General features: G+C 58.6%; 48 protein-coding genes (1 of these 48 only partly in view). 38 read left to right on the top strand and 10 right to left on the bottom strand.

The features are described from left to right. Positions 1-17: 17 nt before the first annotated feature. Positions 18-890 (bottom strand): site-specific integrase, encoded by an 873-nt coding sequence (locus Q5H33_RS02840; protein ID WP_174768225.1) that lies wholly within the window; start codon positions 888-890, stop codon positions 18-20. A gap of 169 nt (positions 891-1,059) precedes the next feature. Here Q5H33_RS02840 and Q5H33_RS02835 point away from each other — a divergent pair, with 169 nt between their 5' ends. The 8 genes from Q5H33_RS02835 (at position 1,060) to Q5H33_RS02800 (ending at position 7,114) form a co-directional block, all read left to right on the top strand. Continuing rightward, the gene (locus Q5H33_RS02835) at positions 1,060-1,458 is read left to right on the top strand and encodes a hypothetical protein (protein ID WP_046999713.1); all 399 of its coding nucleotides are present in this window, start codon (positions 1,060-1,062) and stop codon (positions 1,456-1,458) included. Between the two features lie 13 nt (positions 1,459-1,471). Continuing rightward, a complete protein-coding gene (locus Q5H33_RS02830) occupies positions 1,472-3,055 on the top strand; it encodes a hypothetical protein (RefSeq protein WP_302422919.1) in 1,584 nt (527 codons plus the stop codon). A gap of 382 nt (positions 3,056-3,437) precedes the next feature. Next, on the top strand, positions 3,438-4,541 hold the full coding sequence (locus tag Q5H33_RS02825; protein ID WP_302422917.1) for an RNA-directed DNA polymerase: 1,104 nt from the start codon (positions 3,438-3,440) through the stop codon (positions 4,539-4,541). Then, entirely contained in the window at positions 4,538-4,906 is a 369-nt protein-coding gene (locus tag Q5H33_RS02820) for a hypothetical protein (protein ID WP_235363018.1), read from the top strand. The genes Q5H33_RS02825 and Q5H33_RS02820 overlap by 4 nt, the downstream gene beginning before the upstream one ends. Further along, positions 4,903-5,046 (top strand): CD1375 family protein, encoded by a 144-nt coding sequence (locus Q5H33_RS02815; RefSeq protein ID WP_160298774.1) that lies wholly within the window; start codon positions 4,903-4,905, stop codon positions 5,044-5,046. Before Q5H33_RS02820 ends, Q5H33_RS02815 begins: the two co-directional genes overlap by 4 nt. Beyond that, positions 5,033-5,425: a hypothetical protein gene (locus Q5H33_RS02810; protein WP_046999711.1), complete on the top strand. Its 393-nt coding sequence runs from the start codon at positions 5,033-5,035 to the stop codon at positions 5,423-5,425. The genes Q5H33_RS02815 and Q5H33_RS02810 overlap by 14 nt, the downstream gene beginning before the upstream one ends. Positions 5,426-5,557: 132 nt before the next feature. Beyond that, the gene (locus tag Q5H33_RS02805) at positions 5,558-6,796 is read left to right on the top strand and encodes a GH25 family lysozyme (RefSeq protein ID WP_046999710.1); all 1,239 of its coding nucleotides are present in this window, start codon (positions 5,558-5,560) and stop codon (positions 6,794-6,796) included. Positions 6,797-6,862: 66 nt separating this feature from the next. Then, positions 6,863-7,114 (top strand): phage holin, encoded by a 252-nt coding sequence (locus Q5H33_RS02800; RefSeq protein ID WP_085462021.1) that lies wholly within the window; start codon positions 6,863-6,865, stop codon positions 7,112-7,114. Positions 7,115-7,242: 128 nt separating this feature from the next. Here the strand turns inward: Q5H33_RS02800 and Q5H33_RS02795 are convergent, their stop codons facing one another. The 4 genes from Q5H33_RS02795 to Q5H33_RS02780 all read right to left on the bottom strand — a co-directional run bounded on the left by Q5H33_RS02795 (position 7,243) and on the right by Q5H33_RS02780 (position 8,472). Continuing rightward, on the bottom strand, positions 7,243-7,449 hold the full coding sequence (locus tag Q5H33_RS02795; RefSeq protein WP_046999708.1) for an AlpA family transcriptional regulator: 207 nt from the start codon (positions 7,447-7,449) through the stop codon (positions 7,243-7,245). Continuing rightward, positions 7,446-7,595, bottom strand: a complete 150-nt coding sequence (locus tag Q5H33_RS02790; protein ID WP_158332670.1) for a hypothetical protein — start codon at positions 7,593-7,595, stop codon at positions 7,446-7,448. The genes Q5H33_RS02795 and Q5H33_RS02790 overlap by 4 nt, the downstream gene beginning before the upstream one ends. Before the next feature lie 64 nt (positions 7,596-7,659). Continuing rightward, positions 7,660-7,788: a hypothetical protein gene (locus Q5H33_RS02785; protein ID WP_021913380.1), complete on the bottom strand. Its 129-nt coding sequence runs from the start codon at positions 7,786-7,788 to the stop codon at positions 7,660-7,662. A gap of 273 nt (positions 7,789-8,061) precedes the next feature. Next, positions 8,062-8,472: a MerR family transcriptional regulator gene (locus Q5H33_RS02780; protein WP_302422898.1), complete on the bottom strand. Its 411-nt coding sequence runs from the start codon at positions 8,470-8,472 to the stop codon at positions 8,062-8,064. 261 nt (positions 8,473-8,733) lie between these two features. Between Q5H33_RS02780 and Q5H33_RS02775 the strand changes: the two genes are divergently transcribed. From Q5H33_RS02775 to Q5H33_RS02760, 4 genes are all read left to right on the top strand, one after another. Continuing rightward, positions 8,734-9,609, top strand: coding sequence for an aldo/keto reductase (locus Q5H33_RS02775; RefSeq protein WP_034984838.1), 876 nt, complete (start codon positions 8,734-8,736; stop codon positions 9,607-9,609). Next, complete coding sequence (locus tag Q5H33_RS02770; RefSeq protein ID WP_003810891.1) at positions 9,606-9,878, top strand: flavodoxin; 273 nt, start codon at positions 9,606-9,608, stop codon at positions 9,876-9,878. The genes Q5H33_RS02775 and Q5H33_RS02770 overlap by 4 nt, the downstream gene beginning before the upstream one ends. Before the next feature lie 353 nt (positions 9,879-10,231). Continuing rightward, positions 10,232-10,909, top strand: a complete 678-nt coding sequence (locus Q5H33_RS02765; RefSeq protein WP_227561621.1) for a DUF4230 domain-containing protein — start codon at positions 10,232-10,234, stop codon at positions 10,907-10,909. Then, complete coding sequence (locus Q5H33_RS02760; protein WP_229070577.1) at positions 10,896-11,489, top strand: DUF4230 domain-containing protein; 594 nt, start codon at positions 10,896-10,898, stop codon at positions 11,487-11,489. The genes Q5H33_RS02765 and Q5H33_RS02760 overlap by 14 nt, the downstream gene beginning before the upstream one ends. Before the next feature lie 24 nt (positions 11,490-11,513). Here Q5H33_RS02760 and Q5H33_RS02755 read toward each other — a convergent pair whose 3' ends face one another. From Q5H33_RS02755 to Q5H33_RS02740, 4 genes are all read right to left on the bottom strand, one after another. Next, entirely contained in the window at positions 11,514-12,614 is a 1,101-nt protein-coding gene (locus Q5H33_RS02755; protein ID WP_259328261.1) for a hypothetical protein, read from the bottom strand. Positions 12,615-12,708: 94 nt separating this feature from the next. After that, positions 12,709-14,490 carry a hypothetical protein gene (locus Q5H33_RS02750; protein ID WP_271718551.1) on the bottom strand — a complete coding sequence of 594 codons (1,782 nt, stop codon included), beginning with the start codon at positions 14,488-14,490 and terminating at the stop codon, positions 12,709-12,711. Between the two features lie 161 nt (positions 14,491-14,651). Further along, complete coding sequence (locus Q5H33_RS02745) at positions 14,652-16,454, bottom strand: type IV pilus twitching motility protein PilT (RefSeq protein WP_302422895.1); 1,803 nt, start codon at positions 16,452-16,454, stop codon at positions 14,652-14,654. 139 nt (positions 16,455-16,593) lie between these two features. After that, complete coding sequence (locus tag Q5H33_RS02740; RefSeq protein ID WP_223895171.1) at positions 16,594-18,351, bottom strand: GspE/PulE family protein; 1,758 nt, start codon at positions 18,349-18,351, stop codon at positions 16,594-16,596. A gap of 312 nt (positions 18,352-18,663) precedes the next feature. Between Q5H33_RS02740 and Q5H33_RS02735 the strand changes: the two genes are divergently transcribed. From Q5H33_RS02735 to glnA, 25 genes are all read left to right on the top strand, one after another. Continuing rightward, positions 18,664-19,443 carry a prepilin-type N-terminal cleavage/methylation domain-containing protein gene (locus Q5H33_RS02735; RefSeq protein WP_302422891.1) on the top strand — a complete coding sequence of 260 codons (780 nt, stop codon included), beginning with the start codon at positions 18,664-18,666 and terminating at the stop codon, positions 19,441-19,443. A 16-nt stretch (positions 19,444-19,459) separates the two neighbouring features. Further along, on the top strand, positions 19,460-20,131 hold the full coding sequence (locus Q5H33_RS02730) for a type II secretion system protein (RefSeq protein ID WP_070122491.1): 672 nt from the start codon (positions 19,460-19,462) through the stop codon (positions 20,129-20,131). Positions 20,132-20,628: 497 nt separating this feature from the next. Continuing rightward, positions 20,629-21,090 carry a type IV pilin protein gene (locus tag Q5H33_RS02725; protein WP_270836458.1) on the top strand — a complete coding sequence of 154 codons (462 nt, stop codon included), beginning with the start codon at positions 20,629-20,631 and terminating at the stop codon, positions 21,088-21,090. A gap of 105 nt (positions 21,091-21,195) precedes the next feature. Further along, positions 21,196-22,476, top strand: coding sequence for a type II secretion system F family protein (locus Q5H33_RS02720; RefSeq protein ID WP_302422885.1), 1,281 nt, complete (start codon positions 21,196-21,198; stop codon positions 22,474-22,476). Between the two features lie 51 nt (positions 22,477-22,527). Next, positions 22,528-24,945 carry a hypothetical protein gene (locus Q5H33_RS02715; protein ID WP_270291789.1) on the top strand — a complete coding sequence of 806 codons (2,418 nt, stop codon included), beginning with the start codon at positions 22,528-22,530 and terminating at the stop codon, positions 24,943-24,945. A gap of 5 nt (positions 24,946-24,950) precedes the next feature. Beyond that, positions 24,951-25,775 carry an A24 family peptidase gene (locus tag Q5H33_RS02710; protein WP_270291790.1) on the top strand — a complete coding sequence of 275 codons (825 nt, stop codon included), beginning with the start codon at positions 24,951-24,953 and terminating at the stop codon, positions 25,773-25,775. A gap of 39 nt (positions 25,776-25,814) precedes the next feature. Continuing rightward, positions 25,815-26,864: a type IV pilus assembly protein PilM gene (gene pilM / locus Q5H33_RS02705; protein WP_039775485.1), complete on the top strand. Its 1,050-nt coding sequence runs from the start codon at positions 25,815-25,817 to the stop codon at positions 26,862-26,864. Next, entirely contained in the window at positions 26,861-27,847 is a 987-nt protein-coding gene (locus Q5H33_RS02700; RefSeq protein WP_259327698.1) for a hypothetical protein, read from the top strand. Before pilM ends, Q5H33_RS02700 begins: the two co-directional genes overlap by 4 nt. A 15-nt stretch (positions 27,848-27,862) precedes the next feature. Then, positions 27,863-28,474 (top strand): type 4a pilus biogenesis protein PilO, encoded by a 612-nt coding sequence (gene pilO / locus Q5H33_RS02695; RefSeq protein WP_003810858.1) that lies wholly within the window; start codon positions 27,863-27,865, stop codon positions 28,472-28,474. A 250-nt stretch (positions 28,475-28,724) separates the two neighbouring features. Continuing rightward, a complete protein-coding gene (locus Q5H33_RS02690) occupies positions 28,725-30,200 on the top strand; it encodes a glycine--tRNA ligase (RefSeq protein ID WP_302422872.1) in 1,476 nt (491 codons plus the stop codon). A 41-nt stretch (positions 30,201-30,241) separates the two neighbouring features. Continuing rightward, the gene (gene dusB, locus Q5H33_RS02685; RefSeq protein ID WP_003810853.1) at positions 30,242-31,471 is read left to right on the top strand and encodes a tRNA dihydrouridine synthase DusB; all 1,230 of its coding nucleotides are present in this window, start codon (positions 30,242-30,244) and stop codon (positions 31,469-31,471) included. Positions 31,472-31,647: 176 nt separating this feature from the next. Then, entirely contained in the window at positions 31,648-32,880 is a 1,233-nt protein-coding gene (gene ftsZ / locus Q5H33_RS02680) for a cell division protein FtsZ (RefSeq protein WP_035010599.1), read from the top strand. Positions 32,881-32,910: 30 nt separating this feature from the next. Beyond that, the gene (locus tag Q5H33_RS02675; protein WP_011743470.1) at positions 32,911-33,393 is read left to right on the top strand and encodes a cell division protein SepF; all 483 of its coding nucleotides are present in this window, start codon (positions 32,911-32,913) and stop codon (positions 33,391-33,393) included. A 91-nt stretch (positions 33,394-33,484) separates the two neighbouring features. Then, the gene (locus Q5H33_RS02670; RefSeq protein ID WP_011743469.1) at positions 33,485-33,766 is read left to right on the top strand and encodes a YggT family protein; all 282 of its coding nucleotides are present in this window, start codon (positions 33,485-33,487) and stop codon (positions 33,764-33,766) included. Positions 33,767-33,875: 109 nt separating this feature from the next. Then, the gene (locus tag Q5H33_RS02665; RefSeq protein ID WP_055308823.1) at positions 33,876-35,474 is read left to right on the top strand and encodes a DivIVA domain-containing protein; all 1,599 of its coding nucleotides are present in this window, start codon (positions 33,876-33,878) and stop codon (positions 35,472-35,474) included. A 21-nt stretch (positions 35,475-35,495) separates the two neighbouring features. Then, positions 35,496-36,059, top strand: a complete 564-nt coding sequence (gene lspA / locus Q5H33_RS02660) for a signal peptidase II (RefSeq protein WP_011743467.1) — start codon at positions 35,496-35,498, stop codon at positions 36,057-36,059. After that, positions 36,056-36,985, top strand: a complete 930-nt coding sequence (locus Q5H33_RS02655) for an RluA family pseudouridine synthase (protein ID WP_003810838.1) — start codon at positions 36,056-36,058, stop codon at positions 36,983-36,985. Before lspA ends, Q5H33_RS02655 begins: the two co-directional genes overlap by 4 nt. A 63-nt stretch (positions 36,986-37,048) precedes the next feature. Further along, positions 37,049-40,639 carry a DNA polymerase III subunit alpha gene (dnaE, locus tag Q5H33_RS02650; protein WP_003810836.1) on the top strand — a complete coding sequence of 1,197 codons (3,591 nt, stop codon included), beginning with the start codon at positions 37,049-37,051 and terminating at the stop codon, positions 40,637-40,639. A gap of 210 nt (positions 40,640-40,849) precedes the next feature. Further along, entirely contained in the window at positions 40,850-42,232 is a 1,383-nt protein-coding gene (gene hisD, locus Q5H33_RS02645) for a histidinol dehydrogenase (protein WP_302422927.1), read from the top strand. After that, positions 42,229-43,404: a histidinol-phosphate transaminase gene (locus Q5H33_RS02640; RefSeq protein WP_033499742.1), complete on the top strand. Its 1,176-nt coding sequence runs from the start codon at positions 42,229-42,231 to the stop codon at positions 43,402-43,404. The genes hisD and Q5H33_RS02640 overlap by 4 nt, the downstream gene beginning before the upstream one ends. 170 nt (positions 43,405-43,574) lie before the next feature. Beyond that, the gene (gene hisB, locus Q5H33_RS02635; protein ID WP_021913401.1) at positions 43,575-44,174 is read left to right on the top strand and encodes an imidazoleglycerol-phosphate dehydratase HisB; all 600 of its coding nucleotides are present in this window, start codon (positions 43,575-43,577) and stop codon (positions 44,172-44,174) included. Beyond that, the gene (locus tag Q5H33_RS02630) at positions 44,174-44,944 is read left to right on the top strand and encodes a hypothetical protein (protein WP_042990528.1); all 771 of its coding nucleotides are present in this window, start codon (positions 44,174-44,176) and stop codon (positions 44,942-44,944) included. The genes hisB and Q5H33_RS02630 overlap by 1 nt, the downstream gene beginning before the upstream one ends. A gap of 51 nt (positions 44,945-44,995) precedes the next feature. Then, positions 44,996-45,643 carry an imidazole glycerol phosphate synthase subunit HisH gene (gene hisH, locus Q5H33_RS02625; protein WP_085407788.1) on the top strand — a complete coding sequence of 216 codons (648 nt, stop codon included), beginning with the start codon at positions 44,996-44,998 and terminating at the stop codon, positions 45,641-45,643. Positions 45,644-45,754: 111 nt separating this feature from the next. Beyond that, positions 45,755-46,480: a bifunctional 1-(5-phosphoribosyl)-5-((5-phosphoribosylamino)methylideneamino)imidazole-4-carboxamide isomerase/phosphoribosylanthranilate isomerase PriA gene (gene priA / locus Q5H33_RS02620; protein WP_046999320.1), complete on the top strand. Its 726-nt coding sequence runs from the start codon at positions 45,755-45,757 to the stop codon at positions 46,478-46,480. A 62-nt stretch (positions 46,481-46,542) separates the two neighbouring features. Continuing rightward, a complete protein-coding gene (gene glnA, locus Q5H33_RS02615) occupies positions 46,543-47,880 on the top strand; it encodes a type I glutamate--ammonia ligase (RefSeq protein ID WP_033499741.1) in 1,338 nt (445 codons plus the stop codon). A gap of 171 nt (positions 47,881-48,051) precedes the next feature. Here glnA and Q5H33_RS02610 read toward each other — a convergent pair whose 3' ends face one another. Then, a complete protein-coding gene (locus Q5H33_RS02610) occupies positions 48,052-48,978 on the bottom strand; it encodes a hypothetical protein (protein ID WP_003810821.1) in 927 nt (308 codons plus the stop codon). Positions 48,979-49,069: 91 nt separating this feature from the next. Here Q5H33_RS02610 and Q5H33_RS02605 point away from each other — a divergent pair, with 91 nt between their 5' ends. Beyond that, a protein-coding gene (locus Q5H33_RS02605) for an MFS transporter (protein ID WP_003810819.1) crosses the window boundary here: on the top strand, positions 49,070-50,066 show its 5' portion. It continues 209 nt past the right edge of the window; only the first 997 of its 1,206 coding nucleotides appear in the window; its start codon is at positions 49,070-49,072; its stop codon lies beyond the right edge, outside the window.

The raw sequence follows: 50,066 nt of genomic DNA, 5'->3' as shown, positions 1-50,066 counted from the left end.
GGGTTACGGAAAGCTATTCAGCAGGTCAACACCAGTCGTTGCCATGCTCGCTGCATGTCCTTGAGGACGCTCAGATCAGGCTTCAAATAATACCTTGCGGTGGTCTGGATGTCGGAATGGCCGAGCTGTCGTGCGACCACGCTGATGTCGGTGCCCGCCTTGATTGCCAGCGTGCCGAACGTGTGACGCAGATTGCGTGGCGGGACAGAGGGTAGTTTCATTCGCTGGCACCATGACTTGTAACGGTTAGCGACTTGGTTCGCGTTCAGATTGCCGACCAGTCTGCCGGTCTTCGTGCCGTGCCGTAGTTCCGCCAACCGTTTGACGGCAAATCGCGGCAACGCCACGGTTCGACGGCTCAAATCGGTCTTCGGCTCGGTGACCGTCTCATGTCCTGCGACCCACTGCACGGAACGTTTGACTGTTACCGTGCCACGCCGCAGGTCAAGGTCAGACCATTCGATGCCGACCGACTCGCAACGGCGCAAACCGGCGCATACCGACACCAACAGCCATGCTTCGAGCGGATGCCCGTAGAAGCCTTTCAACAGCTTGCGCACCTCCTGCGCCGACAACACTCGCGGCTCATAGTGACGTAGGCGGGGGAGTCTGATTTCCCTTCTGGTCACATCATTGTCCGTCATGCCGCGCCGGAACGCGAGCCTGAGAATCGCACGGAACACGGCCCATGCTTTTCGCGCCGCTCCCGGCTTGTCGAAGGAGTCCAACCATGATTCGATGTCCGCCACCGTGATCGAGTCCAGGTCTTTTCCGCTCCATTGTGGGAGGATATGACGGTTCAGGGCGCTTTCATATCCCACTAGAGTGCATTCGCGGAGTTTCGCGCATGAGGGTTTCCAAACAGTGGATGCGAATGTGCCGAAAAGCATTGGTTCCTTCCCGATTATTGTTGAATAATCCCACACATTGTCGTGTTGCCGTTGGCCTGACATGCGTGTGGGTTTCTTATTGTTTCACATCCATGATTCTCCGTTCATGTTTTTAAACCCGTCGATTTCGACGGGTTTTGTTTTTAACGCTTCTTTTAAGGAGGATGTTTTGACTCAGATCAAATTCGATTTCGGCCATCCGAGTGCGGATGGCATCGCCGACTTGGCCGGTGAGACGGTTCACGTGATTCCGACGAGCCGTTTCAACAGCGGTAAGCGCATCGTGGTGCGTGACTCGTTCGAGGTGAGACTGGACGAGTATGGCACCGCGACCGTCACCGTTCCGCCGACCGATAACACGTTCGCCTACGAGGTGACCATCGGCGATAGCGCCGATTCATGGCGGTTCATTCGCGTCGTGCAGGTGCCGGATTCGACTTCGGTGTTGAATTTCTCCGATCTGGTTGAAGTTGATTCTACCACGCTCACGCCGGTGGGTACCGGCAATCCGTTGGCTGACATCGACCAGTCCGACATCGACTGGGCGTTGGCCGCCATCCGCAACTGAGAAAGGACAGAAAATGGCAAATCCGGACAAGTTCATCCGCCTGCGCGATTTCGCGAAGATCATGCGCGCCCTGCGCGAGACCGACGTGGACGGCACGACCTTCCATTACGACGAATCGAAGCACGAATACGCGAATGTCAAGGAGTTCTACAGTCAGCACCGCTCCGGCCGAATCTACGGCGTGCAGTTCCCTCGCTACTCCTTCTCCCATGTGCCCACAGGCGCGAAGACCCACGACAACGCAAACCTGTCCGTGACGGTATCCACCGCCGCGAACGCCGGACGCGACGACTACGCCTACCTCAACGCCTTCCAATGGCGCGATGTGAACGCCACCGTGGACGACTCCGGCGTGCCGCACATCACCGCCATCGAAGGGGACAGCCGATTCCGCCGCGACGGATCCAACGGAGACGTGTTCGTCATGGTCGCGCCCGGATATTTCCGCATCGACGGAGACGACAACCACATCGAACTGCTTTACAGCGACGAGCAGTACGACGGCTTCGAACCGATGCCGGGACTGCTCCTGCCGGACGGCACCGAACGCCCATGCCTGCTGTTCGCGAAATACGCGGCATCCCTGTCCGGCGGCATACCGCGCTCCTGGAGCAGCCAGAAGATCGACCCCGGCTTCGGCTGCCAGAACGACCAGATCGACCTCGCCCTGAAAAAGGGCAAGGGGTACGCCGGCCAATGCCAGCCGGACGTCTTCTACTTCCAGCTGATGCTCATGCTGAAATTCGCCACCAAGGACATGGAGGCGGCGCTCGGCGGCTGCTTCGAAAACTACACGGCTCAGGGGCCGGTCACCAAGGCCGAGACCAATGCCAAACGCGTCATCATCGCCAAGGACACCGCCGACAACATCCTCGTCGGATCCACCATCAACATCGGCACCGACAAGGAACGCAACAACAGCGGCAACCACTCCATGGCCGAGGCCCGCACCGTCCTGTCCAAGACCACCATCGACGCGACGAACGTGGCCCTCAACATCGACGGCGCCGCCATCACCACCACGACCACCGCGTTCGTCAGCACCATGCCGTGGAAGACCGGCGCCACCGACTCCATCCGCGGCAGGGGAGACGGACGCCCGCAGGCCGACCACGCCGGATGGCAGCCGGTGCGTCTGCAGGGCATCGAACGCGGCAACGGCATCTACGAGGTCGACGCGGACGCCATCGTCAACGCCTACAAGGACGCCGACGGCATCGGCCACACCGCCCTCTACCTCGTGCACGACATCACCAAGGCATCCAAGACCAACACCGACAACTACACTCTCGTAGGCGAGTTTCCGACCCGCGACAAGACCAACGACTCGAGCTCGCGCTTCGCCGAGGACTTCAACGTCGTCGACGGGCGCGTGTTCCTGCCGACCGGCATCGGCGCCACCTCCAGCACCGGCCTCACCGACGCCGTCTATGCCAATCCGGTCCAGGCACAGGGGCTCCGACAGGTGCTCCGGTTCGGCGATCTCGGTGGTGGCTCGACCTGCGGCGCGTTCCGCGCGGGCCTGCACTGGGCCCTGACGGGCCGCTGGTGGGACATCGGCGGCCGCCTATCCGCGCTCGGCCGCTCGAAGGCATGAGCCAAGAGCGGTGAGGGGTGAGCGCAGCGAGGGGGCGCAAGCCCCCTCATCGTCCCGCTGAAAAACATGTGGGACTCGGAGTGGCGCGCCTACCGTCCTTCGCGTCGTGCACCGGTTCGGCAATCTCAGTGATGGCTCGAACTGCGGCGCGTTCCACGCGAACCTGAACAGGGACCTGACGAACCGCAGGTGGAACATCGGCGGCCGCATACCTGGACAATCCTGTCGAAAACATCAGAACACTCCGATTACCGTCGGCCACGATCTAAGCCAGACGGCATGCCACGGCCAGATCCGAAAATGCAACACGAGCACGCGGCCGGTAGATGAACCCATCCAGCCACATCGACAGCCGCGCAAAGTCCAGATAGGAACAGCTCAATTGAAAACCTACTGCCGTCACACGCATTGCGGCACACCGGCCTTCGTCAGGAAGGCCATAGACCATTACCTGCAAGGCAAAACATCAAGACGCGACGTCACGAGATTCCTGGAACACCACCCGGACCTCGACGACCTCGCCATCAGACTCGCCGGCCAGATCAGGACCGGCGGATTCGACCATCCACGTATCCGATACTTCAACCGTGTCGAACCGATTTCCGGCAAGCATCGCGTCATCGGCCGTGAGGCCGTCGAACAGCAGATCCTCGACCACGTCGCGGTCATCGCCCTCATGCCCTTGTTCGACGCGAAGATAGGACGATGGCAGACCGCGAGCATCCCGGACCGCGGCACCAACGACGCACGACGTGTCATCCGCAAATGGATCCGCGAACCATCGAGCAAAGTCTTCGTCAAACTCGATGTGCGCAAATGCTATCCATCGATTGATCGGCCGACGCTCAAGGCGATGCTCTCGCACGACGTCGGCGACATGACGCTCCTGCGCCTCGTCTTCCACCTCATCGACTCCTACGCCGGCGATAACGGCCTGAACATCGGCAGCTACCTCAGCCAATACCTGGCGAATTATTACCTGTCGTCCATCTGGCACTTCTGCGAGCACGGACTCACCAAAACCAGACGGCACAGGGACGGCACCACCACGAAGCGAAGGCTCGTCACCCACGTCCTCTTCTACATGGACGACATCCTGCTGCTCGGACGCTCGAAACGCGACCTGTCGATCGCGGCAAGACGCATCACCACCTTCGCGCACGACCGGCTCAAACTCGACATGCACCCCGAATGGAACGTCAAGCACGTCGGCATCGAACCAATCGACATGGTCGGCTACACGTTCCGGCCCGGCCGGACGAACATCAGACCCGGCATATTCCTGCGAGCCGGACGGACCTTCGCCAGATTCCGCCGACACCCAAGGAACCTGACACTGGCGCGCAGATGCGCCAGCTACTACGGATACTTCATCCACTCCGACTCGACGCTCGTGCGCCGCCGCCGGCAGGTGGACGAGACAATGCGCATGGCCAAGCGGACGCTGGCCCGCGCCAACCAACAACCAAGGAAGGAAAAAAGATGAGCAAACTCGTCACCAGCGCCACACCGCTGGAAAAGGTCGAATACTTCAGGCGGGGCGACGGCCTCGCCGACATCTGGCTCCGCGAGGACATCAAGCAGGTCCAGCATCTCGGCACCGATGGCACCGAGACCACCGAATACACGGCGCAGGAAACCTACCTGTGCCGCGACCTGACCGAACAGGAGGCGGTCGAGCAATTCGACAGCCTCATCCAATCGGCCGAGATCGAATCGATGGACGACAAGGAGCGCATCGCACAGCTCGAGCAGCAGGCCGTCGACAACGCCACCGCCATCGCGGCCCTCTACGAGGCGCAACTCACCACAGCGTCCGCCAACGATGCCGGAGCAAAGGAGCAAGCATGAACACCCTGCAGCAAGCCATGATCGCCATCTACGCCAACCTCGTCCGCTCCGGAGCCCGCACCATCGACTCCATCCCCAAAAACCTGCGCGACGAAGTCCAGAAGCGCCTCGACCCATGGAGCTCGGATGACGCCGCTTAACCTCTTTTCAAGCACGGAATTCTGGACGTCTCTCATCGTCGCCCTGATCGGCGGTGGAGGAGTGGGTGCCATCATCGGCGCCATCTCCAGCAGACGCAAGGACACCGCGGACATCGCCGCGAAGGCTTGCGACATCCTCACCGATTCCGTCATCAAGCCTTTGAGGGAACAGGTCGAGTCGCAGGAGGAGCAGATCCAGCACCTGGAGGATCAGCAGCGAAAATACTTCGCGCTCGCCGCATACACGAGGCAGCTGTTCCATTGGTTGCAACAGTTCTGCGAGATCGTCGAGCCCGATTTCCTCAAGCGGCATCCGAAACCGCACCTGCCGGACGAGCTGCGCGCCGACGTGGCGCCGGAGACCGTGGAGGACGCATGACCTTCGTCATCGCCTGGATCGGTCTCGCCACGCTCGTCCTGTTTTTCAATCGTGGCGCCCACATGTGACGCCATCAACCATGAAACCACGCGTGAAAACGTGGGGTTTCCCGTTTTCAGAGAAAGGAAATGAATGCGCAAGCACAAGCCTCCGTGGCTCAAACGAATCCGGCTGGCGGTGACCGGCGTGGTCATGGCCATCACCATGGCCGTGGCGCCCGCCGCGATGGCCGACCTGAACGGATACGACGTATCCGGCTACCAGGCCCCGGACATCACGCAGGTCGCTCCGGCCGACTTCGCGATCGTCAAGGTCAACCAGGGCTGGTACATCAACTCCAGCTGGGGCCAGCAAGCATCCGGCGCCGTCAACACCGGCAAGGAGCTAGGCCTGTACGATTACGCGTCCGGAATGGACGCCACGACCGAAGCCGACAACTTCGTCAACCACATCACCGGATACGTCGGCAAGGCCATGCTCGTCCTCGACTGGGAGCCATACCAGAACGCCGCGTGGGGCAACAGCAACTGGGTGCGGACGTGGGTATACCGCGTCCACGCCAGGACGGGAGTGTGGCCCGTCGTCTACTGCTCCAAGGGCTTCGTCGGCCAGATACCGGCGGACGTCCGAGCCAAGTGCATGCTGTGGGCGGCGCAGTACGCCAACAACTACGCGACCGGCTACCAGGACTCCCCATGGCTCGCCGGATCGCAGGGCGAAGGCATGCTCCAGTACACGAGCACTGGCTACCTCAACGGACATGGACCGCTCGACCTCGACAAATTCTTCGGAGACAGGACGGCATGGCGCAAGATCGCCTGCGGCGAACGCGCCGGCTGCTCCACCACCGGAGGATCCACCGGCACGCCGAACGTCCACGTGGAGAAGCGGACGACCAACACCACCGACCTGAACGCCATGGCCACCGCCGTCATCCGCGGCGATTACGGCAACGGCGCCGATCGGCAGTCCCGTCTCGGCGACAACTACCAGGCGGTGATGAACATCGTCAACAGCCGCCTGTCCGGTTCGACGTACTCCGGCCCGACCACCGTGACCCGCACGACGACCCGCACCTACGTGGTCCGCTCCGGCGACACCGTGTCGGCCATCGCCGAGCGCACCGGCCTCAAGCCGGCCTCCGCATGGCGCGTGCCGTCCGGCAACATCAACCGGATCTACGTCGGCCAGACGATCACCTACTACGGCTCGTCCACCGTCTCCACGCCGTCCACGACCTACTCGTCCACGCACGTGGTCAGCGCAGGCGAGAGCCTGTGGAAGATCTACGGATCCGGCTGGTACGCCGCGGCCCAGCGCAACGGCCTCCGTCCGCCGTACACCATCTATCCAGGCCAGCGGCTCCGCTGACCGGACTCCAGCTCCACGATTAAGCGTTGTGGAGCCGGTTCCTGCAACACATAAAGGAGGTGTGGAATGGACAAGGACACCAAGACTGAGCTCGACTATCTGCTGCCCGACAAGGCATACGAGATCCTCAAGTGGGTCGCGCTGATCGCCCTGCCGGCCGTCGCATGGCTGGTCGGCGCGGTCGGCCCGCAGTGGGGACTGCCTCACTGCGGCGAGATCGTCACGACCATCAACGCCGTCGGCGTTTTCGTCGGCGCTCTGATCGGCGTGAGCCAGCTCACGGCCACCAAGCCGGACGATGATTCCGACAAAGATTAAGCGTTGCCACAAAATCAGCGACAACACTTAACAGAACTTCGTATCGGACTTAACAGCTGTTAAGCTGCCGCTAAGTCCATACGAAGTTGCCCCTCTCTCAGCCAAGGCTGGGGGAGGGGCTTTTCTTGTTATTCGGTCTTGTTCTTGCGTGGGCGTCCTCCGCCGACGCCGCGACCGGGACGACTGGCGTTCCATCGGTCGATGGTGTCGGGGAGCCATCCGCGAGTGCGGCCGATCGTGGCGTCCGGCTCGGGGAGCTTGTAGGCGCTGACTGCGGCCGTGCTGATGCCGAGCCGTTTGGCCACGTCGGTGACGCCCAGGTATTCGGTGGTCATTCGCCGTCCTCCCATTTCGTGGAGGCGAGGGCGAGGATTCCGGCGAAGCATCCGAGCGTGCCTGCCGGGAGGGCCTTGCCGCCGACGCCGAGCAGCAGGCTCACGATTCCTGCCGCGAACGCGATTTTGATTAGTTTGTCCTTCATTGTGCGCATGGGTTAATCTGGTGGGGCCGAGTCCCGGATAGGTAGAGAATCCGGGACTCGGTTTTCAGCGCCGTCCGTGTCGGCTTGGCCGGTGGATGAATATCAGGATGACGGTTGATATTCCGACCAGCGCGGAGCCGATGTCGCCGAGTATCGCGGCGATGTCCTTGACGGTCTGCCAGATGTTTTCCATGTTCACCTCCTTTCCTTGACATAAACTATATTAGCACAGTAAATAAAGTAATGCAAGTCGAAACACAAGAAAAACACCATGGAAGGCGGAGTCAGGCAATGCAAGGCTCCGCCTCTCTTTATCCATCCACCGCCAACCGAAGAGGTGGTGACCGCCGCAGTGGAAAAATGATGAATCCAACGACACTCTGGGAGTGGTATCTCGAGTGGTGCGACAATCCATCACCATTGAGAAACGGCTTCATTCCAACGATTAGATAGAGTTATCACGAAATCAGTCGCTTTGCGTCGTGTCGATGACGTTGCTGCAGTATGCCGTCCTGCCGGCAGTCACGTCGGCGTAGAAGCGCTGTTTTTCATCGATGTAGGCGATGGCTTTACGCAGTTCCTCCAGTTGCGTCTCCAGATGCTCGCGTTTTTCGGCAAGGATTTCCTGACGTTCCGGTATCGATGACTCACCTTCAAGACAGAGTTGCGTGTAGTGCCGCATCTCCTTGATGCCCAGACCGCAGCGTTTGAGACATGTCAGGTCGTTGATCCATGCGATGCATCGCTCGTCGAAGACGCGTCGGTTGTTCTGGTCTCGTTTGAGACCGGGCACGAGTCCTGAATTGCAATAGAACTTCAATGCTTCGTAATTCATGCCGGTTAGTTTGCAGGCCTGCTTCATCGTATAGGTTTTCATGTTCTTATGGAGTGGCACTGCCGTGATTGCTATACGTGGCTCCTTTCGGACGCTGCGCGGCAGGACGTTCGGCGGGTGCCGCCGGATGGGGTCGGGCTTGAGGCGCATTGTTCTTTTTTGTTTGTACCTATCATGTCACATTTCCGGTTATTAATACCGGTAGATAGTACCGGCGTGCCGTAATTTGACCGGTAGCAGCTACCGGATTTTATCTTGGGGGTCAGAACGGCATACATGCCGGCACTGAATACCGACGAATTTATGGAAGGAAAAACAGTGGAATACGTGAAACTTGCCAACGGTGTTGAGATTCCGAAGATCGGATACGGCGTCTTCCAGATCAGCAAGGACGATGCTCCTCGCTGCGTGCGCGAGGCCATCGAGACCGGGTACCGCCATATCGACACCGCACAGTCGTACTTCAACGAGGCCGAAGTCGGCCAAGGAATCAAGGATTCCGGTATCGATCGTAAGGATCTGTTCCTCACTACCAAGATCTGGATCAGCAATTACGGCTATGAGAACACGCTGAGGTCCGTCGATGTGTCCTTGAAGAAGCTTGGCACCGACTATCTCGATCTGGTGTTACTGCACCAGCCGTTTTCCGATACCTACGGCGCGTGGCGTGCACTCGAAAAGCTCTACAAGGACGGCGTGATCCGCGCCATCGGCGTGAGCAACTTCTATCCGGACCGTCTGGCCGACATGGTCGCCTTCAATGAGATCGCCCCGATGGCCGATCAGGTCGAGACTAATCCGCTCAACCAGCAGATCGAAGCTCGCAAGAACATGGTCAAGCGGGGCGTGGCTCAGGAAGCATGGGCTCCGTTCGGGGAGGGCATGCAGAACATGTTCTCCAATCCCACCCTGGCCAGGATCGGCGAGGCGCATGGCAAGTCCGTCGCGCAGGTGATCCTGCGTTGGCTCACCCAGCGCGACATCGTCGCTCTGCCCAAGTCCACGCACAAGGAGCGCATGGAAGAAAACCTGAACATCTTCGATTTCCGGCTCTCCGACAGCGAGATGGCAACCATCGCGGGCCTTGACACCAAGACCAGCATGTTCTTTCGCCACGACACCCCTGAGGCGGTCGACCGCTTCGTCGGTTATGTCAAGGAACGTGCCGGCCGCGAATGATTCCGGCCCATGACATGGTCGGTGCCGGCAGCACTGTGTATCTGGGCTTCCCGATTTGGTGGATGGCACCTGTTTGGCTGGTGAACGATTCCGTCAAATCCAACGATTTCGCAGGTAAGACGATCATTCCGTTCTGCACTTCCGCCAGCTCCGATATCGGCAACAGTGCATCCACGCTCCAGAAAATGGCAGGCAGCGGTACATGGCTTACCGGGCACCGTTTCTCGGAATCTGTTTCCGAGAAGGACGTGACCGATTGGCTGATTTAGTCCAAAAACGGCATCGCCGAATAGCGAAGACATGGGGCGACCATTGTACGTTCGGCTGCAGCATTTCGTGTGCTGAATAGCAGGTCGCCTCTTCCACGCTCTTTTGAGTATCCCATCCGAATGTTTAAGCCGGCGTGGAAGTAGTAAGTGGTATGTGTGCTGTCCTGCCTTGCAGGAAGACATGGCGGGCATTTTCATTATGATGAAACGTCATCAAATATCGGATTATTTCCGATAATCATTCCACGAGATGGGCTTCCCCGTATTATTTCCTGAGACGTTTGTGACGCCCCTATGTATTTGCATGCGGGGATAGAATTGTTGACGGAAGAGAACCGTGAAAGGAATGTGCGTTGGCGAGAAATGACGGGAGTCGAAGGAGGCGGGGCGGTCTTTGCGATAGGTTGTTCGGCGATCTCAGTGCAAAAAAGTTGCGTAAGGTGTTGTTTGGTGCTGTTGCGGCAATTGTCACTGTTGCAGTTGTCCTGTTTGTGTGGAACGGTGTCGTTAAACCTGTTTTTGACAATGCAAGGACCGAATCTACCATCAGTGTGGAAAGCCAGTTGCAGGCGGCTGTGAATATCGACGATCTATCGACCGCGAAATTCCATTATGGCGGTGTTGCTGTAAAGAAAGACAATGCTGGTAAGGACAAGTGGCATGTTGCATATGAGGCGACGGTGACTGCTGGCGTCAAGATGAGCGATATCACGTTCGAAGTGGACGATACCGCGAAGACCGTCACTCCGATTCTGCCGAAGCCGACTATTGGGGACGTCGTGGTTGATAGCGGCAGCCTCGACTTTTTCGAGAACAATCCGTCCGTTGAAATTGATGAGGTGATCAAGCTTTGCAAGCAGGATGCGCAACAGGAGACCAAGACAAACGGAGACATTATTTCTATTGCTGCCAGCAATCTTGAACAAACTGTGGATGCGTTGACCAAGGATCTCGTGGAAGCAAAAGGATACAAATTGCAGAAGGCCGAGACCGTAAAGCTCACTAAGGAGACCGCGCATGCTGACGAATAATCGTTCCATGAAACGTGCGATTGCCGCATTATGTGTTGCTACGCTTGCATGTTCTGCTGTAGGGTGCGGCGAGGAAAAGAAAGAAGCTATCCCAACTTTCTCGAATGCCACGTATATCGCACAGATGGCCACATTAAAATGTTATTACCACAACACGGCCAAGCTCAGTCATGAGGGATCGTGGTTCTTCAATAATGGCTACAAACGTATGTGGATGGAATACAGTGGCATCGTGAAGTACGGTATTGATGCCGATAAAGTAACAATTAGTCCAGATGCCAACGGTCATAGAGTAATCATTACCGTGCCTCCAGCTCACGTGTTGGATAATCCGGACGTAAATGAGAAGTCGTTCAGCAAACCGCTGGTGAGCACTGGTTTCGCCACTTCGATTACCGCCGAAGAGAAAACGGAAATGTTTGATAAGGCCCAGCAAAGCATGCTGAAGCAGGCGAAAACCGATTCGGCGTTGCTTGCCCAAGCCGAAGCTCGCGCGCGGACTATTCTAGAGCAGTATGTGCGCAATGTGCTTGGCGACGACGCGAAGAACTGGACTATCGAATTCAAGGATGTGCAATAGTCGCCAAGCGAGAACTGGCTTACCTCACCCGCAATTGCCATCGTGGATGGCGGTGGCCAGCTGATCGCTGGATGCATCCATCGCGTATTCGGCGACACCCTGCTGCTGATTCGTGATGCGGTCGCGGTCGGCCCCGAAAAACAGCACCGAATAGGAATTCGTCACCGCCTCCGTACGGTCGGCTGCGATTGTCGGTTGCGTGGTGCCGCAGGAGATCATGATCGAACGGTGCGAAAGTTCGTGCTTGACCATGTCCACCAGCCAGGGGCTTCGCGCGGTCTGCGTCCAATCCGGGTGTGTGGTGAGGATATGCACGACATTCCTCTGCGAGCGGTCGGGCATCTGGCAGTAATACGCAGCCACGAATCCACTCGGATTCTCACCTGACTGGCCGCCGCAGTTGAATTCCATGGTCTGTTCGATCTGCACGCCCATCGTCGATGCCACGTTCGTGGCGAGCGTGTACCATCCGGCCGGATCGAGATCACCGTTGCGTTCGGGCACGGCGATCGCAGCCGCTGCGGCTTCCGCGTTATGCAGATTGCTGACCGCAGTCGAGACCTGCTGTTTCACGTCCGAGCGTAGTTTGTGCAGCGACCGTAGGTCGGCGAGCATCTCCCTCATCGATGCATACGCGCGCTGTTTGCCGTATCGGTCGATGAGCTCGTTCGCCTGCGTCGGATCATCCACCTGCAGCAGCCATTGCGCCGCATGCTGGCTGAAATCATCCGCCATGGCCGCGTCGACCGCGCTGAGCAGCTCCTTGGTCTGTCCGTCGAGATTATGTGCCGCCACGCGCATGCTGTCGATGATGGTGCGCTGCTGGTTGCGGTACAACAGTCCGATGATGCGTTCCTGCAGATTGTCCGACAGCAGATACTTGATCTGCTTGGCGTCGGCAAGCCGGTCGTAATCGTCCATGCACTGCTGCACGGTTTCGATGTGCGCGGCGAATCGGTCCGGATCATCCAGGCCCTGCGCGAACGTGATGCTGTCCTGCGCGGTCTGCCGGATGCCTTGCATGGTTTCGATCTGCGGCTTGACGTTGCCGGCCGCTTCGCTGGTGGTGGCGTGCAGGAAATTGGCGACGCCGGCGATGACGGCAAGCACGACGAGCACGCCCACGATACGTAGGACATTCCGCCGGCTGCGTGAATTCGGGTTGTGGTACGGCATATTCTCAGACTACCTTGCTCGTGTGATGCACCGATGCTCCCATCTACCGCCGTTTGGCTCCATCCGGCCATGCGATGCCGGTGTCAGGGGAGTGCAGGACGTTCTTGTAGATGTCGTTGCGTACGTAGATTTCCACGGAACCGCGCGATCGCTGGTCTTTCCATGGCGTGACGGTTTCGGCGATGCGTATTTTCGTGTAGTCGTTCCGGTCATAGCCGAGGGCGCTGAAGAAGAACGGCTGATAGATGGTGTCGTAGAATTCGGGTTCGCCCCATGATCTCCAGGTTTCGATGTCTTGTTTGCCGGCATAGGGGTCTATGCACCATTCCCAAGAGATGTAGCTGCGCCCTTTGTAGGCATTGGACATGAGCGTACGCTTGAAGTACGGGTCGGCGGTGACCAGTGTTCCGCTCACCCATGATGTGTAGTCGATGCAATCCTTGCCATTGGCGCAGTAGCCGCCTTGCTTGATTCGTGCTTTGACATCCGGGGACGCATTCGTGGAATTGATGCGAGTCCAGCCAGCCATCCAACGGTATTGCTCCAGATGATTGGTCTTGATGAACGAGGCCACCGTCCGGGATGAGGAATACTCGTATCGTATGTCGCATATGCTGGCGTTGATCGTCCAATACACGCTGATTAGCATGGCACCTAAAGCGAGGGCCTTCAGCATGATGAGATAGTTGCGCGCTTTCTTCACCCCAAGCTTGCCGGCGAATTGGTCGGCCATGGTGGCGCACCAGGCCGGCCAATCATCCACGCCGATACGTCGTTCGTCGCAGTCAATCGCGAGCACCGCGATGAAGAATCCCAGCAGGATGCCCAGATGGTGCATAGAGAAATGCTGCGCGAACACCAAGCACATCACTGTGTACGAGCTCAGCAGCAGCATTGCGTTGTGCCGTCGTCGGCTGATGTGGATGAGCGGGGCCCACATGAGGCATGACACGGTTCCCGTGTACAGCAGTGTCGGTGATAGGCCGATGAATACCAGATTCGTGTCCGACACCGTCGAGGTGAATAATGCTTCGGCCGGCAGCAGCAGCCAGGAATTGCAGATTTGTATCCATAGTGGTGCCGGCTGTGTCATGCCGGAGATGTCGAAATTGCCGGAATACACGTCTTTTGCGGGCATCACGTCGATCAGTATGGCCATCGCCGCCGCGAGCAGCGCCAGCAGCGCGATGAACCGTCGCCGGTTACGTATCAACGAGTGTTCCTGCCAGACGAACCGCACTACCCAATTCGCCGCGAACATGCCGGCGATTACCAGTCCATATGAACTGGTCAGGCACAGCAGCATCATGCTGAGCGCTTCGCGCCATGGTTTCTCGTCGCGGGTTTTCCAGTTGATAGCCACCAGCAGCATGGCGGCGACCATCAGCGCATAGGGGCGCGACGTGACGCCGTACTGATAGCACAGGAAATAGGAGAACGGCAGGATGACTTTGAATGGTTCCGGCAGTTTGGTTTTGAATTCCAACAGCCAGATCATGAGTGTGGCGCATGCCAGATTGATGCTTTTCAGACCGATCTCGTAGGGTACGCCGAGTTTTGCGGGTGCGGCGAGCATCATCCACCACAGAGGCGGATGCCCCTCATAGTGTGGACGTTCCAGAATCATCTCCCGCCAGGAGCAGTCGCGCGCGATGAGCCAGGCTTGTGCCTCGTCGAACCATGGTTCGTGGAAGCACATCACTGTGGCCACCACGATGACGTACGCCGCGAGCACGATGCAGTGCAGACGATGCGGCGAGAGCCAATGCCGGATTGCGTCGCATCGTGTTCTGTTGTCTGTGGCTGCTACTGTTGCAGAACTCATGTTTCCTGTTTCCCGTTGCGTTCGAAATACGAGCGATTGCTGCGTGACTTTGCGATTATTGCGTGGCCGCGCATGGACCATGGCGGTTCCGTCATATTCCATGTTGCGGAACCGCCATTGGATGCATGGGCACACCATCGCGCCAGCTGTGCCGGCCATCCTTAGAACGACTTGCGCGCGCCGCAGAGCTTCTCGAACTCCTCGCGTACCTGCACCTTCACCAGCGCGTCCTCGAATGTGATCACGCCCTTGTTCACCAGTCGCGCCAGATCCTGATCGAGCGTGTGCATGCCTTCCTTCTCGCCGGACTGTAGCACGGTGCGAATCTGATGCGCCTTGCCACTGCGGATCAGTGAGGAAACGGCCGGAGTGTTGATCATCACTTCAGTGGCTGGTGCACGGCCATGGCCGGTAGCGCGCGGAATCAGTGTCTGTACGATCACGGCACGCAAGGTGGAAGCTACCTGCACGCGAATCTGCTGCTGCTGGTTTTCCGGATACACGTCGATGAGACGGTCCACGGTGGAGCCGGCGTCCTGAGTATGAAGGGTTGCGAACACCAAGTGGCCGGTTTCCACTGCGGTCAGTGCGGTGGAAATGGTTTCCAAGTCTCGAAGCTCACCGACTTCGATAATGTCCGGATCCTCACGCAGCGCACGTTTCAGCGCTTCCGCGAAGCTTTTCGTATCAGTGCCCACTTCTCGCTGGCTCATCACGCAACGCTTATGCTGATGCACGAATTCGATCGGGTCTTCGATGGTGATGATATGGTCGGCACGTTCCGCATTCGCCTTGTCCACGATTGCGGCCAGTGTGGTCGACTTACCGGAACCGGTCGGGCCGCATACAAGCACCAGACCACGCGGCAACAGCGCAAGGTCGGCGATACGCGGGTCAATTCCCAGTTCCTGCGCGGTTTTGATTTCCGTGGGAATGGTACGCAACGCGGCGCATACGCCCATACGGTCGCGGTATACGTTCACACGGAAGCGCAACAGGTCGCCAATGGCGAAGGAGATATCAAGTTCCAGATCATCTTTGAAACGTTCCATCTCTAATTCGTTGGTCATGACTTTCACTGCTTCGTACGTGTGATCCTTCGTCCACACGCTCAATCCCTTGGCGGGGCGCAGCTTGCCATCCACGCGCAGCATTGGCGGGTCGTTGATTACCAAGTGCAAATCGGACGCATTGAGCTCAACCAGCTGGCGGATGGCCGACACGAATTCGTCGTCCGCGTCCGGATGTTCGGTGCGCAGCGTCTGTTCGACCTGCTCGGCCTTGATCTTACGTTCTTCCGGAACGGCATCCTCGTCGGCGTCGTTGGTTTCAGGCACTACGAAATCCGCGAATGGCCTGGTCTGCGGCTGGGGCTGACTCATCTGCTGTTGCTGTGGCTGCGGCCTTTGGAAAGCTGCGTCCTGCGGAATGTGAGTGATGGTCGGAGGCATCTGCTGCGCTGCGGTTTCGGTGATGTCGGCCTGTCGCTTAGCGAATGGTGTGGCACCCGGTACGAAGGACGGTGGATTGCTGTCGATCTGCTGGATCGGCCCATGCTCCTCATATGCGGGATTTTGCTGGGTCGCGTCAGTGTCCTCATCAAACTGCAGGCTGCCGGTACCGACTGGTTGACGGTCGATTGTTGTTGGAAAAACATGCGCTTCCTGCGATTGTTGTATGGCTTGCGTAGTCTGTTGTTGAGCAACAGACTGTTCGGATGGTTGAGACTGTGAAACTGGCTGCGGGTCGGGAATTTGCACATCCTGCTGGCTTACAGTCGGCATTGAATTAAGCGAAGCGAAAATGCCCTTAAGGCTTTCATCATCTGCCTGAATCGCATTGTCGGAAGACCAATGACGTCCCTTGCGGGGATCCTCATTGAACGATGGAGTGTTGTTGGGAATGGTCACGCCTTTGAGACCGGAAAGATATCCGCCATTGTTCCACGTTTGCTCGATGGTCATCATTGTCCTTTTAATAGGTGGGTTGCTGTCTGAAAATGTCGGTCGTGCCGGCGCTTCGACGCGCCGACGCAACCGAACGTTTTATAGGTGTTTTATAAGTGCGGAGAGGTGCATAGGTGCATGTAACGTCAGGTGGAACCTACACCGTCACGCGAAGCACTTCCTCCACGGAGGTAATGCCTTGAAGCGCCTTCTGCCAACCGTCCTTACGAAGTGTGGTCATGCCTTGCTCCTTCGCCGCCTTGTCAATATCAATCGACGTGGCGCCACGGGCTATAAGATCCTCCATTGTTGAATCCACGCCCATGACCTGCTGGATGGCCACACGGCCGCTATAGCCGGTGTTGGCGCATTCTCGGCATCCTACCGGACGCCATATCGTCGGAAGAGGGGTATCTGGCATGTGTGGAACACCCAACGTCCGAAGCTCCGCCTCGGTGGCAGTATCCTGACGCTTGCACTTCTTGCACAGGCGGCGAGCCAGTCGCTGAGCCATCACCGCAGCAAGCGACGAGCTCAATAGGAACGGCTCCACACCCATTTCCGTCAAACGTGTCACTGCGCTTGGCGCATCATTGGTGTGCAGGGTGGAAAGCACCAAATGGCCGGTCAACGAAGCCTCAATAGCAATGTTGGCGGTCTCCTGATCTCGAATCTCGCCGATGAGCACCACATCAGGGTCTGCACGAAGGATCGAACGCAGAGCCGCGGCGAACGTCATACCGGCCTTGTTGTTCACCTGAACCTGATTGATGCCTCTCATACGGAATTCCACCGGGTCCTCAACCGTAATGATGTTGATTTCCGGACGGGCCACATCACCCAACGTGGCATACAACGTGGTCGACTTACCCGAACCGGTAGGACCGGTGACCAACACCAGACCATACGGACGGTTGTACGCCTTGGAGAACACGTCGAAATTACGTTGGCTGAAATTCAAATCCTCCACCTTGAGATTGCCCGAAGGCGTGCTCAGGATTCGCATAACAATCTTCTCGCCCCATACCGTCGGCAGTGCGGCCACACGAAGATCCACCTTCTGACCATTGTGCTTGACGGTGATACGACCATCCTGCGGCTTACGGCGCTCGCCGATATCCATATCGGACATGACCTTGATGCGGCTGATCACACCTTGGGTCATGGCTTTCGGCGCCTTTTGGAACACGTGCAGCACACCGTCGATACGGTAGCGCACGAGCAGACCGTCTTCCTGCGGTTCGATGTGGATATCGGAGCAGTGGTCGTCGATGGCCTGGTTGATGAGCAGGCTGACGAAGCGTGCCACAGGGGAGGCGTCCTCGCCGCTGTCGGATTCGAGGTCCACTTCCTTCTTGGCGGTCGCCGCGATTTCGTGCGACAGCTCGGTCAGCTCCGCGTTGGCGCGCAGGTACCGGTTGATGGCGTCCTTCACCTGAGAAGGCATCGCCACCATGGGAATGACCGGCATGCCGGTGCTGGCGGACACGTCGTCGATGGCGGCGAAGTTTTTCGGGTTGGCCATGGCCACGGTGATGCGTCCGTTGACAATGGACAATGGCAGCAGCTGGTTGCGACGGCACAGGTCGTCCGGCACCATGCTGATGACTTCTTTGTCTACTTGGTATTCGTTGAGGTCTACGAACGGTAGGCTCATGCCTTGAGCTAGCGCCATGGCATATTCGCGTTCGGTGTTTTCGTCCATGCCTTCGGTGGATGTGGGCATGGCGGGAAAGTCGCTAGTGGCGTCGCTGGGTGCAGCGGCATGGCGTGGCTGGCTCGGCGTGAAAATCTGGTTGATTTCTCCTGTGACCGGGGAATTCAAATCCATGCGCTGTGAGAAATCGCTCGGCGTGTCGTCGTTTCGATTGCGCTTGAGGAAAGGGAAACGGCTTCCCGAACCGGCGTCGCTCATAATGACCTCCTGGACCATGCGCCGGAACGCACGGTATGACTTATGGCCCTTTGCGAACACAGGTGTTTGCGGGCCTGAGAATGTTCAGTTGTTCATGGTCATGTGAGCTAACGATTGCAGTGTTGTGCACTACTACTCGCATAGTTTAGCGGCTTTGTGACTGAAACGCCAATTGTCATGTGGTGTTTGGAAGGGTGTGAAAACGTTGGCAGGGAATCGTGATACAGTACAGATATTCATGCACCGCCTTTTCTGCGGTGATTTTTCCTGTTGCCTCCGATGATGGGGTGATACTGCATGAAGGAGCTGCTCATGGAGCACACCTGGCGTAGGGCGGTAAATGATGCCGCGACAGGGCTTGCAATACATAACGTCAAACGATTGCCGAAACGTGGCGAGTCGGGTTTCACATTGGTTGAGGTATTGGTGGCGATTGTGGTGCTGAGCATCACAGGTCTTGCCGCCGCACAGTTCGCGATTACTGCGATTCGTACTTCTTATGCCCAGCAGCAGCGTTCAGCAGCCATTGCTTTGGGTAGTGATGGTATCGAACGTATGCGCGCACAGATAGCGGATCATACTTCTGCGCCATCCTCCTATTACACGGATTTGCTGCCTGGCATGGGTGTGGATGATGTGAAGAAAGCGCATGCGAATCTCACGGCAGTGGGGGCCATCACCTCGCAATTCTCGGATTTGGAGGCTACGGCCACTCCGGATGCTGATACGGGCAAGTACATTCAGCCGGTGCGCACTACCACGGGCAAAGACGCCAAACATACTACATATACGGTGAACACCGTGATTGAGAAGTGCTATCGGGAAAGCGGCACCATGGATTGTAGAACCGCTTCGGAACTGGGTATTGACGGGCATGCGTCCATTAGCGGTCTTGACGGTACTCCTGACGCCTCGCTGCGATCCAGCATCCTGAGTCAGGACAACATTCCTACTAAGGGATTCACCTTTATGGCGAAAACGTATATGCCGATGGTACGCGTGGTGGTAGGCGTCACCTGGTCGGACAATATTGACGCAGACAAAACGGCCGTGTATACCACCAATGAACTGTTGAATGTGATCGGGGCCTGAAGGAGCGGGACGGCTTATGGAAGAGAAGAACTCTGGATTCAGTCTGAATCGCCGATTATTACGTGCGCTCCGTAGGCGTGCTCGTGGGGAAGGCGGCGTTACCTTGGTGGAGATGATGGTTTCATTGTTTATTTTTGCCATTGTTTCCACCATGTTCACGGTGTCGATCGTGCAATATTTGCATTCCGCCACAGCCGATGCTATCCGCACCAGATCGGCTACGGAAATAGCTACATCGGTGCAGGCTCTGGACCGATATGTTCGCAATGCCGAAGGTGTGGAAGAGGCTGCCAGCGGTGACAGGTTGACTTTGGTGACCACTGATGCCGATGGGATTCGGCAATGCGCTGTGATTGAGTACACAGAGGCCACGTGGTCCGGCGGGCGAGTTGATGATTATGGTTCCGTCGTGGTGAAAACCAGACCATACGCAACCGGTGCGGGGGGAGCGTGGAGCGAGCATGCGGTGTTGACGGCGGTGATGAACAACAGTACCGCTTCAACGTCCGATGATTCGCTGTTCAAAAACAAACTGTTCAGCATGGATGGCGGTACGCGCGTGGTGCGGTATTCGCCGGTGACGGGTTCGTATGTGGGTGGCAAGCCGGTCACCTCGAACACATTGACATCGTTTACAGCTCGCAATGTGGGTTCGAGTGCTTCGGTCGACTTCAGTCAATGTCGTTGAATGACGGTGTCTGTAAGGGCTCTCCCTTGTGGGGGAGCCCTTTTTCTATACTTTCAAATACCCCCGACATGCCCGGGGGAAAATGGTTTTTTGATGAATTTTCGTCAAAAAATGCTGAAAATATTTTCTGAAACACTATTGAAAATATAACTATTCCAGGGCAAACGTTTCAGACGAAGAGGTACACCGGTAGACTGACGGACTCAACGCATGTTACGGAATCGGATGGTGGTGATTGTGTGAAGAGGGGTTATGCAATCGTATTGAAAAAGTTTGATTCGGGGTTGTGATGAAAACGGTGGATGAAACATCATTGGTGCGATTGGTGCACTGCATCTGGTACTGCAAACGATGTCAATACGACTACGCTGAGAGTTGTTGGTTATGTGAGCCAGCCACCCCCACAAGGGGAAATAACGCAAAGAAGAATCGCTGTGGACCATCCGAAGTTGGACGGTCCCACGGTATGTCCTTCCAATTGGAAAGAAGGGTTCATTATGAAGAGCGTACGTAACGCACTCAACCGCCGTGCCAAGGGCGAAAAGGGCTTCACCCTCGTCGAACTGCTCGTGGTCGTCATCATCATCGGCATCCTATCTGCCGTGGCAGTCCCGATTTACCTGAATCAGCGCAAGTCCGCTTGGAATTCCAGCGTTCAGTCCGATGTCAAGAACGCTAGTCTTGCTATTGAAACTGCAATGACTGCCAATAATGGTGATCTTACAGCGGTTATTGGCACGAAGGATATTACATGTGATAATGCAGCGGGCGGTGTGGACTGCAAAACTACTAATGGTGACAAGATTACCGTCACTAAAGGAGACAAGCTTGTGATTCATCAGGCTGGTGATAACTACACCATTACCGGCACTAATGAACAGCACAAGACTGATACAAAGACTTATGTGTATGATTCTCAATCTGGAACTATTGAGGAACAGGCTGTTAATAAGAAATGATTGGTAGCAATCGCCTGAACTGAATGTCGGGGACACCGTCCGTCCCCGACATTCGCATATCAATCGCACGTCACCATTCATCATCGACATTCACCCGGGGGAACCATGGCCGGCAATGACGCACAAGTGCAATTCCAACAGAACGGCGGCACACGCAAATGGCGCTACAAAGGCGTCTCGTTCGACGGCCAGCGTAAAGAGAAAGGCGTGGTCGAAGCGCAGACGCGCGACCAAGCCATCGAACGCATTAAAAAACTCGGACTGTATCCGACCGATCTGACCGACACAGCTGCCGGCACCGGTCTCAACACTGAAATCAACATCAAAGCGTTCGAGAAATATCCAAGCAAAAAAGACTTCGCAGTAACGGCACGGCAGCTCGCCACCATGGTGGCGGCGGGCGTCTCGCTGATCCGAGCCTTGAACATCGTCACCGAACAAATCGAGAACGTGAAACTCCGTAAGGCGGTGCAGGCCTGCGTGGCGCAAGTGGAAGGCGGCTCGTCCTTCTCCGAAGCCATGGAGGCGGATCCCGATTCCCTGTTCCCGCCGATCATGGTCAATATGGTTCGTGCCGGCGAGACCGGCGGTTTTCTAGACAAATCGCTGCTCACTGTGGCGGACAGCTTCGAATCGGATGTGAGACTCCAAGGGCAGATCAAAAGCGCCATGGCCTATCCGGTCGTGGTGTTGGGCATCGCCCTGATCTTGGTGATGGTGATGCTGCTCACCATCGTGCCAATGTTCGCCAGCATGTACGATTCCATGAATGCCCAGTTGCCGTTCGTGACCCAGATCCTGGTGGACCTCGGCAAAGTGATGCCCTACGTGCTTCCGGTGCTGATTGTGGCCGTCGTGGCGCTGGCCATGTTCTGGAAGCGCAACCGTAACAAAGACATCATCCGCACCTGGTGGGATCCGTTCACACTCAAGGCACCGGTGTTCGGCAAGCTGGACACCAACGTGGCCCTGGCCCGCTTTTGCAATAATTTCTCTTCCATGCTCGCTTCCGGTGTGCCGATTCTCCAGGCACTTGATATCGTCGGATCGACTTCGGGCAACTATGTGATTGATTCGTCTTCGAAGCGTGTGGGCCGTTTGGTGGAACGTGGCTACCGTCTGGCCGACAGCATGAGCACCGAAAAGATCTTCCCGAACATGCTGGTGCAGATGGTGGCCATTGGCGAGGACTCCGGCGCCATCGACAAAATGCTGTCCAGTGCGGGCCGAGCGTATGACGAAGAGGCCCAATCCATGGCCAAACAGCTCACCTCGTTGCTGGAACCACTGATGATTCTGTTCCTCGGCGTGGTGGTCGGCTTCATGGTGGTGGCATTGTATATGCCGATGTTCTCCATGTTCGACGCCATCAATGGTCAGGCCTGACCTGATATCCGAGTACCCGAGCGAAACATACCTTTATATATAGGAGCAAGCATGAAACAGACCGGATTGTGGTCCAGACTCAACCGCAGGTACCGTGCGGCATTACGCGAACGCATGGGGGAGCACGGCGCCGCCATGATGCTGGCCATTCTGTTCGTGATGGTGGTGCTCACCACATCCGCTCTGGTCATGACTACCCTGCTTGCCCAGGCGATTCCTTACAAGAACAATAAGGAAAACTCCCAAGCCAACTATGCGGCCGAATCCGGCCTTGAAGTCGGCTTGAGCTATATCAATGAGACTCTGGCGAAGTTGCAAGGTTCTACGAGTCTTGATGATTTGCAGAAGGTGTTGCCTGCTGTTGATGCTGATATGAACGACAGTTCCAAGGATGGTGAATTTGTCAAATATGATGGCGCATCCGTATTGTTGAATCATGTTGCTTTGAATAAGACGGTAAAAACATCGGATACGGCTTCATATACGCCGGATGACCTGTCCTATCGTGTGCGCATCAATTTCTATGACAACAATCCGGATGACGCATCGGCGGAGATGATCAACTCCCCCTCCGATCTGAAAAGCCTCCAGTACGCCGAAGTCGTGGCCACGGGCTTCATCAACCGCTATAAGGATGGCCGTACGGCGGGCAACGCCCAAAAACCGCAGGCCATGAAACGCGCTATATGCAAGATCGAAGCCAAAACGGACTCCACCACCACGAACCATTCCAGCACCCTGGGCGTCGGTGGCCGCATGGGCATGGGTTTTTATGCCGCGGCGCCCTACAACAGGCTCGATTCGCAGTTCGTATGGGTACCCGTGGATTATGATGGCGTGTCCATCGGATCCGATCCAACCGGCGAAGTTAAATTCTCCGGCACGGTGGATTCCGGACACACCAATACCAGCCAGCTGTCCGATGGCACTGCGACGTTGAATCCAGTGAACCGCACCTGCATGCTGGCCACCACCATTCCGGTTACCAACGAGAAGAAAAGCATTGCCGAGAACCTCGATTTAAGCAAATCGCCTCAAGCCGGTTCTGGGCTGGTGGTACTGCCCGCCGCATACAACGCGGGAGGTGACACCTACCAATATACTGAGGAATGCCGTGCTGACGGTGCGTACTCCTCATTGAACACGTGGGTGTACTACAAGGACAATTCCATCCGTCTGGCCTCGAATATGGGATTGTGCGTCACCGGCGTGAGCATCGATGACACCGACGGCAAGACTCCGGCCACCCTGCAGCCATGCGGCACATCATACGGAGTCCACTTCCAGGGCGATTATTATACGGATCCGAATAAGGTTGCGCAGCAGACGGAGAAGAACGACCCGAACAGTCTGCTCAACAAATACCAGAAATGGAACTTCTACAACGGGTTCATCAACGCCGGATACTGGAACGAGCTGACGGGCGATGTCAGTGCGCAAGCAGCGTCATATGATTCCGCTCTGCCTGAAAGCAAGGGATATGCCGTAGCCGGCGTGCAGAGCGGCAAAAAGACCAAGTTCCAACGTCTGGAAGTCACCCATTACGGCGGTAGCCCACAAGACAGTGGCGATCCGCATTTTGCGGGCGGCAATATCAAAGCCACCCCCTACAGTCAGGCGTATATGGTGTCGCAATGGACCTATAACTTCAGCGATTCCTACTTTTCGAACGGTGCCGACATGCAGGATGCCACCGCATCCTTCAGCCAAGCAGGCGAAGCGGGATACGGCACCAATCAGATGGTGAACTCCGCATCCGGATTCTGCATGGTGATGGACGGCAACGACGTATACGCCGACACCTGCGACGTGCATAGTGCGGACTTCGACGCGAAATGCTACCAGAAGACGATCATGGGGCAAGGCAGCGATTTCATCTCGACCTCTCACTGTTCGACCGCCGACAAGGAGAACTTCAACTTCACATCCGACCGCGTCTCCTATACCGAAGATGCCAGCGCCGATGGCACTGGCATCGACACCACCATAGCCCTGCACGACACCAACGGCAACGCGAAGTACCTGCATGTTTCCGGCAGTAAGGTGTCGTTGACCGATAATCCAAGTGACGCCACAAAGTTCCGCCGATACAACGAGCACAACACCTCGAAAGCGGTGAGTTACGGCGGCAAGACGCAGTATCCATGGGCTGGCACTTTCCAAACCAGCGAAGGCATGTGCCTGACGGAAATCTATCCGGGAGACTATGTGGAAAGCAATGGGAAGAAAGACCGTCAATACAATCGCTCAGACGGTCATTCCATGCTGAAAATGGTTTCATGCGGAACCGATCGTGACGTGCGTGGGCGACTGGTGAAATCGCAGGCATGGAACGCTTCAGTGAATTATGGTGATGCCGGATCGGCCGGTAGCATTACTTGGACAACGACAACGACCACCGTATCTATCCCTACCAGTACCTATTTCTCAGCGGTTGTGGACTCCACCGTCACATCCAGAAAGTGGTGAACGGCATGGATATAGTGAATGATGTTCCTACCGTGGTGATACTGCTGGTGGCCTCGCTGATCATCGGCTGTATTTTCGGATCTTTCCTGAATGTAGTGATATGGCGTGTGCCGAACCACATAAGCATCACCAATCCGAAACGTAGCTTTTGTCCGAAATGCGAAGCGCCAATCGCTTGGTATGACAATATTCCCATCTTTTCCTGGTTGGCGCTCGGCGCGAAATGCCGACACTGCAAAGAACCGATTGCCGCACGATATCCGCTGGTCGAATCGCTTGGCGGACTGTCCTTCCTTGCCGTAACCGCAGGTGGACTGTTCGACGCATACCCGTTATGGGCACTACCCGTGCTGTACGTGTTCGCATGCGTGTCCATCGTCATAGCGTTCATCGACTTGGACCACCATCTCATCCTCAACGTAGTGCTACTGCCGACGCTTATCGCAACGGTGTTGCTGCTGGTTGTGGCATCGTTTGGCATAGGGGAGTGGAATCGTCTTGGTCGCGGAGCGCTCTGCGCGCTGATTCTCTTCGTGTTCTATTTCGTACTCTCACTCATCTGGAAAGGTGGTATGGGAGACGGCGACATCAAACTCGCGTTCATTCTCGGATTGCTGCTTGGCTGGCTTGGCTGGCCGCAATTCATCATTGGATCGTTCGCCGCGTTCTTCATCGGCGGTGCCATCAGCTTGGTATTGCTGGCCAGCAAAAAGGTCGACCTTCATGGAGGCATCCCCTTTGGGCCATCCATGCTGCTCGGCGCATGGCTTGGCATTTTCGCCGGCGTACCAATCGCCACACTATACCTGCAACTCACCGGACTTGCGTAACGCATCCGCATACAAGACCCATATATATAAGGAGAGACCATGAGAGCAATAACGGCGCTGTCGATTGCGAGCGACGCCATACGAGCGGCGGTCATAGCCGACCCCTATACGGATTCGCCGACCATCAAACACTTCCAGGCGCTTCCGCTGCCCGTTGGAGCTGTGGTGGATGGCGAAGTGGTGGACGCCGAAGTGGTCACCGGTCTACTGAAAACGTTGGTGCAACGCTTCAAGTTCCCGCGTGAGAACACCATACTCGTTTATTCGAGCCGTCGTATGGTGTTCCGTGAGGCGGACTTCCCCTACATGTCCCTAGCTGATTTACGCTCAACCCTGCCATTCCAGGCCAAAGGCATGATTCCATTGCCCATTGAGGAATCCGAACTTGACTTCGTGCCGTTGTCTGTAGTGGATGACGAGCAGAACGGCAAGCAGCTTCATGGCATTCTCGTAGCCACTCTGCGCGGTGGTCTGGAAAAAACTGCGTATACCGCAGAAGAAGCGGGTTTCGTGATCACCTCCATCGACGCCGGTCCGTTCGCGTTGGCCCGCCTGTTCAGCGACACCAACCAGGCGCAGACCGAAGCGGTGGTCAACATCAACGGCAACTGCACCGACGTGATCGTGCTCAATAACGGAAAACCCGCCTATATGCGCGTCGTGCCGTCCGGTGCCGACGACGTGTCCGACGCCATCGCCAATGCGCTGAGCATCTCCTTCGAAGACGCGGAACGCATCAAAAACCAGATTGGTCTGCAAAATGTGACCGGTGACGAACGTCTCGAAAAAGCCGAGGAAGTCATTCGTGAAACCACGGCGCAGCTCATCGTCGGTATTCGCAATACGTTGAACATGTACGACGTCGACCATGCGGACAGCACCATCAGCGGCATCATCCTCACCGGTACGGGTGCGCGACTTATCGGTCTGCCCCCAGTGTTGGCAAGCTCCATCAACAAGATGGTGCGCATTGGCGATCCGTTCATCCGCTTCAAGCTGTCCAAGGAAGTCGAACGTCAGAACATTGTGGCGCACGCGGTCGATTTAGGCGGGGTGCTGGGACTGGTCATCGGAAAGAAGCCGAGGTGAGTGTGATTATGAAACTTGATATGAAATCCAAGAAAAACAAGGCCAACTCCCACCGTGGACGTGGCAAGGAAGTCGCCTATCCGGACACTTCGGACGGTCAGAAGGGCACCCTGCTATCCATGAACGTCTCCGATATCAGCAATGCGTTGAAAGCGGGCGGTATCGGCAAGCGTAGCACCGCGCCGGAAAACCCAGCCGACTGGACCATGCGCGCTAACCTGATTCCGCGTTCCATCGTCGGATTGAATCGCGATCGAGCCATCAAATACCTGTTAACGTATGTGCTGATCGGCGTGCTCATTGTATCTTTGGTGGTCAGCGTGTTCATGTTCGCCCAATCCACATGGGCGGACCATCGTGTGGAAGTGGCTCAACAGAAGACCATTTCCCTGCAAAAGGAGAAAGCGCAGTTCAAGGATGTCGAAGACACGTTGAATTCGCTGGACGATGCGCAGAAGGCGAAGATTGCCATGCTGTATGACGAAATGGACTGGATGAAGGTCGCCGATTCGCTGAACAGCTCGCTTCCGGAAGGCGGCCAGTATACGAATCTGGAACTCAAAAGCTTCCAGATCGCTTCATCGAACAATTCGTCCTCATCCTCCGACAATACGTCCACTGTGTGGTCTGGTAACGGCGTGATTTCCGCGGACTTCACCATCGAATCGCCGAATTTCTACTCGGCCAAGGACTTTATCAACAATTTCGCCTCGATCCCCACGTACAAGACGGGTTATGTGAGCTCTATTACCAAGAATGACAGTGAAGGTGGCACCACCTACACGTATACCGGAACGATTTCACTGGTGATGGACGGCAACACCACTTCGCGAAGCGACAACTCAGCAGGCGCGACCCAGGCCAACCGTGATTTGCTCGCCAAGCTGCGCGCAAGCCTCGACAAGGCTGCGTCCGGACAGTCTGATGCTTCTGCCAACCAGTCGACTGACACCTCATCCGATGCCAGCGGATCGTCCAACTGATAAGCAGGAGGAAACATGAACAAGCATAAAATCGCATGGATCGCACTGGCCGTCGGCATCGTAGTGGTGCTGATGTTGACATGGCTCGTGGGTGTATCTCCGCGTCTCACGCATATCAAGGAAGCCGACGCGCAGACTGCGCAGATCGAAGAAAGCAACAAGAAAACGCGTGACCAGATTGAAACGCTGCGTATGGCGAGCGAGACGATCGGCCTGCAGAAGGATCGTTTGCGTCAGCTGCAGCGCCAGATTCCTGACGGCTATAACCAAAACGAATTCATCGATTCGTTGAATGCCGCTGCTGATGGTGCGGGCGTCTCCATCCAGTCTGTGACCTTCGATGAGGCCACCACCGCTGAAGTGCCGTCCGAAATGCAGGGAACCATCAAAGCCGGCCGGCTTGTGCAGGTTCCGGTGAGCATTACTGCGAATGGCAGCTATGATGCAATGCGTGGCTTCGTTCAGGCCGTGCAGGGCATCAACCGTATTGCCGTTCCTGAAGATGTGACGTACACCCTTGATAAGGGCGGCGACGCCACCAAGAACAACGTGACCATCAATTGTAAAATCTGGTCGCTGCTGCTTAACAATGACACCGTCGAAGACGAGAACGTTACCAAGCAGTGACAAACAATACATAAAGAACGATTCTCTCCTTATCCATTACATGGGGCCTTCCGCATTCGCGGGAAGCCCCTTATGTATCTTCACATATTCTTATGTGTTTTCATTCGGTTCTTGCATCAATTTGCCGTTCATCCCCATCGGAAATCACGTAACTTGCCATGCCGTGAAACTGTCAGGCAAAACTGTCAGCATGTGACGGTAGGCTTTGCGCTTGTAAAGACCCCAAACCATTCAATCCAGAAGGTGCATTGTGGCTGTATCCAAACTCGATGAAGTCGTATCCCTTGCCAAGCGTCGTGGCTTTGTTTTTCCCGCCGGTGAAATCTACGGCGGAACCCGTTCCGCATGGGATTACGGTCCGCTCGGCGTGGCGCTGAAGGACAATATCAAGCGCGAATGGTGGCGCTCCATGGTCGTCACCCGTGGCGACGTGGTGGGCGTGGACACCTCCATCATCCTGCCGACCCCCGTGTGGGTGGCTTCCGGCCACGTGGCCGTCTTCAACGATCCGCTGGTCGAGTGCCTCAACTGCCATAAGCGCCAGCGTTCCGACAAGCTTGAGGAATCCTACGCCGAGAAGCATGGAGACAAGCTGCCGGAGAACGGCATGGCCGACATCGTGTGCCCCGACTGCGGCACCCGCGGCAAGTGGACCGAACCGCGCGACTTCAACATGATGCTGCGCACCCACCTCGGCCCGGTCGAGGACGAGAACTCCCTGCACTACCTGCGTCCGGAAACCGCGCAGGGCATCTTCGTGGACTTCAAGAACGTGATGACTTCTTCGCGTTCCAAGCCGCCGTTCGGCATCGCCAACATGGGCAAGTCCTTCCGTAACGAGATCACCCCGGGCAACTTCATCTTCCGTACCCGTGAGTTCGAGCAGATGGAAATGGAATTCTTCGTCAAGCCCGGCGAGGACGAAGCCTGGCACCAGTACTGGATCGACGCCCGTACCCAGTGGTACCTCGACCTCGGCGTCAAGCCGGAGAACCTGCGCCACTACGAGCATCCGAAGGAGAAGCTGGCCCACTATTCGAAGCGCACCGTCGACATCGAATACAAGTTCGGCTTCCAGGGCTCCGATTGGGGCGAGCTCGAAGGCATCGCCAACCGTACCGACTTCGACCTGTCCGCGCACGCGGAGCACTCCGGCGAGGACCTGAGCTACTTCAACCAGGCCACCGGCGAAAAGTACGTGCCGTACGTCATTGAGCCGGCCGCCGGCCTGACCCGTTCCCTCATGTGCTTCCTCGTCGACGCCTACGACGTTGACGAGGCTCCGAACACCAAGGGCGGTGTGGACAAGCGCACCGTCCTGCACCTCGACCCGCGTCTGGCTCCGGTCAAGGCCGCCGTGCTGCCGTTGAGCAAGAAGCCCGATCTGCAGAACGTGGCGCAGAAGCTCGCCGCCGACCTGCGCCAGAACGAGTGGATGATCGACTACGACGAGGCCGGCGCGATCGGCCGTCGTTACCGTCGTGAAGACGAGATCGGCACTCCGCTGTGCGTCACCGTCGACTTCGACACCCTCGACGACCAGGCCGTCACCATCCGTGAACGCGATACCATGCAGCAGGAGCGCGTCAGCCTCGACAAGGTGGCCGACTACATCGCCGAGCGTATCGGCGAGAAGCGCGTCAGCGTGCCGCAGATGCCGGTCGAAATGGGCGGCGAGGCTTGGCCTGAGTCCGTCAAGATCGCCGAAGCCGGTGGCCTGTACTGATCGCCCCGAATCGGTCATATCGAACGGAACAAGTCTGACCTATGCCAGATAGCATTGTGAATGCCTACGAGGAATCCGACGTGCTCGACCCGCGTACCGACGCGGAACGGCCGTCGGTTCCTCCCGTTATAAAGCCCGTTGATTTGGGTCCGGTGCACGTCGAAACGCCGGTGGTGCTTTCGCCTATGGCGGGCGTCACCAACTGGCCGTTCCGCGTGATCTGCGAAAGCTACGGTCCCGACGGTCTGTACGTGGCGGAAATGATCACCGCGCGCGCATTGGTGGCCCGCAATCCGAAAGCCCTGCGCCTATGCCGTTTCGCACCCAGCGAGAAGATTCGCTCGCTGCAGCTGTACGGCGTCAATCCCTCGATTGTGGAGCAGGCCGCGAAAATCGTCATCGACGAGAACATGGCCGACCATGTCGACCTCAACTTCGGCTGCCCGGTGCCCAAGGTGACGCGTCGTGGCGGCGGATCCGCGCTGCCATGGAAGACGGACCTGTTCCGTGAGATCATCCAACGCGTGGTCAAGGTGTGCGACGCGGCCAACGTGCCGGTCACGGCCAAAATCCGCGTCGGCATCGACCATGAACACGAGACGTTCCTCGAAGCCGGGCACATCGCGCAGGAGGAAGGCTGCAAGGCCGTCACCCTGCACGCGCGCACCACCGCCGAATATTACGGTGGGCATTCCGATTGGTCCCGCATCGGCGAGCTGGTTTCCGAGCTTGATATTCCCGTCTTCGGCAACGGGGATATTTGGGGTGCCAACGACGCGTTGGCGATGGTCGCCGAAACCGGTTGCGCGGGTGTTGCGATCGGCCGCGGCTGCCAAGGCCGTCCATGGTTGTTCGCCGACATCAAGAACGCGTTCGCCGGCAGTGACGAGCGCGTCGACCCCACGCTGGGCGACGTGTGCCGCGTGATCGAACGGCATGCCGAACTGCTGACCGAATTCTATGATGGCGACGAGCGGATGGCCGTGCATGACCTGCGCAAGCACGTCGCGTGGTATCTGAAGGGCTTCCCCGTGGGCGGTTCCACACGCCGTGCGTTCATGGAATGTGAAAATCTTGAGGATGTCCGGCGCGAGATAGGCAGACTCGACCCGAACATTCGGTTCCCAGAACGCATCGCCGACAAGCCAAGGGGGCGCGTGCGCTTCGCCAAAAAGGTGCATCTGCCTTACGGATGGTTGGAATCCCGGGAAACCACGCACGAGGAGCGTGAGGCGCTGTTCGGGGATGACCCGATGGATGCCAGCTACTAAAGCCCGTCACGCATGTTCGAAGAGCCGTGTACAAATGACTGAAGGGGTCAACGCAGGCAGAATGAACATGCTGACAGCAAAAAAGTGAAAAAACGGTGGTACACGCCTGGAAAAGTGCGCGTATCATCGGCGCGATTGCGATAGAGTTGTTCATATACGTGAGTGAACAGGAGACAATGGTGAGCGAGATTGCCCAGACTGACAATTTCAACGACAAGACCAACATCAAGGTCGTCGGTGTCGGTGGAGCCGGAGGCAACGCTGTCAATCGCATGATTGCGGAGGGTCTTCAAAGCGTCGAATTTATTGCGATCAACACTGATGCAAAGGATCTGCTGCGATCCGACGCCGATGTCAAGATCTCGCTGAACGATGCCTCCAGCCGTGGTCTGGGCGCTGGCGCCGACCCGGAAAAGGGTGCCAAGGCGGCGCAGGATCACCAGTCCGACATCGAAGAGGCGCTTAAGGGCTCCGACATGGTGTTCGTCACCTGCGGTGAGGGCGGTGGCACCGGAACCGGCGCCAGCCCGATCGTGGCACGTGCGGCCCACCAGCAGGGCGCGCTGACCATCGCCGTGGTGACCCGTCCGTTCAGCTTCGAAGGTCCGCAGCGTTCCGCTTCCGCCGCGCTCGGCATCGAGAACCTGCGCAAGGAAGTCGACGCGCTGATCGTCATTCCGAACGACCGACTGCTGGAACTGTCCGACCGCACCATTGGCATCGTCGACGCGTTCAAGACCGCCGACACCGCACTGCTGGCCGGCGTGCAGGGCATCACCGACCTGATTACCTCGAATTCGTACATCCACGTTGATTTCAACGATGTCAACGCGATTCTGCGTGGTGCCGGCACCGCGCTGTTCGGCATCGGTTCCGCTCGGGGAGAGGACCGCGCCACGCAGGCCGCGGAAATCGCCATCAGCTCGCCGCTGCTGGAGGAAAGCATCGAGGGTGCGCATGGCGCACTGATCAACATCGCCGGTCCGACCGACCTGAAGCTGCAGGAAGCCGCAGCCGCGGTCGCGCTGGTGCAGAAGGCCATCCATCCGGAAGCGCAGATCATCTGGGGCCTGTCCCTGGACGACGCCTACGGCGACGAGGTGCGTGTCACCGTCATCGCGGCAGGTTTCGATGCCAATTCTAAGAAGCCCGACCAGCCGGCCGAAGAAAAGCCGGCCGCGGCCAAGGAAAACACGGTACCGCTGTCCGCGTTGTCCGCCGGCGTGCAGGCTCCCGCCCAGCAGCCGCAGCCGGTGCAGACTCCGGCGGTGCCGCAGGTGCAGCCGCTGTCCAGCTACATTCCGTCCACTCCGGACCAGAACGTCGCCTCGTTCGACCAGACCACCGAGCATGAAGTGGTTTCGGCTAACGATCCGGGCGACCTCGATATTCCGGATTTCCTGCGCTAAAGTCAACGCGTAGACGCGAAAGGAACATACATGGCAGGTTTCATGAAGAACGCGATGTCGTACTTGGGAATGTCCGACGTCGCCGAGGGTGAGGATGATTTCGAGGATGACGTCGACACCGGCGAGACCTCGTTCGATTCGGATCATTCCGTCACCCCGATGCCTTCCTCTTCGGCTTCCGCTTCCACGCCGTCCGCTCCGCGTGAGCAGTCCAACCCGTTCCAGGGGGGTAGAGTGAGCCGCATCACCACCATCCATCCGAAGACCTATGACGATGCGCAGATGGTCGGTCGCGCCATTCGTGACGGCATTCCGGTGGTGCTGAACCTGACAGGTGTGGCCGAAGCCGTGGCATACCGCATCGTCGACTTCTCCGCCGGTGTGGTGTTCGGCGTGCGCGGCTCCATCGAACGCGTCACTCCGCGCGTGTTCCTGCTGAGCCCGGCCCAAGTGAACATCAAGGTCGAGGAGCCTGAAGACAAGGGTCCGGCCCACGACCTGTTCGCCGACTGAGCCGTGTAGCACAGAGCAAGCACAAATCAGACGATTATGCCCCCACTGAAAGCGGGGGCATTTTGTTATGCGCGCTTGATACAGTGGCAACGTGATTCTCTCGATAATTGGTAGCGTCGTCCATTTTCTGGTCAACGCCTATATCCTGGTGCTGTTCGTCCGCATGATTCTCGACTGGGTGTTGGCATTGTCGCCGACGTGGCGGCCAAGCGGAATCGTGGCCTCGTTGTTCGACGCCATCTACCAGCTGACGGAGCCGCCGTTAAGGTGGTTGCGGCAGTATATTCGTCCCGTTCCGCTCGGACCGATCTATTTTGACGTCGCGTATCTTGTGCTTTATTTCGTTCTTGTGGTCATTGATTTCCTTATTTAGCACCTCTAAAAAACCGTTTTTCCGCAAAATATCTATGGTTTCGTGCTAGAGTCGAACACTGAAAGCAACAACAGTAAGGCATCAAGCCCAAAGCGAGGTGTAAGGATTTATGGCTCTGTTGACGCCGAAAGATATTAGGGAGCATACTTTCCAGACCGTAAGGTTCAAGGAAGGCTATGACGTCGATGAAGTCGATGACTTCCTCGATCAGGTAACCGAGACGGTGGAAGCCCTTGGCAAGCAGGCAGTTGCCGGCGGACAGGCCACGCAGTCTCTTGGCCCGGATGTCGCAGGACTCAATTCCAAGATTTCCGAGTTGAATGCTCAGATCCAGTCCCTGCAGCAGGAGAACGCGACGCTGAAGTCCGCCTCCGAGCAGGCAGCTGGTGCGGGAGACCAGGCCGCTCAGGCCGCTCAGGCCGCGGCCGCCAAGCTTTCCGAGGCAGAGGAAAGCAATCGTGCGCTGTCTTCCCAGAACGAGCAGCTCAAGGGGCAGATCGATCGTCTGTCCGCGCAGGTCGATCAGCTCACCGCCCAGGCAGCCGAAGCGGCCGGTCAGGCCGACCTTGGCGAGCAGCTTACCGCCGTGCAGCACGAGCGTGACACGTTCCGCGCACAGACCGAGGACCTGTCCCGTCAGCTGGCATCGGCCCAGGAGCAGGTGGTCGTGGCTCAGCGTCAGAAGGAGCAGATCGATCAGCTCACCGCAAAGCTTCAGGAAGCGCAGGACCAGGTCGCTCAGGCCCAGCAGCTCACTCAGGAGCATGCTGCCCAGTCCCAGCAGCAGGATGCCCAGGTGAAGCAGCAGGCCATGCAGATCCAGCAGCTTGTCCAGCAGCTGAAGGATTCCCAGATTCGCGAGGCACAGCTGCGCGAACAGGTCGCCAAGTCCGAGCCGAGCACCGAAACCGGCAGCCTGCAGAAGATCGCAGGTGCCGCGGCAAGCGCCAATACCGAGCCGGAGCGCGCCACCGCCATGCTGACGCTGGCCATGCAGCTGCACGACCAGTACGTCGACAAGGGCAAGGCCAAGGCCAAGGAGATCACCGAGGAAAGCCAGCGCAAGTACGAAGAGATCATCGGCAGCGCCAACGACTACTCCAACCGCACTCGTTCCGAGGCTGACCAGTACTCCACCGACACCCGCGCCAACGCCGACAACTACCTGTCCGGCAAGACCCAGGATGGCGATGCCTATCTGGCACAGAAGCAGCAGGATGGCGATGCGTACCTGAACCAGAAGACCGAGGAGGGCGACGCCTACCTTGCGCAGAAGACCGAGGAAGGCAATGCCTATCTGGCCGGCAAGCAGCAGGATGGCGACGCTTATCTGGAGCAGAAGCAGCAGGAGGGCGACGCCTACTTCGCGCAGAAGCAGGAAGAGGGCGACGGCTACCTGGCTCAGAAGACCCAGGACGCCGACACGTACTTCTCCGACAAGCACACCGAGGCCGACAACTACGAGGCCGAAGTGCAGAAGCGCGCCTTCGACTACGATTCGAAGACCCGTACCGCTGCCGACGACTACGCCCAGCAGGTCCGCGACAACCTCGAGACCCAGACCAAGGTCATCGAAGGCAACATCAAGGGCCTCAAGCAGTTCGAAACCGAATACCGTGCACGACTCACCGACTTCCTCGGCCAGCTCGTCAACCAGGTGTCCGATACGAACAACTACGACCAGGACCCTCAGGACAACAACGACTGAGATTAGCCTGTGTCTGACATCATGAAGAATGATCAAAGACGGCTGCGCGACCGCGTGGCCGTCTTTGCGTGTATTGCGATCGCGGCGATCGCGATTGACCAGCTCACCAAGATGTGGGCTTTGTCCGCATTGGCCGATGGCCGTACCATACGCGTGATTCCCGGCCTGCTTTCGTTGACATTGGTGCGTAATCCAGGCGCCTCGCTCGGCATGGGCTCCGGCATGACGTGGCTGATTTCCCTGCTGGCGATGGCGGCCTGCGTGGCGTTGGTCGTACTTGCCGTCCGCACCATTTCCATGAAATGGACGGTGCTGTTCGCCTTCGCCTTCGCAGGAGCGTTCGGCAACCTCATCGACCGCGTCATCTACGCGGAAGGGTTCCTCAACGGCAAGGTCGTGGATTTCCTGAACTACGGATGGTCCATCGGCAACGTGGCGGACATCTTCCTCATGCTCGCGGGCGTTGCGGCGGTGCTGCTGCTGTTCCTCGGGGAACCGTTCAGCCAAAAGGACCTTGACGAGGCCAACGGCAAGACGCTTGGTGATGATGCGAACGCAACCGACGACGGGGCGAAAGCAGCATGAGCCGTCTCGTACCCGCTCCCGACGCGCTCGTCGGCAAACGATTCGACGTCGCGGTCGCCAAAATGCTTGGCATTTCCCGGGCCAAGGCGGCCGACCTCATCGAAAGCGGACAGGCGCGCGTGCTCGGCAGGGACATTTCCAAATCGTCGACCCTGCAGGCAGGCGAAACCGTAGAATTCGACATCGTCGAGGAACGGTCCGAACCGGAACCGATCGCCCATGACATGGCCGTCGTCTATGAGGACGACGATGTGGTCGTGGTGGACAAGCCGGTCGGCGTCGCCGCGCACGCATCCGTCGGATGGACCGGTCCGACGGTGCTTGGCAGCCTGATCGACAGGGGAGTGCACATCACGTCATATGGCGCGGCAGGTCGTCAAGGCATCGTGTCACGACTCGACGTGGGCACATCGGGACTGATGCTCGTATGCAAGTCCGATCTTGCGTACGTGGAGATGCGCCGGCAGTTCGCCGAACATGAGGTCGTCAAAACATATCACGCACTCGTGCAGGGCAATCTCAAAGAAGACAAAGCCACCATCGAAGCGCCGATCGGACGCGCCAAAGTCTCCGACTTCCGCTTCTGCGTGACACCGGCCGGCAAAGAGGCCATCACGCATTGGGACGTGATGGAACGTTTCGGCGAAGCCACGCTCGTATCCGTGAACCTGGAAACCGGCCGCACCCATCAGATCCGCGTGCATTTCTCATCCATCGGGCATCCGTTGGCGGGGGACGCCATGTACGGCGCGAATCCGCAGCTGAGCGAGGCGCTTGGCCTTGAACGGCAATGGCTGCACGCCATGCAATTGGAATTCCGCCATCCGCGTACGCACGTGTGGACCACGGTGAAATCGCACTATCCCGCCGACCTGCAGCATGCGCTTGACGTGATGCGCGCACGGCACGCCGACCAGTCCCTATAAAAGTGTGGCCGGACGGCCAGAAACGACTCCACGCCGTCATGAAGCCCAGCTAAATTGGAACGCATGGCTACTTCCGCAAATTTCGTGCAACTGCATAATCACACGCATTATTCGCTGCTCGACGGCGCATCGAAAATACCGGATCTGGTCAAGCGCGCCAAGGAACTGGGCATGCCGGCCGTCGGCATCACCGACCACGGCAACATGCATGGCGCGTATGAGATGTGGAGCGCCGCGGTCAACGCCGGCATCAAGCCGATCATCGGCATCGAAGCCTATGTGACGCCGGAAACCGCACGTCAGGACCCCACCCGTGTGAGCTGGGACACCAACTGGAATCCGGATCTGGATCCGCTGCATCGCCGCCGTAACCCGGATGATGTGTCCGGCGGCGGTGTCATCACCCACCTGACCATGTGGGCAGAAAACGACGAAGGCCTCGTCAACCTCATGAAAGCCTCCACCGACGCGAACCTTGAAGGCCGAGTCATGCGCTATCCGCGTATGGATAAGGAAATCCTCGCCAAATATTCGAAAGGCATCATCGCCTCGTCCGGCTGCCCGTCGGGCATCATCCAGACTCGTCTGCGCCTGGGCCAGTTCGATGACGCGTTGCGTGCCGCCGGCGAATTCCAAGACATTTTCGGCCGCGATAATTTCTACATCGAATTCATGGACCACGGCCTGAAAATCGAAAAGCAAGTGACCGACGGGCTGCTCGACATCGCAAAAAAGCTCAACGCGCCGCTGCTGGCCACCAACGATTCCCATTACACGCGTGCCGAAGACGCCGGCGCGCAGGACGCCATGCTGTGCATCAACTCCGGCTCCACGCTGGACGAGCCGGGCCGATTCAAATTCGACGGCACCGGCTACTACATCAAATCCGCCGAGGAAATGCGCGAACTGTTCAAAGACCTTCCCGAAGCGTGCGACAACACGTTGGAGATCGCCGAACGCTGCAACGTCATGTTCGACGATCATGAAGACGGCGCGTTCATGCCGCAATTCGACTGTCCGGAAGGCTGGGACGAGACGTCGCTGTTCCTGAAGAAGGTCGAGGAAGGCCTGGAACGCCGGTACAACGGCAAGCCGTCGCTCGAAGTGCTGCGGCAGGCCGACTACGAATGCGGCGTGATCTGCCAGATGCAGTTCTGCGGCTACTTCCTCGTCGTGGCCGACTACATCAACTGGGCGAAGGCCCACGGCGTGATGGTGGGGCCGGGCCGTGGCTCCGCCGCAGGCGCCATGGTCGCGTATGCGATGGGCATCACCGAACTTGATCCGCTTGAACACGGTCTGATCTTCGAACGATTCCTCAATCCGGAACGTGTCTCACTGCCTGATATCGACGTCGACTTCGACCCGGACGGTCGTGGACGCGTGCTCGACTACGTGGGTGAGAAATACGGACGTGACAAAGTGGCGCAGTGCGTGATCTACGGCACCATCAAAACCAAGCAGGCGCTGAAGGACTCCGCCCGCATCATGGGATACGACTTCTCCGTCGGAGACAAGATCACCAAAGCCCTGCCTCCCGCACAGACCGGCGGCAAGGACATTCCGCTGCACGACATCTTCGACCCAAGCGCGAAACGATACGCGGAAGCACGCGAATTCCGCGAACTGTACGATTCCGACCCGGACGCGAAACGCATCACGGACGAGGCGATGGGCATCGAAGGTCTGATTCGTCAGACCGGTGTGCACGCCTGCGCCACCATCATGGGCAGCGAGCCGATCACCAACACGTCGCCGCTGCTGGAACGTACCGACGGCACCGTCACCACCACGCTCGAATACCATACGTGCGAAACGCTCGGTCTGGTCAAGATGGACTTCCTCGGACTTTCCAACTTGACGGTGATCCGAGACACCCTGAACAATATCGAGGCGAACGGCAAGGAACGCATCGACCATACGAAGATTCCGCTGGACGACCGCCCCACCTACGACCTGCTGTCCCGTGGCGACACGCTCGGCGTGTTCCAGCTCGATTCCGACGGCATGCGCTCGCTGCTGAAAACGTTGAAGCCGAACAACTTCAACGATATTTCCGCACTGATCGCGCTGTACCGTCCAGGTCCGATGGATATGGATTCGCACACCAACTATGCGAAGCGCAAGAACGGTCTGCAGAAGATCACGCCAATCCACCCCGAAGTGGCCGAACCGCTTAAGGAAGTGCTCGACGAGACCTACGGTCTGATCGTCTACCAGGAGCAGGTGCAGTCCGCGGCGCGAATCCTCGCCGGCTATTCGCTGGGCAAGGCAGACGTGCTGCGTCGAGCGATGGGCAAGAAGAAGCCGGAAGTGCTGGCCAAGGAGAAGATTCCGTTCTTCGCCGGCATGAAGGAGCATGGATATTCCGAAGAGGCCGCGCAGGCCGTGTGGGACATCCTCGTACCGTTCTCCGGCTACGCGTTCAACAAGGCGCATTCGGCCGCATACGGTTTGATCTCCTACTGGACCGCGTATCTGAAAACGCATTATCCGGTGGAGTTCATGGCCGCCCTGCTGCAAGGCGCCAGCACGAACAAAGACAAGACCGCGCTGTACTTGGGCGAGGCGCGACGCATGGGCATCCAGGTGCTTTCTCCGGACGTGAACGAGTCGGTGTACGAGTATTCGGCAGTCGGCGACGTCGTGCGATTCGGCCTCGGCGCCATCCGCAACGTCGGCAAGAACGCGGTCGATGCGATCATCGCGGAACGTGAGAACGGCCACGGCAAGTACGTGAACTTCACCGATTTCATCAAACGCGTGCCGTTGGAGGCGCTGAACAGGCGATTGGTGGAATCGCTGATCAAGGCCGGCGCGTTCGACTCGATCGACCCGAACCGTCGTGCGCTGTTCACCATCCACGAAACGGCCATCAATTCGGTCGTCGGCCTGAAACGCAAGCAGGCGGAAGGCCAGTTCGACCTGTTCGCCGACCTGGACGATTCCAAAGAGAACGATTCCGCCATGGGAGACGCCATGGTGCAGGTGCCCGACGTGGAGGAGTGGGACAAGAAAACCAAGCTCAACTTCGAACGTGAGATGCTTGGCCTGTACGTGTCCGACCATCCGTTGAGCGGCATGCAGTCGATTCTGGTGTCGTTGCGCGAAATGTCGATAGCGCACCTGATCGACCGCGCGGGAAGCATGCCGGACGGCCAGCAGGTGACGATCGCGGGCCTGATCACGAACGTGGACCGCCGCGTGTCGAAAAAGGGCAATCCGTGGGCCATCGTAACCGTCGAGGATCTGGAAAGTTCCATCCAATGCATGTTCTTCGGCAAGGTGTACGAGGCCGCCGCGCCCGAGCTCGCCGTCGACACCGTGGTACAGATCCGCGGCCAGGTGGAGAAGCGCGATGAGACAGTGAGCATGCGCGCCACCGAATTCACCGTGCCGACGTTGGAGGCGCAGGATGAACGTCCGCTGACGATTGTGCTGCCGCCGATCGCGCTCGACCAGTCGCATGTGCGGCGGCTCGGGCAGATTCTGACCAGCCATCCCGGCCCGTGCGAGGTGAAACTGGCGTTGATGGACGACAAAGGCAACGCCAAGGTGCTGACGTTCGGAGACCGGTTCCGCGTCAAACGCGACACGTCGCTGTTCGCCGAAATCAAGATTCTCTTCGGACCGAGCTCGCTTCCGTTGGCCTGAGCGGTTTGACTTGAACGGTTTGACCTGAACAGGTTTTTGATTGCCGGCCGATGCTGAATGGCGTCGACCGGCATATATTTTTCGCGGAAATCGGCATGGCATGGAAAACGGCGGATCTGCGTGTCTCACAATGCGGCTGAATGTGAGACGACGGGACGTTCTCGTGACTTGGCGTTGTTACCATGGGGCGTTATGAGCGAAGAAAACTATATGCGAATCATTGACCTGCGCGGCAAGAAGCTGACTCGAGCTGAAATGCTGGAAGCCATGCCCCGCGCCGAGATGGGCACCAACGAGGCCACTGAGCTCGTACAGCCGATTCTCGATGATGTGAAGGCCCGCGGCGCTGCGGCCCTGCGCGACTTCGCGGAGAAGTTCGACCATATCCGTCCCGAGCATCTGCGTGTGCCGGTCGAGGCCATGAAGGCCGCCGTCGACGAGCTCGATCCGGAAGTGCGCGCCGCCATCGAGGAATCCGTGCGCCGCTGCCGCGCCGTATCCGCATCCCAGGTGCCGGCCCCGTTCCACACCGGCCTGGCCGAAGGCGCGCGCGTCGCCGAACGTTGGATTCCGGTGCAGCGCGTCGGCCTGTACGTGCCGGGAGGCAAGGCCGTCTACCCGAGCTCCGTCATCATGAACGTGGTGCCGGCGCAGGCCGCAGGCGTCGAATCGCTGGCCATCGCCACCCCGCCGAGCCGCAGCAACTCCGACGGCCTGCCGGACAAGACCATCCTCGCCACCTGCGCCATCCTCGGCGTGGACGAGGTGTACGCGGTCGGCGGCGCTCAGGCCATCGCCATGTTCGCTTACGGCGCCAAGGGCTCCGAACCGCAGGACGGCGAGATTCTGTGCGATCCGGTGGACAAGATCACCGGCCCGGGCAACATCTTCGTCGCCACCGCCAAGCGCATGGTCTCCGGCATCGTCGGCATCGACGCCGTCGCCGGTCCGACCGAAATCGCCATCATCGCCGACAAGGGTGCCAACCCAAGCTGGCTCGCCGCCGATCTGATCGGCCAGGCTGAACATGACGAGCTCGCCGGTTCCGTGCTTATCACCGACAGCGAAGACATCGCCGACAAGGTGCAGGAGAGCCTCAAGTACCGCGTGCCTCGCACCGAGCACGCCGAGCGCGTCAACACGTCGCTGCGCGGCCGCCAGTCCGGCATCATCCTCACAGACGGCATCGAACAGTCCATCGACGCGGCCAACGCGTACGCGGCCGAACACCTTGAAGTGCAGACCGCTGATCCGGATGCCGTGATCGCCAAGATCCGCAACGCCGGCGCCATCTTCCGTGGCCCGTACTCCCCGGTTCCGCTGGGCGACTACATGTCCGGTTCCAACCACGTGCTGCCGACCTCCGGCACCGCGCGCTTCGCCGCCGGCCTCGGCGTGCACACCTTCATGAAGCCGGTCGAAGTCATCGAATACGACGAGCAGGGACTGAAGACCCTCGCCGCCCGTGTGAACGCCTTCGCCGTCTCCGAAGATCTGCCGGCACACGGCGAATGCGTGCTGAGCCGCTTCATCGACGACCCGTACAACAAGGCGACCATCAAGGAACAGGAAGAGCAGGCCGGCCTCCGATGAGCGAGACTTCCAGCAACGCGATTCCGGCATATCTGCCGCTGCGCAACGACCTGATCGGCGAAGAACCGTACGGCGCGCCGCAGCTCGACGTGCCGGTGTGCCTCAACGTCAACGAGAATCCGTACGCGCCCGAACCGGCCGTGGTGGAAACCATCGCCCAGCGTGTCAAGGAGATCGCCCCGACGCTCAACCGTTATCCGGACCGCGAGCACATCGAACTGCGCAAGGCGTTCTCCACATATCTGGAACGCGAATCGGGCGTGAAGCTCAGCGTCGACCAGTTGTGGGGCGCCAACGGCTCCAACGAGATCATGCTGCAGCTGTTCCAGGCGTTCGGCGGCCCCGGCCGCATCGCGCTCGGCTGCGATCCGACGTACTCCATGTATCCGGAATACGCGCGCGACACGTTCACCACGTGGAAGCTTGCGCATCGTAACGCCGACTTCACGCTTGACGTGGACGCCACCATCAAGGCGATCGAAGAGGTCAAGCCGGCCATGATCGTGCTCACCAGCCCGAACAATCCGACCGGCACCCCGCTCAAGCCGGAAGATCTGAAGCGCGTGCTCGAAGCCGCCCGTACCGCCGAAGTGGCAGGCGCCGCCGAAGGCGTGCATCCGGTGGTCGTGGTGGACGAGGCGTACATCGAATTCCGAGATCCGGGCACGCCCACCGCGCTGGAACTCATCGGCGAATACGAAAACCTCGCCGTCAGCCGCACCATGAGCAAGGCGTTCGCCTTCGCCGGCGCACGCGTCGGCTACCTGGCCGCCAACAAGGGCATCATCGACTGCGTGCGCATCGTGCGCATGCCGTACCACCTGTCCGCCGTCACCCAGGCCGCCGCCCTCGCCGCGTTCGAACACACCGACGAACAGCTGAGCCGCGTGGCGCACCTGCGCGAAACCCGCAACGCCACCTCCGCATGGCTCAAGGAGCAGACCTACAAGGGCCAGCCGCTCGAAGTGGCCGAAACCCAGTCGAACTTCATTCTCTTCGGCGGCCATTTCGACGACCGCGACCGCATCTTCGACGAACTGTTGAAGCGCGGCGTGCTCATCCGCGTCGTCGGTCCGGAAGGCTGGATGCGAGTGTGCATGGGCACCGACGAGGAAATGGCACGGTTCCGTGAGGCGTTGGTCGAAGTGCTGCGCATCGTGGAACAGGGCTGAACAAGCCGGAACGCAAGCTGGGATACTGTCCGGAACGGAAGTTCGTGACAGTATTCGGCAATAAGCTTGAAACAGAACAGAATCGCGGTGGCTGCGGAAGACGCAACCACCGCAATCGCAATATCGTAGCTGTAATATCGCAACTGCAACATCGCAAAAGGAGTCGCAACATGGCACGTACTGCAACCATCGTTCGTGAAACCAGCGAATCCAAGGTGGAGCTGAGTCTCAACCTCGACGGAACCGGCAAAACCGACATCGACACATCCGTGCCGTTCTACAATCACATGATGACGGCGCTCGGCAAGCATTCGCTGATCGACCTGAAAATCAAAGCCACCGGGGACACCGACATCGACGCGCACCACACCGTCGAAGACATCGCCATCGTATTCGGCGAGGCTCTGAAGCAGGCCCTCGGAGACAAGCGTGGCATCCGCCGTTTCGCCGACGCCACCGTGCCGCTCGACGAGGCACTCGCCAAAGCCGTCGTCGACATTTCCGGCCGCCCGTACTGCGTGTGCACCGGAGAGCCGGAAGGCTTCGAATACTGCATGATTGGCGGGCATTTTACCGGTTCGCTCGTTCGCCACGTCATGGAATCCATCGCCATGCATGCCGGCATCTGCCTGCACCTGCACGTGATTTCCGGCCGCGACCCGCACCACATCGCCGAAGCCGAATTCAAGGCTTTGGCCCGCGCATTGCGTTTCGCCATCGAACCCGATCCGCGCGTCGACGGCATTCCCAGCACGAAGGGCGCGCTGTGATGTCCGACGACAAGGACGATTTGAACGGTTTCGACGGCTTGGGGAAGACCAACGACGACGGCATGCATTTCAGCGAAGAGGAGCTGGAAGCGGCCATGGCCGGCTTCGAAAAGGAATTCCAGGACGAGGAAGCTGCCCAACAGAACGATGCTCCCGCGCAGGTGCCATTCGATCAGCCGGATGAGACGGTTAATTCCGATGCGTCTTCCGACGAATCGCAGGACGGCCTGCAATCGAAGGAAGCCGACGCGGTACTGTCCGAAGCCGAGAACTCGCTGTCATTCGACGACGAGTTGCAGGGACTGCTGGGCAACCGTGCGAAAGTCGCGGTGATCATCACCCGACTTGCCTCCGCACGCCTGTTCGCCGCGTTCTGCCAACTGTCCGACATCTCCGCGCAATGCCTCGCCTCACCGCAAGGCGCGGTCGCTGTATTACGCAATCTCGACGGCGATGGCCCGGAAGCGGCCATCAAAGATCTGACCACCGTGGTCTCCGGCATGCCTGCCGTCCTCGCGATCAACCGTGCGGACAAGCTCGAGGCGACGATGTACCTGCAAGGCAAGGTCGGCCAGACGTTCGCGCCACCGGTGCTGTTCACCTCCACCGCGCCGTTCGTCGAAGACCTGCTGCTGGGCATCACCGACGTTCAGGGGGTGCGTGATTCCGGCGTGGAAACCGTCGATTCCGCAAGCCTGACCCGTGATGACGCCATGAAGATCCTCGCCGAGCACACGCGATTCGGTCGTGGTTCGTCAAGCATCGAATAAGTTTTTCCCCGAAGGATGGATTCTTCGGCAAGCAAAAGAAGGAGAGCGCCCATGACTTCCGTGGTGGTGTTCGATTACGGTTTCGGCAACGTGCGTTCCATGGTGCGCGCGTTGGCCAATCTCGACCTCGACGTGACCCTCACGTCCGACCATCGTCAGGCTCTGGAAGCCGACGGACTGGTGGTGCCGGGTGTGGGCGCGTTCGGCGCATGCATGGAAGGACTGAAAAGCGTCGGCGGAGACAGGGTCATCAAAGACCGTCTGCGCGCCGGCCGCCCGGTGCTCGGCGTCTGCGTGGGCGAGCAGATCATGTTCGAACGTGGCATGGAACATGGCGACGGCACGCCCGGTCTCGGTCTGATCAAGGGCGATGTCGAGCTGCTCGACGCCGACGTGGTGCCGCACATGGGTTGGGACACCGTCGAAGCGCCGGAAGGTTCCGTGCTGCTCAAGGGCGTGGAGAACGAACGATTCTATTTCGTGCACTCCTTTGCCGCGATGAGCGCTTTGCCTGCCGACACCTCCGCCGACCAGCTGGACTTCGGCGACGCGGAAGAGCATGTGACGTGGTGCACCTACGGGCGCAGCCGATTCGTGGCCGCCTACGAACGTGGACCGTTGTTCGCCACGCAGTTCCATCCGGAGAAATCCGCCGAAGCCGGCGCGCAGCTGCTGCGTAACTGGGTTGCGACGTTCTGAACGCGGATTCGCGCAAGGCAATCGCAACAATCGCAAAATCGTAAATTCAAATCGGTAATCGCAAGATCCGTTGAACGGCCGAAAACCGTTCAACGCAACGAAAGGTATGACATGTCTTTGACGCTGCTTCCCGCCGTCGACGTCCGTGATGGCAAGGCCGTGCGCCTGCGCCAAGGCGAATCCGGCTCCGAAACCGACTACGGCTCCCCGCTGGAAGCCGCCCGCACGTGGGTGGAATCGGGTGCGGAATGGATCCACCTCGTCGATCTCGACGCCGCATTCGGCACCGGCAACAACCGTGACCAGCTGCGCGCCATCGTCAAGGAACTGGGCGACAAGGTCAACATCGAAATGTCCGGCGGCGTGCGCGACGACGCCTCGCTCGACGCGGCGCTCGAAGCCGGCGCGGTCCGCGTGAACATCGGCACCGCGGCTCTGGAGAACCCCGACTGGACCGCTTCCGTCATCAAGAAGTACGGCGACCGCGTGGCCGTCGGCCTTGACGTGCGCGGCCACACCCTCGCGGCCCGCGGCTGGGTGAAGGAAGGTGGCGACCTGTTCGAGACCATGAAGTTCCTCGACTCCGTCGGCTGCTCCCGTTACGTGGTCACCGACGTGGCACGCGACGGCATGATGAGCGGCCCGAACATCGAGCTGCTGCGCGAAGTGGCGTCCCGCACCGACGCGAAGGTCACCGCATCCGGTGGCATCTCCAAGCTCGACGACCTGCGCAACATCAAGGAGCTCGCCGAACTGGGCGTGGACGCCGCGATTCTCGGCAAATCGCTGTACGCGCGCGCCTTCACGTTGGAGGAAGCCCTCGAAGTCGCACGCTGACATGTCGCGACACGGCATGTGTTAACGACGTTCGTAACATGCGCATGGAACGATTGGACACTATGGATAAACAGCAAGAGTTTGCTTTGCGCACGGTCGAGGAACGCGACGTGCGCTTCATTCGTCTATGGTTCACGGATGTGTTGGGAACACTGAAGTCCGTGGCCATCGCGCCGGCGGAACTGGAAGCCGCATTCGAGGAAGGGCTCGGATTCGACGGTTCCGCCGTGGAAGGCCTTACCCGCGTGTCCGAAGACGACATGATCGTCAAACCCGATCCGTCGACGTTCCAGATTCTTCCCTGGAGAGGTGGTCCTCAGGGCACCGCGCGCATGTTCTGCGACGTGCTCACCCCCGATGGCGAGCCATCGTTGGGTGACCCGCGCCACGTGCTCAAGCAAGCGCTGGCCAAGGCCAAGGAGAAGGGTTTCACCTTCTACGTGCATCCGGAGATTGAATTCTATCTGTTTGAAAAGCAGGATGACTGGGCGCAGACTCCGAAGCCGATCGATGAGGGCGGCTACTTCGACCATGTGCCGCGCAGCCCCGGCATGGACTTCCGCCGCGCCACCGTCAACATGCTCGAGCAGATGGGCATCTCGGTGGAGTACTCGCACCACGAGGCGGGGCCAGGCCAGAACGAGATCGATCTGCGATATGCGGACGCGCTCACCACGGCCGACAACATCATGACCTTCCGCACTGTCGTCAAGGAGATTTCGCTGGAGCGAGGCATCCATGCCAGCTTCATGCCGAAGCCTCTCGCCGACGCTCCGGGCTCTGGCATGCACACGCATTTGAGCCTGTTCGAAGGTGACGCCAACGCGTTCTACGAGGCCGGGCAGGAATTCAACATGTCCGTCACCGCACGTCAGTTTGCCGCCGGCATCCTGTACCACGCGGCCGAGATCTGCGCGGTCACCGACCAGTACGTCAACTCCTACAAGAGGCTGTGGGGCGGTGCCGAGGCGCCGAGCTACATCTGCTGGGGCCATAACAACCGTTCCGCGTTGCTGCGCATCCCGCAGTACAAGCCAGGTAAGGGCAACTCCGCCCGTATGGAATTCCGCGCGTTGGACCCGGTCGCCAATCCGTACCTCGCATACTCCGTGCTGCTGGCCGCCGGACTCGATGGCATCGATAAGCAGATGCAGCTGGGGGAGCCGACCAGTGACGACGTGTGGGAGCTCACCGACGCCGAACGCCAGGCCATGGGCATCCAGCCGCTGCCGGAATCGCTTGACGAGGCTCTGAAGATCATGGAGAAATCCGACTTCGTGGCGGATGTGCTCGGCGAGCATGCGTTCGAATACTTCCTGCGCAACAAGCATCAGGAATGGGATGAGTACCGCAAGCAGGTCACCCCGTTCGAGCTGAAGAAGTATCTGCCGAAGCTGTGATCGCGGACCATCGATAGAAAAAACGTCATACACGAGGCCGCCGTCCGGAACATAAACCGGGCGGCGGCCTTGCTCGTGCGTTTCGCACACGTCTATGGCGGAAAGGCCACGGGGAATCGGTGTCGGACTGGTCGAGGATATGCTCGAACGGCATATCCTCATTGGGATGCATCAGCCTCGCGGGCTGCCGAACATCGAATGGTAGATAATCGCGAAATTGCGGTTGCCGTATGACGAGCAGGAATCGCCTTCACCGGCCCCCGCTTCGAGCGCCGCGGCATTCGGCTGATACGGGGTGTATATGTACAGCAGCGCGGTCGCTCGGTTCTCGATGTACACGTTGCTGCCGCCGCAGCTGGCATTTGGATTGTACTGGATGTAATTGAGCCGTCCGGCATGGTAGCCGTAGCGTCCCTCGTGCCGAAGATAGTACTGGTACCGTTTGGCCGCGCCGTACACCTGTTTGAAGAAGCCGGCATAGGTGGGGTCGCAGTTCGCATCATCCGGGCAGCTCAGGCCCATCGCCGCTTTGAATTGGAAATCGTTTGGATTGGTGGCCGTGAGCAGATGCTGCTCCTTTTGCAACACGGTGAGCAGCACCTTCTGGCTGATGCCGCATGCCTTGCCCGCCTTGTAGACAATCGCCGCCGCGCTTTCGTTCGGGCCACCATCATAAGCCTGGCAATATTCGTCCGCGGACTGCGATTCGGTGCTGAACGTCATGGACTTCAGGCATCGTTCGCCACTGCAGGCCACGCCCTGCTGTTCGATGATGGTGCTGACCTGCTGCTCGCTCAACGCATTGCCGTTGAAGAACGTGCCGTCGGAAATGATGTTGCCGGGATTGAAGTCGTATTGCGACTGCGACTGGCTTTGCGCGGTGAGCGCCTCGTTCACCTGCACGCGCCAGCCGATGAAGCGCACCGCCCCCACGATGATGGCGATCGCCGCGATCGCTGCCACGGTCGCGGTGGCGACCATGCCGATGCGTGCGATGGGATTCGCCTTCCGCCACATGGTGCGGAGATTCTTGAGATTGAGGGGCTTGCGATTGCGGGTTTTCCGTGCTTTGCGCGTGCTGTTCGTCTTGCGTGTCATCGTGCGTCATATTGTATCGCGCATGGCATAATGTTGCCTCGGATTGGTTACGTCAATCGATTGATGTCCCGGTGTGGAAGGGAGATGCGGCATGGCAAAGGAACGGTTCTTCAATCTTCCGGTGCTTATCCTGATCGCCTCGAGTTTCATGCTTGGCATGAGTGAATTCATCGTGGTGGGCATCCTGCCCGACATCGCAGCCGATCTGAAGATATCGGAGGTGACGGTCGGCAATCTGGTGTCCCTGTTCGCCTTCGTGTATGCGCCCGTCACCCCGCTCGGATCCGCGCTGTCGGCACGGTTCCCGCGATTCGCTACGCATCTGACGCTGATCGGCATATTCCTCGCAGGCAACATCCTATGCGCGTTCGCGCCCAACTACGCGGTTCTGGTGGTGGCGCGCATCATGATCGCCTTGGTATCCGGAACGTTGGTGGCTGTGGCTATGACGTACGCGCCCGATGTGACAACGGACAGATTCCGTACGAAATTCATCGCATGGGTGTTCTCCGGCTTCTCCATCGCATCCGTGGTGGGCGTGCCGGTCGGCACATGGGTGGCCAACACGTTCGGTTGGCGTTGGGCGTTCCATATGATCAATGTGCTCACCATCGTTCTCATCATCGGCATGGTCATGGTGCTGCCGCGCAACAGCCACATCGTGAAGATCGGATTCCTGCCGCAGTTCCGCCTGTTCTTCGACCGCCGCATCCAGTTGGGCGTGCTCGACGTGGTGTGCGGCGCGGCCGCCAGCTACGTGTTCTACACATACCTGACTCCGATCATGCGCGATGAAGTGCATGTGCCTGAACAGTACTTGAGTGTCGGACTGGTGATCTTCGGCGCGGCCTGCCTGTGGAGCAACCTGTATGGCGGCAAGCTCGCGGACCGGGGCAGGGGAGTGGAGCCGCTGACGCACATCCGTCCCATCTACTGCGCCCATGCGGTGCTCATGGCGTCGCTTGTCGTGGCGCATTGGGTACCGGTATACGGCGCGCTGCTGCTGGTGGTGCTCGGCATGTTCATGTACCTGCAAAATTCCGCGTCCCAAGTGCTGTATATGGACGTCGCCTCGCAGTCGCATCCCG

The sequence above is a fragment of the uncultured Bifidobacterium sp. genome, from assembly GCF_959020145.1.
Lineage (GTDB): Bacteria > Actinomycetota > Actinomycetes > Actinomycetales > Bifidobacteriaceae > Bifidobacterium.
The sequence above is the reverse complement of the archived record's forward strand: the minus strand, read 5'-3'. Positions and strand labels throughout refer to the sequence as shown.

Bases quoted from the DNA above. Each gene is read 5' to 3' on its own strand.
- Q5H33_RS02840 (WP_174768225.1), bottom strand. From the start codon at position 890: ATGCTTTTCGGCACATTCGCATCCACTGTTTGGAAACCCTCATGCGCG.
- Q5H33_RS02830 (WP_302422919.1), top strand. From the start codon at position 1,472: ATGGCAAATCCGGACAAGTTCATCCGCCTGCGCGATTTCGCGAAGATC.
- Q5H33_RS02820 (WP_235363018.1), top strand. From the start codon at position 4,538: ATGAGCAAACTCGTCACCAGCGCCACACCGCTGGAAAAGGTCGAATAC.
- Q5H33_RS02815 (WP_160298774.1), top strand. From the start codon at position 4,903: ATGAACACCCTGCAGCAAGCCATGATCGCCATCTACGCCAACCTCGTC.
- Q5H33_RS02810 (WP_046999711.1), top strand. From the start codon at position 5,033: ATGACGCCGCTTAACCTCTTTTCAAGCACGGAATTCTGGACGTCTCTC.
- Q5H33_RS02805 (WP_046999710.1), top strand. From the start codon at position 5,558: ATGCGCAAGCACAAGCCTCCGTGGCTCAAACGAATCCGGCTGGCGGTG.
- Q5H33_RS02800 (WP_085462021.1), top strand. From the start codon at position 6,863: ATGGACAAGGACACCAAGACTGAGCTCGACTATCTGCTGCCCGACAAG.
- Q5H33_RS02795 (WP_046999708.1), bottom strand. From the start codon at position 7,449: ATGACCACCGAATACCTGGGCGTCACCGACGTGGCCAAACGGCTCGGC.
- Q5H33_RS02790 (WP_158332670.1), bottom strand. From the start codon at position 7,595: ATGAAGGACAAACTAATCAAAATCGCGTTCGCGGCAGGAATCGTGAGC.
- Q5H33_RS02785 (WP_021913380.1), bottom strand. From the start codon at position 7,788: ATGGAAAACATCTGGCAGACCGTCAAGGACATCGCCGCGATACTCGGC.
- Q5H33_RS02780 (WP_302422898.1), bottom strand. From the start codon at position 8,472: ATGAAAACCTATACGATGAAGCAGGCCTGCAAACTAACCGGCATGAAT.
- Q5H33_RS02775 (WP_034984838.1), top strand. From the start codon at position 8,734: ATGGAAGGAAAAACAGTGGAATACGTGAAACTTGCCAACGGTGTTGAG.
- Q5H33_RS02770 (WP_003810891.1), top strand. From the start codon at position 9,606: ATGATTCCGGCCCATGACATGGTCGGTGCCGGCAGCACTGTGTATCTG.
- Q5H33_RS02760 (WP_229070577.1), top strand. From the start codon at position 10,896: ATGCTGACGAATAATCGTTCCATGAAACGTGCGATTGCCGCATTATGT.
- Q5H33_RS02750 (WP_271718551.1), bottom strand. From the start codon at position 14,490: ATGAGTTCTGCAACAGTAGCAGCCACAGACAACAGAACACGATGCGAC.
- Q5H33_RS02745 (WP_302422895.1), bottom strand. From the start codon at position 16,454: ATGACCATCGAGCAAACGTGGAACAATGGCGGATATCTTTCCGGTCTC.
- Q5H33_RS02740 (WP_223895171.1), bottom strand. From the start codon at position 18,351: ATGAGCGACGCCGGTTCGGGAAGCCGTTTCCCTTTCCTCAAGCGCAAT.
- Q5H33_RS02735 (WP_302422891.1), top strand. From the start codon at position 18,664: ATGGAGCACACCTGGCGTAGGGCGGTAAATGATGCCGCGACAGGGCTT.
- Q5H33_RS02730 (WP_070122491.1), top strand. From the start codon at position 19,460: ATGGAAGAGAAGAACTCTGGATTCAGTCTGAATCGCCGATTATTACGT.
- Q5H33_RS02725 (WP_270836458.1), top strand. From the start codon at position 20,629: ATGAAGAGCGTACGTAACGCACTCAACCGCCGTGCCAAGGGCGAAAAG.
- Q5H33_RS02720 (WP_302422885.1), top strand. From the start codon at position 21,196: ATGGCCGGCAATGACGCACAAGTGCAATTCCAACAGAACGGCGGCACA.
- Q5H33_RS02715 (WP_270291789.1), top strand. From the start codon at position 22,528: ATGAAACAGACCGGATTGTGGTCCAGACTCAACCGCAGGTACCGTGCG.
- Q5H33_RS02710 (WP_270291790.1), top strand. From the start codon at position 24,951: ATGGATATAGTGAATGATGTTCCTACCGTGGTGATACTGCTGGTGGCC.
- pilM (WP_039775485.1), top strand. From the start codon at position 25,815: ATGAGAGCAATAACGGCGCTGTCGATTGCGAGCGACGCCATACGAGCG.
- pilO (WP_003810858.1), top strand. From the start codon at position 27,863: ATGAACAAGCATAAAATCGCATGGATCGCACTGGCCGTCGGCATCGTA.
- dusB (WP_003810853.1), top strand. From the start codon at position 30,242: ATGCCAGATAGCATTGTGAATGCCTACGAGGAATCCGACGTGCTCGAC.
- ftsZ (WP_035010599.1), top strand. From the start codon at position 31,648: ATGGTGAGCGAGATTGCCCAGACTGACAATTTCAACGACAAGACCAAC.
- Q5H33_RS02675 (WP_011743470.1), top strand. From the start codon at position 32,911: ATGGCAGGTTTCATGAAGAACGCGATGTCGTACTTGGGAATGTCCGAC.
- Q5H33_RS02665 (WP_055308823.1), top strand. From the start codon at position 33,876: ATGGCTCTGTTGACGCCGAAAGATATTAGGGAGCATACTTTCCAGACC.
- lspA (WP_011743467.1), top strand. From the start codon at position 35,496: ATGAAGAATGATCAAAGACGGCTGCGCGACCGCGTGGCCGTCTTTGCG.
- Q5H33_RS02655 (WP_003810838.1), top strand. From the start codon at position 36,056: ATGAGCCGTCTCGTACCCGCTCCCGACGCGCTCGTCGGCAAACGATTC.
- dnaE (WP_003810836.1), top strand. From the start codon at position 37,049: ATGGCTACTTCCGCAAATTTCGTGCAACTGCATAATCACACGCATTAT.
- hisD (WP_302422927.1), top strand. From the start codon at position 40,850: ATGCGAATCATTGACCTGCGCGGCAAGAAGCTGACTCGAGCTGAAATG.
- Q5H33_RS02640 (WP_033499742.1), top strand. From the start codon at position 42,229: ATGAGCGAGACTTCCAGCAACGCGATTCCGGCATATCTGCCGCTGCGC.
- hisB (WP_021913401.1), top strand. From the start codon at position 43,575: ATGGCACGTACTGCAACCATCGTTCGTGAAACCAGCGAATCCAAGGTG.
- Q5H33_RS02630 (WP_042990528.1), top strand. From the start codon at position 44,174: ATGTCCGACGACAAGGACGATTTGAACGGTTTCGACGGCTTGGGGAAG.
- hisH (WP_085407788.1), top strand. From the start codon at position 44,996: ATGACTTCCGTGGTGGTGTTCGATTACGGTTTCGGCAACGTGCGTTCC.
- priA (WP_046999320.1), top strand. From the start codon at position 45,755: ATGTCTTTGACGCTGCTTCCCGCCGTCGACGTCCGTGATGGCAAGGCC.
- glnA (WP_033499741.1), top strand. From the start codon at position 46,543: ATGGATAAACAGCAAGAGTTTGCTTTGCGCACGGTCGAGGAACGCGAC.
- Q5H33_RS02610 (WP_003810821.1), bottom strand. From the start codon at position 48,978: ATGACACGCAAGACGAACAGCACGCGCAAAGCACGGAAAACCCGCAAT.